Origin of the sequence: Streptomyces vulcanius (assembly GCF_042653945.1) — a bacterium.
In the GTDB taxonomy this organism is placed as follows: Bacteria; Actinomycetota; Actinomycetes; order Streptomycetales; family Streptomycetaceae; genus Streptomyces; species Streptomyces mangrovi.
The window spans coordinates 285,518-330,180 of record NZ_JBHSFK010000008.1; the positions used below are offsets into that span (position 1 = coordinate 285,518).

Sequence of the window (44,663 nt, forward strand, 5' to 3'; positions counted from 1 at the left end):
TCGCCGACTTCCTGCACCGGCTACGCGTGCAGACCTGGGTGTGCACGGTGCAGCACCTGCGCCGCCTGACCGATCTGCGCGGCCAGCTCTGGTCCGGCCACCCCGAACTCGTCGACGCCCTCTACCACCGCGACACCGCGCGGGCCCACGAGATCCTCACCTCGTACAACACGGACTCCCTCGCCCTGGTCGAGCGACTGGCGGCGGGATGACGGAGCTGGACACGACAACGGAGAAGGACGTCATCGACCTCTCCGTGGTGGTTCCGGCGCGTGACGAGGAACTGCGGCTCGGGCCCACCCTCGACGCGCTCGTACGCCATCTCGACCTCGAAAAGACCGCCGCGCGCTGGGAGATCGTCGTCGCCGACGACGGCTCCACGGACGCCACCCGCGAACTCGTCAGCGCCCGCGACGACCCGCGCATCCGGGCCGTCGCCGCCGAGGGCCGGGGCAAGGGCCACGCCCTGCGCACCGGTATCGCCGCCACCCGGGGCCGCCGGATCCTCGTCACGGACGCCGATCTCGCCACCCCGGCCGAGGAGTTGGCGCGGCTGGAGCACGCCCTCGCGGAGGGCCACGCGGCGGCCGTGGGCTCCCGCGCCCTCCCCGGCGCGGCCCTCGGCGACCGTCAGCACCGCGCCCGCGAACTCCTCGGCAAGGCCGGCAACCTGCTCATCCGCGCCACCGCGGTCCGCGGCATCCGTGACACCCAGTGCGGTTTCAAGCTCTTCGACGGCGACAAGGCCCGCGCCGCCTTCGCCGCCTCCCGCCTGGACGGCTGGGCGATCGACGTGGAGGTCCTGCGCCACTTCCGCGAGGCGGGCTGGCCGGTGGCCGAGGTCCCGGTCCGCTGGTCGCACCGCCCCGGCTCGAAGGTCCGCCCCCTCGACTACCTGCGCTTCCTGCGCGACCTGGCCGTACTACGACGCCCGGACCTCGCCTCCGTCCTCCTCTTCCTGCTCTTCTCCCTCACCCTCTACTCCGGCCGCTTCTTCGACCCGGCCCACCGCTACCTCACCGACTCCCTCCAGGACCAGAACCAGTGGGAGTGGTTCTTCGCGGCGACGGCGGACAACATCGCCCACCTCCGCAACCCCCTCTTCACCGACCTCCAGGGCTTCCCCGACGGCGTGAACCTGATGGCCAACACGGCCATGCTGGGCCTGTCCGTCCCCCTCGCCCCGGTCACCCTGCTCTTCGGCCCGGCGGTCACCCTGAGCCTGGTGATGACCCTGGGCCTGGCCGCGACCGCCGCCGCCTGGTACTGGCTGATCGTGAAACGCCTGGTCGGCCAACGGGGCGCGGCCGCCGCCGGAGCCACCCTGGCCGCCTTCGCCCCACCCCTGGTCAGCCACGCCAACGCGCACCCCAACTTCGTGGTCCTCTTCATGATCCCGCTGATCATCGACCGCGCGCTGAGGCTGTGCACGGGCGCCCGGCCGGGGCGCGACGCCGTCCTGCTCGGCCTCATGGCGGCCTACCAGTTCTTCCTGGGCGAGGAGCCACTGCTGCTCGCCGCCATGGGCATGCTCCTCTTCGCCGTCGCCTACGCGGCCGTACGCCCGACGGTGGCCCTTTCCTCGGTACGCCCCCTGCTGCGCGGCCTGGCCGCGGCCGCCGCCGTCTGCCTCCCGATCGTCGTCTACCCGCTGGCCTGGCAGTTCTCCGGCCCCCAGAGCTACGACGGCATCGACCACGGCACGGCCCCCGGCACCGCCAACTCCCTGCGCGCACTGCTGACGTTCGCCGAACGCTCACTGATCGCGGGCGACGCCGGTGCGGTGAGGACCCTCTCCCTCAACCCCACCGAGCAGAACGCCTTCTACGGCTGGCCGCTGGCCCTGCTGGCCCTCGCGATCACCGTGCTGCTGTGGCGGCGACGACCGGTGGTCCGGGCCCTGGCGGCGACGGCGCTGGCGGCCGCCGTACTCTCCATGGGCCCGCCCGGCCCCTGGGCCCTCCTCGACGGCCTCCCCCTCTTCGAATCGGTGATCGAGAGCCGGGTGGCGATCATCTGCGCCCCGGCCCTGGGCATGCTGCTCGCCCTCGCGCTCGCCGAACTGACGGCGATCCGTAAGGGATACATCCGGTACACGGCCCTGGCCGCCGTGTCCCTCGCCCTCCTCCCCCTCCTCCCCGCGCCCCTGAAGTCCGAGCCCCGCGCCGCGACACCCGCGTTCTTCACGGACGGGACCTGGAAGTCGTACGTCCAGGGCGGAGAGACGCTGGTCCCCGTGCCGCTCGCCGAGCCGGAGAACGCGGAGGCGCTGCACTGGCAGACGGAGGCCGGCCTCGGCTTCCGGATGCCCGGCGGCTACTTCAACCGCCCCTTCGGCGACGGCGACCGCACCGGCGTCTACGGCGTCCCGCTCCGCTTCACGGCGAGCCTGCTGCGGGACATCCGGTACTCGGGGGTCGCGCAGGTGATCGACTCCGCCGCGCGGGAGGAATTCGCCGAAGACCTGGCGTACTGGCATGCGGGCGCCCTCATACTGGCCCCGCAGCCGAACGCGGACGTCCTGCGTGAGACCGTGAACAAACTGGTGGGCCGACCCGGTAGGCGGACGGACGGTGTGTGGGTATGGGACCTGCACGAGTAACGACTGGAGGAGCTCTCTTTGGCCTGTGACCTGTGGCTGGTACCGCTCGTCGACGTGTTGTGCCACACCCCCGACAACCCGTTCGCCGAGGAACTCGCGCAGTACAACAAGGTGCTGGCCGAGGCGGGACTGCCGCCGGTGCCGGTGTACCAGTACATGCCAGGCCTGTCCGGTGATGTCGCCCCGGTGGCCGGCTTCGACTACGACGCGCTGCACTTCCTGCGCCGCGCGTATCTGTTGCAGGTGTGCCAGCTCCCGGTGACGCCGGTGGACGCCCTGGGCGGCGACTACGAGCAGCTCCTGGAGATGTTCGAGACGACGGCCCAGCAGTCGCACCTGGTCTGGCACTACGACCACGCGGGCGCGTACGTCCCGGTCGACTTCCCGCATCCCCTCGCCAACGACGACCTGCTGGCCGGCGGCGGCCCGCTCGGCTCCTCCCAGTCCCTCCTCAGGGAGCTGGAGTTCGTCGCCCCGTCGATCGGCATCGACCCCACGAACCCACCGGCCCCGCCGCAACCCCCCTCCGCTCCCACGGAGTTGGAGGAACCAGCCGTCGCCGCACCCTACGACCCCTCCCCCTTCGCCCGAGAACGGCACGTCTGGCTCGGCCTGCACGCGGCGGCGACCCGCAGTCTGGCGCAGGGCTCGATGATCGTGTTCAGCTGAGGATCGAGGATCACTTGCCGAGCCTGGCCAGGCCCTTCTGGACGTCCTCCCTGTTCATCGCAGGGGTGTAGGTCAGCTCGGCGCCGAGTTCGAGGAAGAAGGGCTCACTGATCACCGGCAGGTCGGAGGAGTCCTCCAGGTCGAAGAAGATGAAGGCGGTGCGTCGGCCACCGTCCGCGGTGAAGTAGGCCGCCTCGGGCTTGATCTGCGCCATGGACTCCTCGATGACCTTCCCGAGAGTCCCGTTCCGGATCAGCTCGTTGGCCTTCTCCGTGTCCATGGACGCCTTCAGCATCATGCGCATCGCGGTCACCTTCTTCTGCTCGATGTGCACGTCTGACCATTTCAGGATATGCCCACGCAAAGGGGATCGCCCCTGGCGAGGGCACCCCCTGGATCGCCTACCTCTGGTGCGGCAACCGGATGGTCCGCACGAGAGGCATGTCCGCGTACACATCCGGGTCGACGGTCACCACATGCCGCCCGTCCGGCCAGTCGACGGTCGGCCGGGAGAGATGGACCGCATGCCCGAGCCGCCACTCCACCCCGTCACGCAGCAGCGCGCCCACGGTGGAGGCACCCGCGAAGTCCAACTCGACGATCTCCACTGCGGGCAGCGCACCGACGTGCTCCGCGAGGCCCTTGCGCATGCCGTCGGCGGCAGCCAGACAGAGCGCGGGAACGTACACGTGCCGGGTGGGCCCGTGCTCGGTGTTCGCCACGAACTGCGAGGCCAGCGAGTTCCCCGAGCCGAGCGCCAGCAGGGCCGACTCGTCGAAGACGACACCGGTCGAGCCTGCCCCGGCCCTCGCCCCGCTCACAGGCTGTCCACCGGCCGTCCGGCCTCCAGGTCCTGCCAGACCTTCTCCACCCGGTCGTGGTCCTCGTCCGTGAGGGTCACGCCGAAGTGCGTCTCGCAGTACGCCTTGGTCTCTTCGTACCGCTTGCGCAGTTCCTCCTGCGTGGGCGTGGCCCCCGCCAGCTCGGCGATCAGGTCCCGCATGGTCATCCCGCGCTCGCGGGCAAGCACCATGAGGCGGTCACGGACAGCGGGGTCGACCTTGACGGTGGTGTCAGCCATGACACAAGTATACCGCCGGTATACCGTCGTCTCCGGCCTTTCGAGCAACGCGGTCATCGCGTTCCTTTCGGTTGGGGGACCTGGCCCGCACGGACGTACGACCAGAGGTCTGTGTGCGCCTACGCGGGCGCGGGCGCGGGCTGCTGGCCCCGCATGAGGGCCCGGACCGCCGCGCCGCCCCGGCGGGCCGCGTCGCGGAACGCCTCCGCGCCGGGCTTGCGCAGTTCGAGTTCGACGGTCGTCGCGGGAGTCGGCGTCGGCGGAGCCGGACGCTTACGGCGTAGACGGTTCTCGACCAGGGCCTGCGGCGAATGAACGCGGCCGGGGAGCCCATCCGTCAGAGCGGCCCGCACCTGCATGCTGCTCGCCCCCGCGTCCCACCACGCCTCCACGAGCGGCGCGAGCCGCAATGCCTCGGCGGCGCCAAGGGTGAGCCCGGGGTGTGTACGGCCGAGCGAGCCGAGCAGCTCGGCGGCCAGCGCGGTGCGCTCGCTCACCGCTTCAGGCTCGGCAGGCGGCGGGGAGGGAGGTTCTTGTTCCCCGGTCTTTTCCCCCGAAGGGGTAGCGCCTTCGGCCGGGTCTCCCGACTCGCCGGAGGCCCGATCCTGAACTTTTTCAGGTTCACCCGCCGGGGGCTCATCCCCGTACGGAGTATCGAATACCTCATACACCGTAGAGAACTGACGCGTCTCCGGATCCTGCCGCACCACCCGCCGCAGATACCGGGATTCCTCCAGCTCATGCAGGGCGGAGGCGATCCGGGCCCGCCCCTCCTTGCGCTGCTCGGCGAGGGTTCGGATGGTGGCGCGGGCGCCGTCCGGAAGGCTGAGGAGGTACGTCAGTACGCCGACCGCGCACCAGGAGAGGCTCCGGTCGCGAAGAAGGGCGTTGGAGAAGACGGAAAAGGCGCGCTTGGGCGTCGTACGATGAATCCGCATGAGGAGCTTGGTCCTTGTGTCGAGCCCCCGGGTGTTGGCGCATCGCGGGGGCATTTCTGTTGGCCGTGACTCTACGGGTACGCAGAGCGACGAATGCAAGCTGGAACGGGGTTTACCCGGGCGGAAGTTCCCACTTTTCACCCCCGGAGTGAAGCGCGGTGCGCAGCAGAGAGCACCGTCTCCGGTGAGTCCTGGGCCGCCTTCCTCGGTAGGTACTCACCTCAGCAAAGGTAAGTACCGCTACTCACGCGGCCGTTGGCCGGGGAGCGGCATCGTGGAGGTCACACAGACGATCTCCAGGAGGCTCTCCATGAACATCCGCTCCTTCACCTCGGCCCTGCGTACCCCCGTGGCCCTCGGCTACCTGGCACTCGTGGCCGCCGTCGCCGGATGGGTCGCGGTGGACACGCTGCTCGTGACGCACGCGGACGCCAGCTTCGCCGGGGTGTGGCTCTTCTTCGTCACCGCCCCGACGTCGCTGCTGTTCGCCGCGGCGCCCGGCGCGCTCGCGTGGATCGGGGTGCCGATCGGGGCGGTGGTCCAGGCGGCCCTGCTCGGTGCCGCGTACCGAGGGCTCACCGGGACCCGCCGCCTGGGCACCAGCTAGCTTGAGGGTGAAGGTGAAGTCGCCGGAGAGCTTGCCGCTCAGGCGGACTGCCGAAACGAGATTCCCCTCCGTGATCAGTCTCTCGACCTCGGCCCGCGACAGACCGCAGCCTTCGGCGATCAGCCGCACCGGTCGGACCGGGATCCGCGCCGCGAAGCGGACCGAGACGTCGATCACCTCGCGGTCCGGGTGATCCGATCCGCCGGTGTCGAGGCGCCAGGCGCCGTCCCAGTCGAGGGCGATGCGATTACGGCGCCGCACGACCGGATCCTGGAGCAACTCGGCTGCCAGGCCAAGGTCGTTGTCATGCAGCCGCTCCAGCAGGTCAGGTCGCACGGAGCGCACATTCACCCGCTCCAGGACCGTGAGCTTCGCGGTGTCCCCGCAAGCGGTACAGAGCACGAGGAGCCAGGCGTCGATGAGCTTGTGGTTGGCGTTGACGCGGAATTTGCCGCTTGCCCGAAAGCTCTCGGACGCGCACGCGTGGCAGCGGCGGAGAACGAGTGGCAGGCAGGTGGGCACGACCGCCCAGTTATTGAGCACAGAAGTACACCGGTTCCAGTGAGAAGTCCGCAGCAAAAAGCAGCGCGGCGCACAGGTGCGACGCGCGACAGATCAGCGCTCGGGAGGTCTCACACGGTGTACAACGGCCACGTCCTTGCCTGGACAACTTGGTTCGGCAGCAAGGTAATGGCGTGCGGCGGCGCTGTTCCACTGGTTATTTGTTTGCCGTCGGCGAACCCGGTCGGATAGGAAGTTCGCATGTTGAGGGGCAGCAAGGTCGGGCTCAGGGCCCGGCACGAGGACGACATCCCGATCCTGCGGGTCGAGCTCTACAACGACGTGGTCAACGCCTCGCGGGCCGAAGGCTGGCCGTGGCGGCCGATCCCGCCCGGCTCGAAGGATCCGCGGCTCGTGGTGGACGACAAGCAGGAGGGGATCGTCCGGTTCTCCGTGGTGGAGCTGGAGGGCGACACGCTGGTCGGCTCCGCGACGCTGTGGGGCATCGACAGCCACAACCGGTGCGCGCACATCGGCCTTGGACTGCTGCCGTCCTCTCGCGGCAAGGGCTACGGCACCGACGTGGTCGCCGTGCTGTGCCACTACGGCTTCGTCGTGCGCGGCCTCCAGCGACTGCAGATCGAGACGCTGTCGGACAACGCCGCGATGCTGCGCGCAGCCGAGCGCAACGGCTTCGTCCGCGAGGGCGTGCTGCGCTCCTCGGCCTGGGTGCTGGGCGAGTTTCTCGACGAGGTGCTGCTCGGACTCCTCGCCCAGGACTGGAAGCCGTAGGCCTGCCGGATCAGACGTGCAACTTGGGCCGGTAGACAGCGACGCCGTCGACGGCGTCGCCGCTCACGACGTTCGCGTCCGGCCGCGCGAACACCCGGTATAGGTCGCGGTCATGATGCTCTCCCGGGGTGCGGTTGATCGCCTGTCGGAGATACAGACCGGCGGCCACGGCGGAACTCATCGGGCGTCAGTCCCCGGTGCCGGCTGGTCGGCCCGTGCCGCGCAGGCCCCACGCCTCGATCGTCCTCTTGTACGCCTCGGGCATCACGAGTCCCGGGATCTCGCGGTAGGAGAACAGCCCGAGTTCCCTGTGCTCGTGCGACAGCTTCGGCTTCCGCGAGCCGGCGTACGATTCCATCCGCGTCCAGTGCCGCAGGTACCTCGTGTTCGGACAGCGGTTCCCCCGAGCGCCTCATGATCTTCATGAACGTGCAGCCACCTCCCCGCCACGGATCGTAGCCACAACCACGGCGCACGAAACCGGCCCGGCAGGGCCGGAAGGCTCGCCGGCCGGAGGGCCAGGACACTTCCGGCCAGCGAGGAGGAGCGGGCGCCGCTACGCGAACACGGGCGTGCCCGCCTGGGTGAGCCTCCAGTTGGTGGCCGCGAAGTCGGACGGGTTCAGGGTGCCCTTTCCGACGACGTAGTCGATCATCAGCTGGCGGATCTCGTTGGTCGAGCTGTACGCGATGTCGGCGGCGGCGATGTGCGGGTAGCCGCTGCCGCCGTTCGCGCGGTAGTTGTTGACGGCGACGACGAAGACCTGGTCGTCCGACACGGCCGTGCCGTCGTAGGTGAGGTTCTTGATCCGGGAGCCTTCCGGCTGCGCGATGTCGATGTCGTAGCCGACGCCCGCCGCCGTGTCGTACATGTAGTCCCAGAAGCTGTTGGCGTTGGTGAGGGTGGCGGTGTCCACGGCCGTCCCCGCCGGCACCTGGTGGTAGTACTTCGCCGCGTACTCCAGATAGTCCTTCAGCTGGGCGCCCGTGAGCTTCTTGCCGTAGAGGGTGTTGTCGTAGATGTAGAGCCCGGCGATGTCCTTGATCGTCACGTTCCCGGCCGGGATGTCGGCCGTGCGGGAGAAGGGCGCGGCGACGGAGATGAGCGGCAGGGCCGCGTCCGACGTCGACAGTCCCGCCTTGACCGTCTGCATCTGGACCTCGTGGATGAAGTCCATGATGGGGACGTCCTTCCAGCAGGACTCCGCCGCCGAGAGGTCGGCCGTGCAGGTGCCGACGGCCGTGTTGACGTACTTCACGACCAGTTCGTGGTCGGCCTGGAGGAGCTTCTTGATCTCCGGGTCCTCGTCCACGGTGTTGGGGTTGAGGGTCTGGGCGGTCTTGCCGGTGACCTTCCAGCGCCCGTGCTCCAACTCGACCTCGAAGTCGAAGACGCTCAGGCGGTAGCCCCAGCAGTACGGCTCCGAGAGGAGGACCTCCTCTCCCGTCTCCTCGTTCTTCACGGTGTAGGAGGGGACCTCGACATGCGTGTGGCCGACGAGGATCGCGTCGATGCCGGGGACCTGCTCGGCGACGAGGTTCGACGCGTTCTCGACGTACGGGAGTTCGTCGCCGTACGAGGACGAACCGTCCAGGCCGGAGTGGTCCGTCAGGAAGACGACGTCACAGCCCAGCGCCCGCAGTCTCGGCACGTACTTCTTCGCCTGCTCGACCAGGCCCGGGAAGACCATCTTCCCGCTGACGTTGTCCTTGTCCCAGATCGCGATGCCCGGGTTGGTGAGGCCGAGGATGCCGATCCTGATGTCCGGGGCGCCGGGGACGCGGATCCGCTTCACGGTGTAGGGAGGGAACGCGGGGCGCAGCGTCTTCGCGTCGAGGGCGTTCGCGCCGAGCAGCGGGAAGTGGCACTGCTTCTCGAACTTCCTCAGCACCTCGATGCCGTAGTTGAACTCGTGGTTGCCGAGGGCGGCGGCGTCGTAGCGCATGTGGTTCATGGCGACGGCCATCGGGTGCCGGACGCCGTTCGTGATGGGGTCGACGCGCGCGAAGTAGTAGGCCAGGGAGGTGCCCTGGATGATGTCGCCGGCGTCCACGAGGAGGACATGCTCCTCGCCCTTGGCCTTGCGCTGCTGCTTGATGAGCGTGGCGACGCGGGCGACGCCGACGGAGTTGCCCTTGGCGTCGGAGTAGGCGGCGTCCTGGTAGTAGTCCCAGTCGAAGACGTGGCTGTGCAGGTCGGTGGTGCCCAGGATGGAGAAGGTCCAGGTACGGGGCTTGTGTTCGGGCTTGTGTCCGGGCTTGCGGCCGGGGGCCGCCTCGGCGGTGCCTGCGCCGACCGCTCCGGTGACGGCCACCGCCGCTCCGGTCACGGCCGACTTCTGCACGAACTCACGACGCTTCACGGGGGCTCCTGAGGGAGGTGGGACTGACGGCACTACCCGCGTAGATGCTTGCCGTCCGCCGCTCCCCTGCGGAACCAGGAACAGGCCATGTCCCGGTCAACAAAGCTAAATAAGGCTCTTCAGCTCGGCTTCGAAGAGCTGGTCCGGGTCGACGTCCATGCCGGAGAAGTGGCCCGCCAGTTCCAGGGAGAGGACCCCGTGCAGGCGGGTCCAGAAGGGGACGGCTCGGGCGAGGGGCGGGGTGTCCGACCCGGGTAGCGCGTCGAGCAGGGACCCCATGATCTCCTTCGCGATCCCGGTGGTGTCGTCGGGGGCGTGGTAGCCGGGGATCGGGGTGCCGTAGACGAGGAAGTAACGGTGGGGGTCGGCCAGGGCCCAGCCGCGCAGGGCGTGCGCCAGCGCCGCGAGATCGGGGCCGGGCTCGGACGCCGCACGGAAGGTGTCGGCGAGGCTGCGATACGCGTCCCTGATCAGCTCGGTGATCAGTTCGTCGCGGCTGGCGAAGTAGCGGTACAGCGCGGGGCCGCTCACCCCCATCTTCTTGGCGATCGCGTTGAGGGAGAGCGCGGACGCTCCCGCCGTGGCGATCTGCTCCCAGGCTCTTTCCTTGACCTCCGCGCGGACCTGGGCCCGGTAGCGCTCGCGGGGGGTGTTCGCAGCCTCAGCCTTCGTCATGGTTAGAGGTTATCACTGAAGTTATTGACACTCACCCCGTCATTGCGTTACAACTTCTAACGAACGCGAAAAGCACTTACACGCATACGGAGGTCGTCATGAACGCCGAAGGACTCGTCGAGGTCGTCCTGCCGGGCAAGGTCGAGCCGGAGGGGCTCCAGATCCGGCACGGGGCCGTGCCCGCGCCGGGCCCCGGGCAGGTCGTCGTGCGGATGGAGGCCACCGGGGTGTCGTTCGCCGAGCAGCAGATGCGCCGCGGGCGGTACTGGGACCAGCCGCCGTTCCCGTTCGTGCCCGGCTACGACCTGGTGGGCACCGTCCTGGCGACCGGCGAGGGCGTCGATCCCGGCCTGGCCGGCCTCCGGGTGGCCGCGCTGCTCAAGGTCGGCGGCTGGGCCAGCCATGTGGTCGTCGACGCGGCGGACGTGGTGCCGGTACCCGAGGGCGTCGACGCGGCGGAGGCGGAGACCCTGGTGCTCAACGGCATCACGGCGTGGCAGATGCTGCACCGCAAGGCACGCGTACGTGCCGGGCAGACCGTCGTCGTGTACGGCGCGAACGGCGGCGTCGGCTCGGTCCTGGTCCAGCTGGCGCGGGCGGCGGGCGCGAAGGTGATCGGTACTGCGTCCCCCCGCCACCACGACGACCTGCGCGCCCAGGGCGTCACCCCCGTCGACTACCGCGCCCAGGACGTCGCCGCCCGGATCCGCGCACTCGCCCCCGGCGGTGTGGACGCCGTCTTCGACCACGTCGGCGGGAACGGCATCGTCGACTCCTGGCGCCTCCTCGCCCCCGGCGGCACGCTCGTCTCCTACGGCAGCGCCTCCACCCGGGACGACGAGGGCTCCAGGCAGACGCCCGTGCTCAAGCTGCTCGGCCGGGTCTGGCTGTGGAACGCGCTGCCCAACCGCCGCCGCGCCTACTTCTTCAACGTCTGGGCCGGGCGGGCGCTCTCGAAGAACCGCTTCCGGTCCCGCCTCCGCACCGACCTCACCCAGGTCCTCACCGCCCTCCAGCGCGGCGAGGTCACGCCCCGCATCGCGGCCCGCCTCCCCCTCACCAGCGCCGCCGACGCCCTACGCCTGGCGGAGTCGGGGACGGTGGCGGGGAAGGTGGTGCTGAATCCGTGACGGGGTTCCCCACACGCGTGTGCCCCTGACCGATGGCACCGGTCAGGGGCACACGCGTAGGGACGATCAGAGGAACGAGTTGATCTCGATCGTCTCGTCCCGGCCCGGGCCCACGCCGATCGCGGAGATCGGGGCGCCGGACATCTCCTCCAGCGCCTTCACGTACGCCTGGGCGTTCTTCGGCAGCTCGGAGAAGGACTTCGCCTTGGTGATGTCCTCGGACCAGCCCGCGAGGGTCTCGTAGATCGGCTTCGCGTGGTGGAAGTCCGACTGCGAGTACGGGAGTTCCTCGACGCGCCTGCCGTCGATCTCGTACGCCACACAGACCGGGATCTGCTCCCAGCCGGTGAGGACGTCGAGCTTGGTGAGGAAGAAGTCCGTCAGGCCGTTCACGCGGGTCGCGTAGCGGGCGATGACCGCGTCGAACCAGCCGCAGCGGCGGTCACGGCCGGTCGTCACGCCCCGCTCGCCGCCGATGCGGCGCAGTGCCTCGCCGTCCTCGTCGAAGAGCTCGGTCGGGAAGGGCCCCGAGCCGACGCGGGTCGTGTACGCCTTGAGGATGCCGATGACCCGGCTGATCTTCGTCGGGCCCACGCCGGAGCCGGTGCAGGCGCCGCCCGCGGTCGGGTTCGACGAGGTGACGAAGGGGTACGTGCCGTGGTCGATGTCGAGGAGCGTGCCCTGACCGCCCTCGAAGAGGACGACCTTGTTCGCCTCCAGGGCCTGGTTGAGGAGCAGGACCGTGTCGGTGACGTACGGAGCGAGCTTCTCCGCGTAGCCCAGCAGTTCCTCGACCACCTGGTCGACGGCGATCGCACGGCGGTTGTACAGCTTGGTCAGCAGCTGGTTCTTGCCGTCGAGCGCCGCCTCGACCTTCTGCGTGAGGATCGACTCGTCGTAGAGGTCCTGGACGCGGATGCCCACGCGGTTGATCTTGTCCGCGTAGGTCGGTCCGATGCCCCGGCCGGTTGTGCCGATCTTGCGCTTACCGAGGAAGCGTTCCGTCACCTTGTCGACAGTGACGTTGTAGGGCGTGATGATGTGCGCGTTGCCGCTGATGAGCAGCTTCGACGTGTCGACTCCGCGCTCGTTCAGACCGCTCAGCTCGGAGAGCAGGACCGACGGGTCGACGACGACGCCGTTTCCGATAACCGGCGTACAGCCGGGGGAGAGGATCCCGGAAGGGAGGAGGTGGAGTGCGTACTTCTGGTCACCGACGACGACCGTGTGGCCGGCGTTGTTGCCGCCCTGGTATCGCACGACATAATCCACCGAGCCACCGAGCAGGTCGGTGGCCTTTCCCTTGCCTTCGTCACCCCACTGAGCACCGAGCAGCACAAGTGCGGGCACGCGCGTACACCCCTTCCGGGTGGGGCATGTCCAAGGTCAGGGGCGTACGCGGCGGTTTTTGCCACCACCGCGTGCACCGCGACCGCCGTTGGTCGCACCACGACCGTCTTCGGCCGCACTCTGTCGGACCCGGATGCCCCGGAATAGACGAAGCCCCTGGCGCAATAGCGCAAGGGGCTCTTGCACAAAGATGCTACCCGAGGAAGCGAGGCAGGACCGAGGTGGCGACTTTCGCGACGCCGGACCAGCTGCTGGTGATCATCGATCCGGTCGCCCGGAGGACGGACGGAGAGTCCGTACGGATCGTGAAAGACGTGCTCAGCGCGGGTGCGGCGAGTACCAAGGTCTGTCTTCCGGAGGACGCGGAGGAGTTTGCCCGGGTACTGGCCCGGCGCGGCTCCCGGCGGCCGGTGGTCGTCGGTGACGACCGGGCGCTGATGCGGACGGTGTCCCTGCTGCACCGGCAGCGGGAACTGGCCGGATGCGTGCTGTCCGTCGTGCCGGTGGGGACCGCGCTGGGCGTCGCGCAGGCGCTGGGGGTGCCCACGGGGGCGGTGGCGGCGGCGCGGGCCGTCCTGGACGGCTCCGAGCGGCGGCTGGACCTCCTGGTGGACGACAGCGACGGGGTGGTGCTGGGCGCGTTGCGGATTCCGCCGTTGCAGTTCGCTCCGCGGGAGGGGGTCGCGGCTCCGGGCGGCCGGCCCTGGCTGCACTCCCTGGTCCGCACCCTCGTCCCCTCCCGTCCGACGCCGGCCGCCTCTCCCCCGCCGGGGCCGTCCCGGCTCCGGGTCGAGGTGGACGGCGTGACACTGGTCGACCTCGACCAGCCGGTGGAGGGTGTGTCGGTGACCCCGTGCGCGGCGGGGGTGGCCGAGGTGGTCGTCCGGCCGGTGTCGGTGGGCGCGGAGGCGCTGCCGCTGGAGGCACGGGGGCGGACGGTGACGGTCTCGGGGGCAGACTTCCGCTACCGCGCGGACACGGCGGTGGCGGGGCCGGTGCGGAGGCGGACGTGGACCGTGCGAGAGGGCGCGCTGGGGTTGGTGCTACCTGCGGGGCGGTGAGCCTCAGGCCTGGTCGTCGTCCTTCTCCGGCCGCTGGAATCCGGCTGTGTCGAGGGAGCAGCCGAACGGGTCCGGGATGTAGAGCTTCTCGCCGAAGGGCTTGCTGAAGCGGACCTCGTAGCCCTTCGTGGAGGGGGAGCCGTAGACGATGGCTTCCTCCTCCTGCATGTCGAGGATCAGGTAGATGGGGACACCCACCTTTCCGTAAACCTCGACCTTGTCCGTGAGATCCTCACGCCTGGTGGAGGCAGAGGTCAGTTCCGCCACGAAAGACAGCCCCTCTCCGTCCAGGTGATTGCTGTCCGTCTCGTAGGTCTGCTCGTGCGCGGCATGGATATCCGGTCCGAAGGCGCGCTCGACCCCGGGGAACACGAACAGGTCCGGTGCCCGCTCGATCATGTGACCTTCGGGGAGGTATCCCTCCAGTTGGTTGCACACCAGCTTCATCACGCGGGTGTAGAACCCCTTCGACCACGGCGACACGACGATGCTCCCCCTGATGATCTCGGCCTTGTAGCCGTCGGGCACGCTCAGCTCGTCGAGGAGATCCAGAAGCTCCTCGAAGCCGCTGCGAGGCTTGGTGCCGCTTATCACCGGTCGCTCTGCCATGAGTGTCATGATGCGCCCTCCCCTCGTCACGAACCAGTCATGACTCAGGGCAGCCGATCGACTACGCCGTCCGTGTCGGTCTCGTCCTTCAGCCCCACCCCGGTCACCCCCAGCTCCCACGCGCGTCCCAGCAGCGCCGCCAGCTTCGCCGCCGCCTTCTCGTAGTCCAGGCCCAGGGGTGGGCGGATGTTGGAGAGGCAGTTGCGGTCGGCGTCCGTCGTCACACCCGGTACCGGGCGGTAGGTGAGGTAGGCGCCCAGGGAGTCCGCCGCCGACATGCCGGGGCGTTCGCCGATGAGGACGACGGCCGCCGTCGCGCCCATCGCCGCCGCGATGTCGTCGCCGAGGGCCACGCGGGCCTGTTCGGCGAGGACGACCGGGGCGATACGGCGGTCCGGAAGGCGGGCGGTCGTCTCGCGGACCAGGGCCGCCGCGTGGTCGTGGACGGCCCGGCTGGACAGTCCGTCGGCGACGACGAACACCACGTCCCAGTCGCCGACGGGGAGGTGTGCCCGGTCGGTGGGGTCCAGACGGCGGCCCAGGTCGGGGCGTTGGAGGTAGGTGAGGCGGTCGGGGGCCGCGCTGCGGACGCGGATCACCGGGGTGCCGGTGAGCTGCGCCGCGACCGCGTCCGGGGCGAAGGGCGAGTGCACCGCGTCCCGGGCCGCCGCGTGCGCGGCCTGGAGTTCCAGGCGGTGCCGGGTGGGGAGGGCGGAGCCGGCCCGGCCGAGCCCGATACGGGCCTGGGTACGGCGGCGCAACTCCGGCCAGAGGTCGGCGCCCCCGCTGCTGCTTCCTGCCACGGTGCTCATGCCGCGAGGCCCCTTCCGATCGCCGTCAGCGGGTGGGTCGTCGTGGAGATCTCCCGGATGCCGCCGCGCTCGTCCAGGAGGCCGATCGAGTCGAGCCAGGTCTCGAACTCCGGGGCCGGGCGCAGGCCCAGGACCTCTCGGAGGTACAGGGCGTCGTGGTACGAGGCCGACTGGTAGTTGAGCATGATGTCGTCGCCGCCCGGGGTGCAGATCACGAAGGACGCCCCGGCCACGCCGAGCATGGTCAGCATGGTGGCGATGTCGTCGTCATCGGCGTCGGCGTGGTTGGTGTAGCAGATGTCGAGGCCCATCGGCAGGCCGAGGAGTTTGCCGCAGAAGTGGTCCTCCAGGGCGGCCCGGAGGATCTGGCGGCCGTCGTAGAGGTACTCGGGGCCGATGAAGCCGACGACCGTGTTCACCAGCAGGGGGTCGTAGCGGCGGGCGACCGCGTAGGCGCGGGCCTCCACCGTCTGCTGGTCCACGCCGTGGTGCGCCCCGGCGGACAGCGCGCTGCCCTGCCCGGTCTCGAAGTACATGACGTTGCGGCCGACGGTCCCCCGCCCCAGTGCCCGCGCCGCCTCGTGCGCCTCGTCGAGCAGGCCGAGGGTCACGCCGAAGGAGGCGTTCGTGGCCTGCGTACCGGCGATGGACTGGAAGACGAGGTCGACCGGTGCGCCCCGCTCCATCAGGTCGAGGGTGGTCGTGACATGGCTGAGGACGCAGGACTGGGTGGGGATGGCGTAGCGGTCGATGACGCCGTCGAGGAGTTCCAGCAGGTCGCGCACCGCCCTCGGGCTGTCGGTCGCCGGGTTGATGCCGATCACCGCGTCGCCGGAGCCGAGCAGGAGGCCGTCGAGGAGGGCCGCCGCCACGCCCGCCGGGTCGTCGGTGGGGTGGTTGGGCTGGAGGCGGGTGGCGAGGCGGCCCGGGAGGCCGATCGTCGAGCGGAAGGCGGTCACGACCCGCACCTTCCTGGCGACGGCGACCAGGTCCGCGTTCCCCATCAGCTTCGACACCGCGGCTGCCATCTCCGGCGTCAGCCCGGGTGCCAGCGCGGTGAGCGCCGCCGTGTCCGCCGTCTCCGACAGCAGCCACTCCCGCAGTTCCCCGACGGTCATCGACGCGACCGGGGCGAAGGCCGGGGCGTCGTGCGTGTCGTGGATGAGCCGGGTGACGTCGTCGTCCTCGTACGGGATGAGCGGGTCGGCGAGGAAGTCGGTCAGCGGGACGTCCGCGAGCGCCCAGCGCGCCGCGACCCGTTCGCGGGCCGAACCGGCCGCGAGGCCGGCGAGACGGTCGCCGGAGCGCTCGGGGCTCGCGGCGGCGAGGAGGCGGGCGAGCGAGCCGAAGCGGTGGCGCTCGCCGCCGAGAGTCGAGGTGTAGGCGCTCATGCGGGTGACGCTACGAGGTGCGGGCCACGGCGGTCCACGAGCTGCCCGAGAGTTAACCGGGGCGTTCGACACACCGGAATTCTAAAGGTCTAGTTGACCTACATTTAACGCCACGCTTCGCCCTCCCGACTCAATCGGCCTCCAGGATTCCGGTCCAGGCACACCAGAGAAGCGGCAGCAGGAACAGCAGGAGGAGGGGCCACCCGATGGCAGTGGACGAGAGCGTCGCACCGGCGGCGAGCAGTGCGGGACAAGAGGGCGTGCATCGGCTCAAGCCCAACGCCATCGGGCTGCTGGGCGTGGTCTTCATGGCCGTGGCGACCGCCGCGCCGATCACCGCGATGACGGGCAACGTGCCCTTCATGGTGTCGGCCGGCAACGGCATCGGCGCACCCGCGAGTTACCTCGTCGCAATGGTCGTCCTGGCAATCTTTTCCGTCGGCTTCACATCGATGGCGAAGCACATCACCTCCACCGGCGCCTTCTACGGCTTCATCTCCTACGGCCTCGGCCGCTCGGTCGGCCTCGCCTCCGGGCTGCTCGCGACGTTCGCGTACGTCGTCTTCGAGCCGGCGCTGATCGGCATCTTCTCCACCTTCGCCACCGAGACGCTTCTGGACCAGACGGGCCTCGACATCCCGTGGTGGGCGTTCGCGGTGCTGATGCTCGCGATCAACGCGACGGGCACCTGGTTCGGGGTCTCGGTCGCGGAGAAGCTGCTCGTCGTCCTGCTCGCCACCGAGGTGACGGTCCTCGCGGCGATGGCGATCTCGGTGGCCCTGCACGGCGGCGGCCCCGACGGCTTCAGCATCGACCCGGTCAACCCGGTCAACGCCTTCAAGGGCACCTCGGCCGGTCTCGGGCTCTTCTTCGCCTTCTGGTCGTGGGTCGGCTTCGAGTCGACGGCGATGTACGGCGAGGAGTCCCGCAACCCGAAGAAGATCATCCCCAAGGCGACGATGATCTCCGTGCTCGGCGTCGGTGTCTTCTACGTCTTCGTGTCCTGGATGGCCATCACCGGCACCGGTCAGTCGAACGCCGTGAAGGTCGCCACCGACAACCCGCTGAACCTGTTCTTCAACCCCACCGAGCAGTACGTCGGCCACTGGGCGGTCGTCGTCATGCAGTGGCTGATGATCACCGGCTCGCTGGCCTGCGGCATGGCCTTCCACAACTGCGCCGCCCGCTACATGTACGCCCTGGGCAGGGAGGGCGTCCTGCCCTCGCTCAAGCGCACCGTCGGGCGCACCCACGAACGGCACGGCTCCCCGCACATCGCGGGGCTGGTGCAGACGGCCATCACGGCGGTGCTGCTGCTCGCGTTCTGGGCGGCGGGCAAGGACCCGTACACGGGGACGTACGTCCTGCTGGCCATCCTCGGCACGATGGCGATCCTCGTCGTGCAGGCCGTGTGCTCGTTCGCGGTGCTGGTGTACTTCCGCTCCCACCACCCCGAGAGCCGGCACTGGTTCAGGACCTTCGCCGCGCCGCTGGTCGGCGGGGTCGCGATGCTCGCCGTGGTGACGCTGCTGGTGTCCAACATGGGCGTCGCGGCCGGTGCGGAGTCCGGCTCGCTGGTGCTGAGGGCGACCCCGTGGATCGTCGCCCTGATCGCGATCGGCGGTATCGGCTACGCCCAGTTCCTGAAGCGCCGCGACCCGGACAGGTACCAGCTGCTGGGGCGGACGGTCCTGGAAGAAACCAAGGAACGCTAGGGAAGACTCGGGAACGCTAGGGCTTTCCGAACAGCTCCTCGCGGTGGGCCCGCCACCGCTCCATCATGGCCGAGAGCTCGCCGTCGATGAACTCGAAGAAGGCGAGTGTCTCGGCCATCCGGCGTCCCGCCGCGGTGTCGGGTCCGAGGCTCGCGACCCCCTCGCGCAGCGCGCCCTCCCACCGTTTGATGACCGCGTCGCGGTTGGTCAGGGCCTCGTACCACTGGTCGCCGTGCACCCGGTAGCGCTCCCGGCGCGAGCCGGGCTCCCGCTCGCGCGACACCATGTGCGTCTGGGCGAGGTAGCGCACCGCCCCGGAGACCGCCGCGGCGCTGATCCGCAGCTGCTCGCCCAGTTCGGCCGAGGTCATCACTCCCTCGTCGGAGGCGAGGAGCGCGGCGAAGACCCGGGCCGCCATGCGCTGCATCCCGGCCTCCACGAGCTGTGCCGCGAAGGACTCGACGAACCTCGACACCGCCTCCGTGTCCCGCCCGTTCTCGCTCATGACCGCATTCTAACCGAGATTCACTCTCTTCCTTAACTTCACAAATTTCTGAAGGAAGCGTACGTTCGGACGCATGACGAAGGCCATCACGGTGTCAGGGCTTCACAAGTCCTTCGGGCGTACGCACGCGCTCGACGGCCTCGACCTGGAGGTCGAGTCCGGTGAGGTGCACGGCTTCCTCGGGCCCAACGGCGCCGGCAAGTCCACCACCATCCGCGTCCTGCTCGGCCTGCTGCGCGCCGACTCCGGCGCCGCACAGATCCTCGGCCGCGACCCGTGGGCGGACGCCGTCGAGGTGCACCGCCGGATCGCGTACGTCCCCGGGGACGTGACCCTGTGGCGCAACCTCTCCGGCGGCGAGGTCATCGACCTCTACGGCCGGCTGCGCGGAGGCCTGGACGCCGGGAGGCGCGCCGAGCTGATCGACCGCTTCGAGCTGGACCCCACCAAGAAGGGCCGCACGTACTCCAAGGGCAACCGCCAGAAGGTCGCCCTGGTCGCCGCGTTCGCCTCGGACGTCGACCTGCTGATCCTCGACGAGCCGACGTCCGGCCTGGACCCGCTGATGGAGGAGGTCTTCCAGCGCTGTGTGGAGGAGTCGCGGGAGAAGGGCCGCACGATCCTCCTCTCCTCCCACATCCTCAGCGAGGTCGAGGAGTTGTGCGACCGCGTCAGCATCATCCGCAAGGGACGGACCGTGGAGACCGGCTCACTGGCCGACCTGCGCCACCTCACCCGGACCAGCGTGACGGCCGAACTCGCCGCTCCCCCCAACGGGTTGGCGCACCTCCCCGGCGTCCACGACCTCGACGTACAGGGCCGCAGGGTCCGCCTCCAGGTCGACACCGACAAACTCGACGCCGTACTGCGGTCGTTGACCGACTCGGGGGTGCGCTCGCTGACCTCGACCCCGCCGACGCTGGAGGAACTCTTCCTGCGCCACTACGAGGAGGCGGGGGTATGACGACCCTGGTCGGCACCGGCACGCTGCTGCGCTTCGCGCTGCGCCGCGACCGGCTGATGATCCCCGTCTGGGTGGCGGTCAACACCCTGATGGTCCTCTCCATGCCGAACACCCTGAAGAGCCTGTACGGCACCCCCGCCGACCGCGCCGACCTGCTCCGGCAGCTGGACACCAACGCCTCCCTGCGCGCCCTGATCGGCCCGGTCTTCGACGACTCCCTCGGCGCGCTCACCGCCTGGCGCGTCGGCGTCTACGCGGGTGCGCTCGCCGCGGTCACCGGCCTGCTGATCGTCGTACGGCACACCAGGGACGAGGAGGAGAGCGGCCGTCAGGAGCTGATCGCGTCAGGTGTGGTCGGCCGGCGCGCGTCGCTGACGGCCGCGCTGCTGGCTGCCGGGGTCGCGAGCGCCGTACTGGGACTGCTGGTGGCGGCCGGTCTGGCGGGTCAGGGCGCGGCGGGGGCCGTGGCGTTCGGCCTGGGTCTCGCCGGGGTCGGGATGGTGTTCGCCACGATGGCGGCGATCGCCGCGCAGCTGACGGAGAGCGCACGGCTGGCCCGGGGCCTGACGGCGGCGGCGCTGGGCACGGCGTTCGTGCTGCGCGCGGCGGGCGACTCGGCGACGGATGGGGGCACCTCCCAGGCTTTCGGCACTGGGGGAGGCTCGTCCGTACTGACCTGGCTGTCGCCGCTCGGCTGGCTGGAGAACCTGCGGGCGTTCGCGGCCGAACGGTGGTGGGTGCTGGGGCTGTTCGCGGCGGCCGTCGCGGCGCAGGCGGCGGTCGCCTACCGGCTGGCGGGCCGCCGGGACATCGGCATGAGCTTCCTGCCGACCCGGCCCGGACCGGCGGCGGGACGGCTGGCGACGGCCGGCGCGCTGGCCTGGCGGCTCCAGCGGGGCTCGGTGCTCGGCTGGAGCCTCGGGTTCTTCCTGGCCGGGGTGGTGTACGGCGGGCTGACGGAGGGCGCGGCCGACCTGGTCGGCGACAACGAGAAGGCCCGGGAGATCTTCGAACGGATGGGCGGGCACAGTGCCCTGACGGACGTGTTCCTCGCCTCGATGGTCGGCATGCTGGGCCTGATCGCGGCACTGTACGTCGTCGCGTCGGTGCTGCGGCTGCACGGCGAGGAGACCTCGGGCCGGGCGGAGCCGGTCCTGGCGACCGCGGTGGGCCGACCGCGCTGGGCGGCCGGACACCTGCTGATCGCCTTCGGCGGCGCGGCGCTCATCATGCTGCTGGCCGGCCTGGGCTTCGCCCTCGGCTACGGCAAGGAGACGGGACCGATCCTGGGCGCCTGCCTGGTCCAGCTGCCGGCCGTATGGGTGGTCGGGGGCCTGGCGGTCCTGCTGTACGGCTTCGTCCCGCGGGCAGCTCAGGCGGCCTGGGGCGTGGCGGGCGCGGTGCTGCTGATCGGCTGGGTGGGCCCGGCGCTGGACGTCCCCCGGACCGTCCTGGACCTCTCCCCCTTCGGCCACCTCCCGAAGCTGCCGGGCGGCGGGATGGACTGGCCGCCGGTCCTGACCCTGCTGGCGCTGGCGGCGGCACTGGTCGGCGCGGGTCTGCTGGGGCTGCGGCGCCGGGACATGACCACCTAAGAGCCGCGTGAGGGACTCACGGACTCACGGACTCACGGGAGGGGAACCCCCGGGAGCGCGGTCTCGTCTTGGCGGGCATGGGACAACGTACGCAGTCCGCCGCCGGGTGTCTGGTCGCGGCGCTCGGCTGGGGCGCGGGGCTGGCGCTGTGGTCCGTGGACGTGCGCTCCCGGCTCTGGCGCTTCGAGCAGAGCCCGGACTGGAAGGTCCTCTACGCCGAACTCCCGCTCGCCCTCCTCGGCGGCACGGCGACGGCGCTGGCCCTGTGGACGGTCGGCGGCCGGGTGTGGCGCGGAGCGCGGGTGCGGCGGCGGGCCCGGCAAGGGCGTTGAGCGGTCGCGGACCAGAAGTTGTGCGGAAGTTCTGGGACTCCCCGACTCACCGCGGCTCCACCTGGAGTCCCTCCAGGCCCCGGATCACGAAGTTCGGCTTGCGCTGTGGCTCGCGCGCGAGGGACAGCGTCGGAGCGCGCTCCAGCAGGGCGGTCATCGACGCGGCGAGCTCGATCCGGGCCAGGGGCGCGCCGATGCAGTAGTGGATGCCGGCGGAGAAGGAGATGTGCGGGTTGTCGGCCCGGCCGAGATCGAGCCGCCCGGGCTGGTCGAAGACGGCCGGGTCGTGGTTCGCGGCCCCGAAGAGCAGGGCGATCTCGGCGCCCCGGGGGATGACGGTCCCGTCGACCTCGATCTCGTCCAGCACCCACCGCTCGAAGAGCTGGAGCGGGGTGTCGTACCGCATCAGCTCCTCGACGGCCGAGGGGACCAGCGAGTGATCGGCCCGCAGGGCGGCGAGCTGCTCCGGGTTGCGGAACAGCGCCCACCACCCGTTGACGGTGGCGTTGACGGTCGCCTCGTGCCCCGCGTTGAGCAGCAGCACGGCCGTGGAGATCAACTCCTGCTCGGTCAGCCGGTCGCCCTCGTCGTGCGCGGCGATCAGCCCGGACATGAGGTCCTCCCCCGGCTCCTTGCGCCGGGCGGCGATCAGCTCCCGCAGGTACTCCGAGAACTCGACGGAGGCCCGCACCGCCCGCGCCGCCGTCTCCGGCGACGGATGCAGCTCGTACATCCCGCAGATGTCCGCCGACCAGGGCCTGAGCGGCGCACGGTCCGCCTCCGGAATGCCGAGCATCTCGGCGATCACGGCGACGGGCAGCGGCTCGGCGACATCCGTGAGCAGGTCCCCGCCGCCGGCCTCCACCAGTCCGTCCACGAGCCGCTCCGCGAGCCCGCGCACATACGGCTTGAGCCCCTCCACCGTGCGCGGTGTGAACGCCTTCGACACCAGCCGCCGGATCCGGGTGTGGTCCGGCGGCTCGAGGTCCAGCATCCCGTGGTCGTTGAGCGTGTGGAACGGCTCGTGCTCGGCCGGCGGGGCGGTCCGCCCGAAGTCCTCGTGCGAGAAGCGGTGCTGATACGTCCGCCCCAGCCGCCGCTCCCGCAGCAGCGCCGACACATCCGCGTGCCGGGGCACCAGCCACTGGTCGGTCGGCTCGTAGTAGATCACCCGCCCGCGCTCCCGCAACTCTGCGTACGCGGGATACGGGTCGGCCACGAACGTGGGGTCCCAGGGGTCGAAGCGGAGGTCGTCAGCTGCTGCCATGCACGGACGCTAGCCCGTCGGCAGGGCTCCTGACCAGGGGTCCCCTGGTCAGGAGCCCTGCGGTCAGGAGGATCCGCACCGCGGGTGCGGTGCGGATCCGTTCAGGCGGTGTGCGCCGTCGCCGCTACAGGGGCCGCGCCCACAGGTCGTACTGGAGGCCCGAGCCGTCGCAGAAGGGGTCCGCCCACTTGCCGCTGGAGACCAGGTCGGTGCCGGCGGCGACGCAGGCGGACATGGTCCAGAACTTCTTTCCGGTCCACACCGTCCCGGGCGGGCCGTCCATGGGGACGGCGGCGGCAGCGGTACCTGCCGTGGAGGCGGAGGTAGCGGTGGCGGTGGCGGGTGAGGCGGATACCACCGCTCCGCCCAGCACCAGCGTCACCGCGGCGAAGCCGGCGGCGATGCGATTCCTGCTGTTCCCGTTCTTCACTGACGTTCCTTTCCGAGTGGGTCGGTTCTCCGGCGCGTTCACCCTGTGAGGTGATCGGCGAGCCGGTGAGTGGAGTTTGTGGCGATACGTCGGCTCGGACAAGCTGATCCCGTTTGCTTCACGTATGTCGGGACACCTAGGGTCCTGACCTGCTGGGACCTTCCTGTCCCGGGACATGAAGCGGTCGGCGGGACACCGCCACGAGCAGCACGGGAGACGTCCTCCATGACCGACAGGGGGAGGCCGCGGGAGGCTGCCGACGCGGCTGCGGCGGCGCGGCGGCTGGGCGAGGCGCTACGACTCCTGCAACAGGGGTCGGGCCGCACGCTGCGCTCGCTGGAACGCCAGGTACTGATCAGCGACTCGTCGTTGTCGCGCTACTTCCGCGGCAGCACGGTGCCGCCCTGGGCCACCGTCCGTGATCTGTGCCGGGCCCTGGACGCCGACCCGACGGAGTACCGGGCGCTGTGGGAAGCGGCGGACCGGGGCACGTGCGCACCGCCCGCGACGACCACCGGCCTTCAGGTCCCGGCGAACCCGGCCCCGGCGAACCCGGCTCCGGTGGACGCGGCCCCGGTGGACGCGGCCCCGGTGGACGCGGCTTGCGACGACGCGTCGGGCGGCCGGCCGGCCTCCCCCGTCCGCCGGTGGGCCCGGGCGGTGGTTGCCCGGCTCGTCAGACCTTGGGTGTGCCTCACGGCCGGGGTGGTCGCCGGCGTGCTGGTCGGTGCCGCGCTCACGCCGCTCATGTGGCGGCCGGCCCCCGTCTCCGGTCCGGGCTCCCCGGGCGCGGCGGCGTCACTGTCCACCCACAAGGAAGGGCACGGCACCGGGGCCGCCCTGACCGACCGGGTCAGGATCTTCGTCAGCCGGGCCACGGGCGCCTGTCTCGACGACAGCCTGGACTTCGGGCTGCGCTCCTACGCCTGCAACGGGATGAGCTACCAGCGGTGGACCGAGCATCCCTTCCCCGACGGCACCCGCCGGCTCAGGAACCACGCCACGGGCAGATGCCTGCACGGCGACGGCGCCGGGCTGCGCACCAGGTCCTGCTCCACCTCGACCGCCCAGAAGTGGCTGCTCACCGCCTGGTACGACGAATCGGTGGAGGTCAGGAGCAAGGCGGCCGGATCCTGCCTGGACGACGACACCTCGGCCGGACTGCGGTTCCTTCGCTGCGACCGGACGAAACGTCAGAAGTGGGGCTGACGCCCCGCCCCGGCTACCGTGCGGCGCCTGCGGGGGCGGCGAGCGGCCAGGTCACGTCCAAGCAGTCCAGCTCGGCGTAGTTCTCGCCCTTGGACAGGCGGACGGTGTTGGGGCCTTTCCGCAGGTCGACCGTCACCTCGGCCGGCCGCCAGTTGTCCCAGCCGGTGTGCGGATAGCGGACGGCGCCCGCGTCCCTGCCCTCGACCGACAGCAGGTGTGACGCGGCGACCGGGTTGCCGGCGTCCAGTGAGCCGTTGCCGTACCGCACGGTCAGCGTGTGCGGGCCCGCCGAGGCGGCGAAGACGGTGAACTCCACGTAGCTGTCCGGATGGTCGATCAGACCGACGGCCCGCCCGCCCGACGCCCTGACGGCCTCGCGGACCTCCGCACGGTGCACGACCGCGTCCTCGGCCTGGTGACGGACCATGTTGCCGCGGACGACCGGACGGCCGTTCGTGAAGCCCAGTTCGGCGAGGTACATGGGGCGCTGCCGACGGTCGGCGCTCCAGCCGTGGAAGACGATCCGGTCGCGGCCGTCCGGGCCGGTCACCACGTCCTGGCCGCCCGGCCCGCGGACCGTACCGGAGAAGGAGTCGGTCGTCATCAGCGGTTCGGCGGCCTTGCTGTAGGGGCCGGTGAGACGGCTCGCCACCGCGTAGCCGGTGCTGTAGGCGTCGGTGGAGTAGAGGGCGGCCGAGTAGAAGAGCACATAGCGGCCGTCACGCCGGACCAGGGTGGGAGCCTCGACGATCTTCCCCTCCCACTCGCGGTCGTTCCTGATCAACCGAACCGGTTCGCCCGTGACCCGGGTGCCGTCCCACGAGGTGGGCTGGAGATGGATCCAGGTACCGGTCCCACAGCAGTTGCCGTCGTTCTTCCACACCAGATACCGCCGCCCGCCCTCCGTGTAGCTCGCGGGGTCGATGGCGCCGCCGAGCTCGACCGGGCACACCAGCGGCCGGTCGCCCACCGGCCGGAACGGCCCGTCGGGCGAGGCGGACAGCGAGGCCCCGATGCACTGCCTGCCGCTCGCCCGGTCCCGGGCGGTGTAGTGCATCGTGAAGCCGCTCCCGTTGTCGTACACCTCCGGCGCCCACACCTTCGGTTCGTCGCGGTCCACCCAGGCGCCGAGCACGGGCAGGGCGTCGGCCTCGGCGACCGACCAGCCGGTCAGATCACGCGACACGGCGTGCCGGATGTTCCTCCCGTCGCCGCTGGTCGAGTACGCGTGGTAGGTGCTGCCCGCCCTCACGATGTCGGGATCCGGGAAGTCCCGGTCGAGCACCGGCCCGTCGACAGCGGCTCCGGCCCGCACCGCCGCGGAACCCACGGCGGCCGTGGCCAGAACGGTCAGGATCGCGAGAACACGTCCGAGCTTGTGGCCGGTCCTGAGATGGGGCACGGATCCCGCTCCTGTCCACGGTGGGGTACTGCACACGGTCCACCGCGACCAACGACCCACCGGACCACGGGTTGCGTGGTCCGGCCACGAAGACGGAGCGACCCCGTCATCAACGTGTCGGAGGCTGGACCATGTCCGGGCCGCCTCTGTGGAACGTGGCGACGTGATGCGCGGCAGGCTCGGGCAGGGCGTCGATACAGCTCTGCGAGCAGGCGTTGACCAGAAGGGGCAGTACGTCGGTGGCGACCATCAGCGAGATCCAGACCTGGTCCGGTCCCGAAGGAGGCAACGGGCCGGCGCAGACACTGCACGCTTCCCCCGCCCCCGGCGGGACCACCGGCGGCCGGATCCCGGGAAACGGCAGCCGGTTCTTGAAGTTGCCGTAGATCGCCCGCGTACTGACCGTACTGTCGCGCAGATTCCGGCAGCGGGTGATCTCGTACGGGAACCAGTGCAGCCGGTACGAGGTGTACGGGTCGAACTGCTCCAGGCTCTCCATGGCGCCGATCTCCGGCGGGACACGGACGAGATTGCTGCCGTACAGCAACAGGTGCCGAACCGCCCTCAGCTCGGCGATGGTCGGCGGGAGCGTGACGATCTGCCGCCGCTGCTCCGGTGGCAGCTCCCTCAGCGGCGCGAACTCCTCCCGCCCGTCGGCGGCCGCCTCCTCGATCAGTTCGAGCAGACGCAGCCATCCCGGTGCGGACGTGTCCTGGCGCTCGGTGTGCAGATGCCGCGGCAGCTCCCGGGGCCGGCTCAGGCAATCGCACTCGTCCCGCACGGACACGACTTCCCGCTGTTCTCCCTGTTCCCCACCCTCAGTCATGCCGGCCAACCTATCCGGCTAGCCCGGTGTCACCAGTCGGGCCTCGTAGGCGAACACCGCCGCCTGGGTTCTGTCCCGCAGGCCCAGTTTGACCAGGATCCTGCTGACGTGGGTCTTGATCGTGGACTCCGCGACCACCAGCCGGCCGGCTATCTCCACGTTCGACAGACCCTGGGCGATCAGGACCAGCACCTCCGTTTCCCGATCGGTCAGGTCGCCGTAGGACGCCTGGGCGGTGCGGGTCAGACGCGGGGTGTCGGTGAGTTTCGAGAACTCCGTGATCAGCCGTCTGGTGACCGAGGGGGCCAGCAGGGCATCACCGGCCGCCACCACCCGCACCCCGTCCGCCAGTTGGCGGGCCGACGCGTCCTTCAGGAGGAAGCCGGAGGCTCCCGCCCGCAGTGCCTGGTAGACGTACTCGTCGAGGTCGAAGGTGGTCAGGACCAGGACCTTCGCCGTACTGTCCGCCGCGACGATCTCCCTTGTCGCCTCTATGCCGTTCAGCTCCGGCATACGGATGTCCATCAGGACCACGTCGGGGGAGAGTTCACGCACCCGGTCCACCGCCTCCCGGCCGTTGACCGCCTCGCCGACGACCTCGATGTCCGGCATCGCGTTCAGCAGGACCGAGAAGCCCTCGCGCACCATCATCTGGTCGTCGACGACCAGTACCCGGATGGTCATGCCCCGCTCTCATCCGCGGGCGGCACCGGAAGGAACACCGTCACCTCGTAGCCGCCTTCCGCCGTCGGTTCCGCCGTCATCTCGCCGTTCAGCATCGTGACCCGCTCGCGCATCCCCGTGATGCCGTGGCCCGCTCCCGGTGAGGGTTTGATCAGGGACGGGTTGGGCGGCGGGTCGTTCACTATCCGCAGGCCCAGGCCGCCGAGCACATAGCCGATCTCGACCCGGGCGCCCGCGCCGGGCGCGTGCCGCAGGGTGTTGCTCAGCGCCTCCTGGACTATCCGGTACGCCGACAGCTCCACGCCCGGCGGGAGTTCACGGACCGCACCGGTGACCGTCTTCGTCGCGTCCACACCCGCCTCCCGGACATTCGCCAGCAGGGCGCCCAGCTCGGCGAGGGTGGGCTGCGGGGCGTCCGGGGCCTCGTAGTCCTCGGCACGGACCACGCCCAGGACCCGGCGCAGCTCGGTGAGGGCCGCCACCGCGTTCTCCCTGATGGTGACGAAGGCCTTCTCCAGCTCCGGCGGCGGGTTCTCCACCCGGTAGGGGGCGGCCTCCGCCTGGATGGCGACCACCGACATGTGATGGGCGACCACGTCGTGCAGTTCGCGGGCGATCGTGGTGCGCTCCTCCAGCAGGGTGCGCCGGGAGCGTTCGTGCGCCGTGACCGTCTGCTGGGCGGTCACCTCCTGCTCGGCCTGCCGGCGTATGTGCCAGACCGTGACGACGAGCAGGATGAGCGCGGACCAGACCAGCATGGGCGCGACGTTCGTGCTGCCGTGGTTCCGGCCGAAGAGGGGCTCGGCGACGAAGCCGTAGGCGGCCGTGAGCAGCCACATCCAGGCCGCCGTGCGCGGGCGGGTGCGGAACGCGACGACCGTCAGCACCACCAGATGGGAGATGAAGCTCGGCGGCATCCAGGGCCAGTTGTTGTACGTCGTGCCGAAGCCGGTGATCAGCGTGGTGGACAGCAGCGACGCCCAGAACGCGGCGGCCGGCCGGACCAGCGTCAGCAGCCCCGGGGCCACGGCGAGCAGACCCGTCACCATCCACGCCGAGTCGCTGCTCAAGGCCGTCGAGGCGGCGATCATCGTCACCACGCAGCCCGCCACCACCAGCGCGTGCCGCGACCAGGTCGCGTACTCCTGCTTGCGGCCCTTCAGCCTGCGGGTGAGGCGGCCGGTGGGCTCCCTCGGCGGCAACGGGCGGTAGACGAACACATCGTCGATCAGGTCCTGCCGCAGCCCGAGCAGGGCGTCCCTGGCCGCCCGCAGCTCCGGGCTCTTCGGCCGATAGGCGCCGGAAGGGTCGTCCGGGGGCGTCATACGCGTCGTCTGCGTCTGGGTCATCTCGGTCACATTCAAAACGGTAGGCCGGGCGGCGGGTCGCGGTCGTCCCCAGTGAGGGGGGTTCCTGCGGATCCCCCTCAAGTACTACGGGTCCGGGATGGGTGCTCCGGATCAGTACCCGGACGGTCTCACCAGGCCCGACTCGTACGCGAACACCGCCGCCTGGGTGCGGTCGCGCAGGCCCAGTTTCACCAGGATGCGGCCCACGTGCGTCTTCACGGTCTGCTCGGCGACGACGAGGTGGCCGGCGATCTCCGCGTTGGACAGGCCCTGCGCGATCAGCGCCAGCACCTCCGTCTCCCGTTCGGTGAGGTCGGCGACGCGCTCCCGCTGCGGGCGCCGGGGTGCCCCGTGCAGCCGGGAGAACTCGGCGATCAGCTTGCGGGTGATGCCGGGCGCGAGCAGGGCGTCGCCGGCCGCGACCACCCGGACCGCCTCGGCGAGCTGCTCGGCGGAGGCGTCCTTCAGCAGGAACCCGGACGCCCCGGCGCGCAGCGCGTCGTACACGTACTCGTCGAGGTCGAAGGTGGTGAGCACCAGCACCTTGATGCGGGGATGGGCGAGGGTGATGCGGTGTGTGGCCTCGATGCCGCCGATTTCGGGCATCCGGATGTCCATCAGGACGACGTCCGGGGCGAGTTCTGCGACCTTCGCGACGGCGTCCAGGCCGTCCACCGCCTGCCCGATCACCTCGATGCCCGAGTGGGCGTTGAGCAGCACGGTGAAGCCCTGCCGGACCATCTGCTGGTCGTCGGCGATCAGTACGCGGATCGTGCCGCTCGTCATGCTGTTGTTCCTTCTGCTGTCGGGGGCTGTCCTGTCAGGGTCGGCCCTGCCGGGGACTGTCCTGCCGGGGGCTGTCCTGCCGGGGGCTGCCCTGACCGGTCGGGCGGGTCGTCCGGGAAGACGAGTTCCAGGCCCTCCGGGATGCGTACCTCGTCCTCGGTGGGCGGCGCGACCCCGTCCTTCGGGAGGAACGCCGAGACCCTGAACCCTCCGTGCAGCGTCGCGAAGGCGTGGACGTGGCCGCCGAGCATCGTCGCCCGCTCCCGCATGCCGAGCAGACCGTGTCCCGCGCCGGGCGAGGGCCGTACCGGGGCGCTGGGGCGGGTGTTGGTGACGTCCAGGTGCAGGCCCTGGGGGTCGTGGACCACCTCGACGCGCACCCGCGAGCCCGGCGCGTGCCGCAGGGTGTTGCTCAGCGCCTCCTGGACTATCCGGTATGCCGACAGCTGCACGCCCGGCGGGTACGCGTACGGCTCGCCCTCGACGGTGGCGAGGACGTCGAGCCCGGCCGCGCGGGTGTTCTCCAGGAGGGCGTCGAGACGGTCGAGGGTGGGCTGCGGGGTGTCCGGGGCGGTGCCGGTGCCGGCGGCGCCGAGGCCGTAGGGGTTCTCGGGGTCCTCCGAGCGCAGCACACCGAGGACGCGGCGGAGTTCGGCGAGGGCCTCCAGGGCGTTCTGGCGGATGCCGGCGAGGTTCTCCTTCAGCTCGTCGGAGGGGTTCTCCACGAGGTGCGGGGCGACCTGGGCCTGGATGGAGATCACCGACATGTGGTGGGCGACCACGTCGTGCAGCTCGCGCGCGATGCGGTTGCGTTCTTCGAGGAGGGTGCGGCGGGCGCGTTCCTCGGCGGTGATCGTCTCCTGTTCGACGAGCTGGGTACGGGCCTCGCCGAGTCCCCGGAAGGCGGTGCCGACGAGGACGACGGCCGCGAAGACCGCGACCGCGCCCGTACCCGTCGAGGTGTAGGTGGATCCGCCGACCGGGCCCTGGACGATCCAGGTCGTCACGCCGGTGCCGGCCAGGGCCGCGAAAGTCACGCGGGGCCGCGCCCGGAATGCCAGCAGCAGGAACACGATGGCGTGGGCGAGGACTTCGCTGGTGGTCCAGGGCCAGGCCGGGCCCGGGAGCGGATGCCCGACCAGAGTCGGCCGGGCGGCCACCGCGGCAACGATGACACCGGCCAGGGACAGCGCCCACGCGGGGACCGGCCGCCACATCGCGAGGACGACGGCCGCGCCCTGTGCGAACCCGGTCAGCACGCTCAGTTCCGTGCCGAGGGCGTAGCGGCCCATCTGCTCGGTGCCGGCGAGTGCGATGCCGAGCGCGGCCCAGCACACCACCACATAGCCCGGCCAGCGCAGCCAGCGCGGGACGCGTCGGCGCGGTGAGCCCGGGGACGGGATCGCCCCGAGAACCGCGGCACGCAGGCGGTGGCGGAGGGCGGGGCGTGGGGGTGCGGGACGCGCAGGCCCAGGTGCGGGACGCGCAGGCCCAGGGGCGGGACCTGCGGAGGCCGGACGCGCGGAGGCCAGACCTGCGGAGGCCAGACCTGCGGGAGCCGAACCTGCGGACGCCGGACCAGCAGAGGCCGGGCCAGCGGGCGCAGGACCAGGGAAGGCCGGACCAGCAGAGGCCGGACCAGCGGGCGCAGGACCAAGGGAGGCCGGACCAGCGGACGCAGGACCAGGGAAGGCCGGACCAGCAGAGGCCGGACCAGCGGGCGCAGGGCCGGCGGGCGCAGGGGTGGCGGGCGCCGGGCCGGCGGGCGCAGGGGTGGTGTGGGCGGGTGGGGGGTTGCTCTCCTCGCCGGTCACGGGCTCAACCCTAGGCATTGCGGGCCGCCTTCGCCTCCGGCCGCCGGGAGCGGTGCTGAACCCGGACCACTCTGGACGGACCCCGGCGCCCGGGACGGCCACGGCCATTGCCCTGTTCGAAGCCGTGGAACGCTGCCCGGCAGATCCCGAGCACCAGCACGAACACGGGCAGCCACAGCAGGCGGGCCGCGACCCAGTCCAGACCGTCGGGGCGGGTGTGGAGGCCCGGGAGACGGCCCGCGAGGAGGGTCGTCGCGGTGGTCGCCATCATGGCCGTCTGGTGCCAGAGGAACACCGTCATCGCGGAGAGGTTGAGCAGGGCCACCGCAGCCCAGGCCAACGGGCGGGCCATGAAGCTTCGGAGGCGGTCGCGCAGCAGCAGGGCCAGGCCGCACTGGGCGAGGCCGAAGGTGACAGCGGCCAGCGTCGGCGGGTTGAGGTTGGACACCCCCGCGCCGGGCACGCCCACCATCGACGCCGGGTAGCCGGCGAAGCCGACCAGCACCGCCGTGGCCGCCGCGCCGCCGACCAGCAGGGTCCAGCCCGCGCGGGGCCGCTCCAGCTCGCCCCGGGTCCAGGCCGCGCCCAGGGTGTACGGCACCAGCCAGCCCGCCACCAGGTTCACCCAGCCGAGCCAGGCGGGGCCGCCCAGGCCGAAACGCACCAGGTCCACGTGGAGGACGACGGCGAGCGGCCACAGCGGGCTGAGCCGGGCCAGCAGCGGGGTCGCCGCCGTCAGCCCGGCGAACACCAGCAGGAACCACAGCGGTGACAGCGCCAGCTTGGCCACGGTGTGCACGGTGACGAAGGACGCGCCGCCGAGCAGCAGGGCCGGCACGGCCACCGTCCACACCGCCAGGACGGCCGTCACCGGCTTGAACAGCCGGGACAGACGCGCCCGCAGCCAGGCCCCGTGGGTCCCGCCCCGCGCGCGGTGCGACACGAGGCTCCTGGTCGCCACATGACCGCCCACCATGAAGAACACCGCGAGCGTCTGGAACACCCAGGAGACCGGGGCCAGCCAGGGCATCGGGCCGAGCGGACTCGCGGCGCGCAGGGTGTCGCCGTCCGCCACCAGGGCCGTCACCAGCCAGTGGCCGAGGACCACACCGAGAATCGCGAAGGCCCGCAGGGCGTCCACGGCGCGGTCCCGGTGCGGGGGCGTGGCCTCGTCGATCCGGGCGGCGGCACGGGCGACGGCTCCGGCCGGGGCGGGGGTGACGGCTGCGGTGTCAGGCACGGGTGACCTCCCCCGTCTCGCCGAGCACGATCCGGGCGAGGTTGGCCACCGAGACCGAGCCCGGGGTGAAGTAGTCGCTGTGGCCGCCCTCGCCGGCGGCGAAGACGCGGGCGCCGAAGGACGGGGAGAGCGGGTCGGTGCCGAAGCCGACCGTCGTGCCGAACAGGTCGAGGCGGGTGTGCGGAACGTCCGCCACCCAGTCGTCGGCGCCCCGGGCCGCCCAGACCCTCGCCCTGGTGCGCAGGCCGGCCGCCGAGTCCGCGCCCGTGCCGGGGCTGCCGAGCAGCACGATGTCGGCCACGTCCAGGCCGGGGGCCGCCCGCCCGCACACGACCGTGCCGTACGAGTGGCAGAGGAGGGAGACGCGGCTGCCCGGGCCGGTGAGCGCACGCAGCCCGTGCACGAACTCCCGCAGTCGAGGGGCCGCTTCTTCCGCACGGGCCGGAGTGATCACCGTCGTGCTGACCGTGGCCGGTGTGGTGTAGCCGAGCCAGGCGACGACGGCCGGGTGCGCACCCGGCTCCCGGACCAGCCGTGCGTACAGCGCGGCGGCGCCCGCGCGGAAGCGGCCGTAGGTGTCCAGTGAGGTGTCGGAGCCCGGTATCAGGACCGCGACGCGGTCGGCGTGGGCGAGGTCCCCGAACACCTCGGTCGCGCGGCCGGAACCGCGTCCGTCGAAGGTGAGCAGGTCGCGGGAGGCGGCCGCGAGGCCCGCGTCGGCCGCCGCGCGGTGACGGTCGCCGTGCGCGGCGGCCATCCGGGACGACAACGCGGCGTTGGCCCGGTTGGCCGCGTACACCTCGGCCAGGTTCGCCGCCGTCGGCGGGGCGAGCCGCGCGGGGGCGGGCGCGGGGATGCCCGACCGGGCCGCCGCGGTGAGAGGGAGGACCACGGCGGCGGTGACGAGGACCGCGAGGAGTGCGCGCAGCCGGTGCCGGCCGCGCGACACACCACCCTCGTCACGGTTGCGCCGCGCCCATGAACGGACGTTGTCGAACCCCGCCATCCCCGCCCCTCCCCCGCCAGTACGCCCGCCCATCGGGCCCTACTGGCTTGGAAGTTACGGATCAGCGCTCGTCGACCGCGTCCCGCTGAGGAGCTGTCCTCGGCTGTAGCTCTCAGGTACTACGGGTACGACACCCACGACACCCACGACAGCCACAACACCCACGACGCCCACGACGCCCACGGTTCGTAGCCACCACGCGTCACCACGCCAACTGCGCGATCTCCTCCGCCACCACCGCGCACGCGTCCGCCACCGGATCGATCAGCGGGAAGTGGCCGACGTCCTCCAGCAGCGTCAGCCCGACCACCTCGCCCGCCTTCGCCGCCGCGTCCGCGTACGCCTCGGCGACCGCCTCCGGCACGACCAGGTCGGTGCGCCCCTGGACCAGCGTCGTCGCGATGCCGGTCGGCAGCAGCAGCGCGGGGTCGGCGTACGGCTGACGTTCCGTGAACAGCTCGTCGCTGCCCAGGAGTTGGCGGACCGCTCCGCCGCACACGTCCAGCTTCTCGGCGACCGTGAAGTCCGCGATCGGGGCCAGCGCGACCACGCCGCGCAGCGGGGCGGGCCCGGAGGTGCGCCAGGGCGCGTCGGCGGGCAGCAGGTGCCGGGCGGCGGCCCACAGCGCGAGGTGACCGCCGGCGGAGTGGCCGGTGAGTACGGTGCGGCGGGCGTCGGCCTGCGGCAGCGTCTTCCGGACGAGCGCGGGAAGCGCGTCGAGGGCCGCGGTGATGTCGTCGAAGGTGTCGGGCCAGCGCCCCGCGACCCCGGACGCACCGGTCTCCGCCCCCCGCCGGTACTCCACGTTGGCCACGGCGAACCCGTGCCGCGCCAGGAAGCCCGCGAAGGGCGTGATGTGCCGCCGGTCGTACGGCGCCCGCCACGCGCCGCCGTGCAGGACGACGACCAGGGGCGCGGGGCCGCCGGGACCGACGTCCGCCGCCGGGGCGTAGAAGTCGATCACCTGGTCGGGGTGGTCGCCGTACGCGGTGGTGGCGTCGGGGTCGACGGGCGGGTGCGAGAAGGCCGACTCCTCCTCGGCAGCGGCCCGGGCAGCGACGACGTCGTCCGACATGCTCCAACCTCTCAGCGACAAAACGGTTTTGGACGGTACGGGGGTGGCGGACCAGGTGTGAAATCGGCCGTTGGCGGGGACGGTATCAGGCCCGTGACGTGCGCGGACACGCGGATGTCACGCTCGGTGAGGGAAAACGGTTCGGGAAAACGGTTCTGTACACCACCCCTCTTACGCAGCCGACCACCGGCATCACTCAGGACACCGGTGGTCGGCCATCGTGGATGCGGGTCCCGGCAACCGCGGAACCGCGGTCGTCAGGCCAGGATCTCCCCCAGCACCCGGGCCGCCCGCTCGACGTCCGCGAACCCGACGTACAGCGGCGTGAAGCCGAAGCGCAGCACGTCAGGGCGCCGGAAGTCCCCTACGACCCCCCGCTCGACGAGCCGCCGCATCACGTCACCGGCGTCCTCGCAGCGCAGCGCGACCTGGCTGCCCCGCTCCCCGTGACCCACCGGAGTCAGCGACTCCACGCGCCCCTCGGGGACGTACGCCGAGACGCACTCCAGGAAGAAGTCCGTCAGGGCGAGGGACTTGGCCCGCACGGCCTCGATCGAGACGTCCTCCCAGACGTCAAGTGCCGCTTCCAGGGCCAGCATTGACAGGATGTCAGGGGTGCCGACCCGTCCCCGCGGCGCGCCCTGCGCCGGTTCGTAGCCGTCGCGCATGCCGAACGGATCGGCGTGCGAGTTCCAGCCGGGCAGCGGGGAGTCGAAACGGTCCTGAAGGTCCCGGCGCACATAGAGGTACGCGGGCGAACCCGGGCCGCCGTTCAGGTACTTGTAGGTGCAGCCGACGGCGAGGTCCACGCCGTGCCGGTCGAGGCCGACCGGGAGGGCGCCCGCGCTGTGGCACAGGTCCCAGACGGCGATCGCGCCCGCCGCGCGCACGGCGGCGGTGAGCGAGGGCAGGTCGTGCAGTCGGCCGGTGCGGTAGTCGACGTGGTTGAGCAGGACCGCCGCCGTACGGTCCGACAGCGCGGCGGGCACCTCGGCGGGCGTCACGGGGCGGACCGTACGGCCGGTCATACGCGCCGCCGACTCGGCGATGTACCCGTCCGTGGGGAAGGTGGTGGCATCGACGAGGATCTCGTCCCGAACCTCGTCCCGGACCTCGTCCCGAACCTCACCCCGGACCTCGTCGGCCATCCGTGCCGCGCCCACAAGTGCCTTGAAGACGTTGACACTTGTCGAGTCGCCGACCACGATCTGCCCGGCCGCCGCACCCACCAGCGGGGCGATCCGGTCGCCGATCCGCTCGGGCGCGGTCCACCAGCCGCTCTCGTCCCAGGAACGGATCCGCAGCTCACCCCACTGGCGGCGGACGACGTCCGCGACGCGGCCGGGGACGGCTGCGGGCAGCGCGCCCAGTGAGTTGCCGTCGAGGTAGACGACGTCGTCGAGGACGAACTCGGCGCGCTTGCCCGCCAGTTCGTCGCCCGCGTCGAGCTCACCGGCCTTGAAGGCGAGGTCAGACATGGGACCTCGCCGTCCACAGCTCGGGGAACACGTTCTTCTGCGCGCGCTTCTCCAGCCAGGCCACGCCGGCCGAGCCGCCGGTGCCCGGCTTGGCGCCCATCGCGCGCCGGGTGGCGACCAGATGGTCGTTGCGCCAGCGCCACACCAGCTCGGCGACGTCGGTCAGCGCCTCGCCCAGACGGGCGACCTCGTCAGCCTCGTCACCGGAGTAGACGGCCGTCCAGACCGCCTCGACCTCGGGCGAGGGGTCGTAGCGCTGTGAGAGGTCGCGCCGGAGAACGGCGTCGGGGATCGCGTGCCCGCGCCGGGCCAGCAGCCGCAGGACCTCGTCGTAGAGGCCGGGCTCGTGCAGGGCCTTCTCCAGCTCGGCGTGGACGCGGGGCGCGCCCCGGTGCGGGACGAGCATGGACGCGGACTTCTCGCCGAGCAGGAACTCCATCCGCCGGTACATCGCCGACTGGAAGCCGGAGCCCTCGCCGAGAGCGGCGCGGTAGGAGTTGAACTGGGCGGGGGTGAGCTGGCCGAGGGGCCTCCAGGAGGCGTTGAGCGCCTCCAGCTCCCGTACGGAACGCTTCAGCGCGTCGATCGCGACGGGCACGCGGTCCTCGCGGAGCGCGGTGGCCGCTGTCTCCCACTCGTGGACGATGACCGTGAACCACAGCTCCATGACCTGGGTGGTGACCAGGAAGACCATCTCTCCGGGGTCCTCGGAGAGGGTGTGCTGGAGGTGGGTGAGCACGTCGGCCTTGACGTAGTCCTCGTACGGCGTCGTGCCGGCGAAATCGAGATGCGGGGTCTCGGGCTCGATCGTTTCCTGAGCCTCATGGGACATCGCTGTCTCCTGCATGTACTCCGGGTAGCGGTCCGCCCCTGCCGTTACCGACACGGGGGCCCCGGTCCCCACCCGCATCTTGCGCACAGCGGCCGGATCCCGCAAGGCCCGCCCGGATCACGGACGGGCCCCACGGGAGGAGGGCTAGCCCAGGGTCTGGGCCGCCGTCGGCGAGGAGTCCTTCAGGAACTGCGAGCAGCGCTCGTACTCCTCCTGCTCGCCGATCGCCTGCGCGGCGCGGGCGAGGGCGTGCAGGGCGCGCAGGAAACCGCGGTTCGGCTCGTGCTCCCAGGGGACCGGGCCGTGGCCTTTCCAGCCGCCTCGGCGCAGGGAGTCCAGGCCGCGGTGGTACCCGGTACGGGCGTACGCGTACGACTCCACCACGCTGCCCCGCGCGAACGCGTCGTCGGCGAGCTGGGCCCAGGCCAGGGAGGACGTCGGGTGCTTCGCGGCGACGTCGGCGGGCGCGGTGCCGTTCGCGAGGGCCTCGCGGGGCTCGGGGTCGTCGGGGAGGTGGGTCGGGGGCGGGCCCCCGAGGAGGTTTTCGTGAATGGACATGGGACCAGTGTGGGGGATTCGGTGGCGGGACGAGGGGGTGGGCGGGGTTGGTCACACCGCACCGGAGCGGGTGGCCGGGCGGGGGTGGGTTCGCCTGCCCGCGCTTGCGGGGTGCCTCCCCCACTCTCGGCTTCGCTCGAGCGGGGGGGGACCCCCATCGCCCACCCGTGCCGCCCTGGGGGTCCCCCAGGGCCTTGAGGCACTGGGGGAGGCACGCATGCCCGCAGCTACTTACGGAGGCGGCCCCGGCTGCGGCGGCCCTCCAGCGGCGGAGCCGTCAGGCTGGCGTGGGTTTTGCATTCCGGGCGGAGGCAGTCCGGGGCCGGTCGGCGTACCGTCGCGAAGGCGACCGCCGAGCCGACGACCAGGAGTCCGGCGCACCAGACCATCGAGCGGTGGAAGGCGTCGTCGAAGGCGGTGGGCGAGCGGTACGCCTCCGGGCCCATGCCGGTCAGCAGGGGCAGCGCGGCCACCGCGATCAGGCCCGCCACCCGGGCCGCCGCGTTGTTGACGCCGCTGGCCAGACCGGCCCGGCCGACGTCCACCGAGGCCAGCACGGTCGCCGTCAGCGGTGCGACGAGGGCCACCATGCCGAGGCCGAGGACCAGCACGGCGGGGAGCACGTCGGTGAGATAGGACGCGTCGGGTCCCACCCGCAGCATCAGCAGCATCCCCGCCGCGCACAGCAGCGGCCCCACGGTGAGCGGGACACGCGGCCCGATCCGCACCGCCAGGTCACCGGAGCGGGCCGACAGCAGCAGCATCAGCACGGTCGTCGGCAGCAGTGCCGTACCGGCGCCGAGCGCCGACCAGCCGGCCACCACCTGGAGCTGGAGAGCGCACAGGAAGAAGAACCCGCCGAACGCCCCGTACACACACAGGGTGACCAGGTTGACGGCGGTGAACTGGCGGGAGGAGAAGATGTCGGGCGGCATCATCGGATCCGGCCGCCGCCGCTCCACGAACACGAACGCGACCCCGGCCGCCACACCCGCGACGGCGGCCAGAGCCACCATCACGGAGCCGCTCCGGGCCTCGATGAGGGCGTAGGTCACGAACGCGAGCGACAGGGCCCCGAGGGCCGCCCCCAGGACGTCGAAGCCGCCGTGGGCCTTGCCGTCCCCCGACTCGGGTACGTGCCGCAGCGCCACCGGCACGCACAGCAGCGCCAGCGGGACGTTCAGCAGGAACACCCACCGCCAGCCCGGCCCGTCCACCAGCCAGCCGCCCAGGAAGGGCCCGACGGCGGCCCCGATGCCCCCGAACCCGGACCACACGCCCACCGCCCGCCCCCGGTCGTCGGGGTGGAAGGAGGCCTGGATCAGCGCGAGCGAACCGGGCGTCAGCAGGGCGCCGCCGACCCCTTGCAGGGCCCGCGCGGCCACCAGCACGCCCACGTTCGGCGCGATCCCGCACAGCAGTGAGGCGGCGGCGAACCACACCACCCCGATCACGAAGACCTTGCGGCGGCCGTACCGGTCGCCGAGGGAGCCGCCCAGCAGGATCAGACCGGCCAGCGTCAGCATGTACGCGTTGACCGTCCACTGCAGCGCGGCCAGGTCGGCGTCCAGGTCACGGCCGATACGCGGCAGCGCCACGTTGACGACGGTCGAGTCCAGCAGGGCCATGCTGGAGCCGAGCACAGTGGTGAGCAGGATCCATTTGCCCTGCGGTGAGGCCATCCGGACGTCGGGCATGTCCCCAGGTATACAGCGAGCCCGGCGCCGTCGACAGACGGTCGCCGGGCTCACCTGCCACTGCGAGGACTGCTTGAGGACTACTTGATCTTCTGGCCCGCCGAGCGCAGGTTCTGCGTGGCCTCGACGACCCGCGCCGCCATGCCCGCCTCGGCCAGCTTGCCCCAGGTACGCGGGTCGTAGGTCTTCTTGGAGCCGACCTCGCCGTCGACCTTCAGGACGCCGTCGTAGTTGCGGAGGATGTGGTCGGCGACGGGACGCGTGAAGGCGTACTGCGTGTCCGTGTCGAGGTTCATCTTGACGACACCGTTCTCCAGCGCGGTCGCGATCTCCTCCGCCGTGGAGCCGGAGCCGCCGTGGAAGACGAAGTCGAAGGGCTGCGAGCCGGCCGGCTTGCCGTACTTCGCCGCGACGCCCTCGTTCAGCTCCTTGAGCAGGTCGGGACGGAGGACGACGTTGCCCGGCTTGTAGACGCCGTGGACGTTGCCGAAGGACGCGGCGAGCAGGTAGCGGCCCTTCTCGCCGAGGCCCAGCGCCTCCGCCGTACGGATCGCGTCCTCGACCGTCGTGTACAGGGAGTCGTTGATCTCGTGCGAGACACCGTCCTCCTCGCCGCCGGTCGGGGTGATCTCCACCTCGAGGATGATCTTCGCGGCGGCGGCCCGCGCCAGCAGCTCCTGCCCGATGGCGAGGTTGTCGGCGAGGGTCTCGGCGGAGCCGTCCCACATGTGCGACTGGAACAGCGGGTCGCGGCCGGCCTTCACACGCTCCTCGGAGACCGCGATCAGCGGACGCACGTACCCGTCGAGCTTGTCCTTCGGGCAGTGGTCGGTGTGCAGGGCGACGGTGACCGGGTACTTCTCGGCGACGATGTGCGCGAACTCGGCGAGCGCGACCGAGCCCGTCACCATGTCCTTGCTGTACTGGCCGCCCAGGAACTCGGCGCCACCCGTCGAGATCTGGATGATGCCGTCGCTCTCCGCCTCGGCGAAGCCGCGCAGTGCCGCGTGCAGGGTCTGGGTCGAGGTGACGTTGATGGCCGGGTAGGCGAACCTGCCTGCCTTCGCCCGGTCGAGCATCTCGGTGTAGACCTCGGGGGTTGCGATGGGCATCTGTCCGCTCCTTGATATCTGCGGGTCGGCGTACTGGGTGATTACGGCCCTGACCTAGACCTTGTAGACCGTGGGTGCGACGTCATTGTCGTCCCCATCTTTCCAGACATGTGCGCAGGCGATAGCCGCTGGTCAGTCCAGACCCAGTTCGTCCTTCGAGAAGGCGAACAGGTACGGCACGCCCGCGCCCTCACGGATCTTCTCGTCGGCACCGGTCGCCCGGTCGACGATGGTGGCCACGGCCACCACCTCCGCGCCGGCCTCGCGCACCGCCTCCACCGCGGCCAGCGGGGAGCCGCCGGTGGTGGAGGTGTCCTCGACGACCAGGACCCGCCGGCCGCTGATCTCCGGGCCCTCGACGCGCCGCTGGAGCCCGTGCGCCTTCGCCGTCTTGCGGACGACGAAGGCGTCCAGCCTGCGGCCCCGCGCGGCGGCGGCGTGCAGCATGCTCGTTGCGACCGGGTCGGCGCCCATGGTCAGCCCGCCGACCGCGTCGAACTCCAGGCCCTCGGTCAGGTCCAGGAGCACCTGCCCGACCAGCGGGGCGGCCTCTCCGTCGAGGGTGACGCGGCGGAGGTCGACGTAGTAGTCCGCCTCCAGGCCCGACGACAGGGTCACCTTGCCGTGCACCACGGCCTTGTCCTTGATCTGCCGCAGCAGCGCGTCGCGCGCGGCTGTGTCCGTCGTGGCCGTCTCGCCTGTCTCGTCCGTCATGGCGAACAGCTTAGAGGCGGGTCCAGGTCCAGGTGGTGGTGGCCTCCAGCGGCTCCAGAGGGGTGACCAGGCGCGGGAGCGTGTTGAGGCCGTCGGGCGGGCCGGTCTGCGGCTCCACGCACACGGCCGCCTCCTGCTCGTCGTAGACGACGACCCACTCCACGGGGCTGGTCACCTCGAGCCGGAGCCGTCCCGGCCAGGTCAGCGCCGCGGACACCCCGTCCGGCATCCCGAAGCAGTCGTCCCACGGGCCGGGCTTCGGCTCGATCCGGTTCCCGGTCGGGAGGTGGTCGTCGCCGCGCTCCTCCTGCCAGGCGGGGGCGAAAGCCACCTGTACGTCCTCGCCGCCGAGGGAGCGGTTGAACCACGGGTGCCAGCCGATCTGCGCCGGGAAGGACGAGCCGTACGTCTCCACGCCCATGCTGAGCGTGAGGGAGTCCTCGGCCAGCCGCACCACCTGGGTGACCCGGCCGGGGTAGGGCCAGGGGTCCACCAGGTCGTACGTCAGCACGGCCTCGTCAGCCGCCACGCGCGCGACCTTCCAGGAGCCGTCGCGGGCGGTGCCGTGGATGGCGTTGGGCGCGGCGTTCAGCGGCATCTGGTGGACGACCCCGCCGTCCCGGAACCGGCCGTCCCTGATCCGTCCGCACCAGGGGACCATCGGGAAACACCCGAACCGCTCCCCCTGCCGCAGCAGTTCGAGGCCGCCGACGCGCAGTCCACCGACCCGGCCGCCGTTGCCCGGCTGCACGGTCGCCTCCGCGTCGCCCGCGGTCAGCGTGATGTCTTCGTCACTCACGGGACGACCCTACTGGGCGGGCCGGTCCGCACGTCTACCTGCGCCGCCGCAACGCCCGCCCCACCACGATCGCCGACGCCACGACCAGCGCGGCGGCGGGGGCCGCCCACCGCAGGGTGCTGCCCGGTACGACGGTCTGCGGCGCCGGTACGGGCGCGTACCGGCCCCGCGGCGGGGCGTGGTCCACCTCCTCCGCACTGCGCCCGATCATCGTGCGACGCGCGTGCGCGGCGTCAGCGAGGGGGATGTCAGCACCGAGCGAGGGCTCGGGCTCAGGTTCAGGCTCCGGCTCCGGCTCCGGCTCCGGCTGCACCTCCCGTACGACCTCCTCGGCCGCACCCGGACTCGCATCCACACCGGTCTCCACCCCCGCCCCCAGGTTCTCCGCGAACCGGCTCAGCAGGCGCGCCGCCGCCGCCTCCACCTGCTCCCCCGGCAGCTCGGCGACCCGGCCGTCCGCGGTCGCCGTGCCCTCGAAGCGCAGGGTCGTGCCGGCGTCGGCCTCCCGCAGGTGCACGACGAGCGCGAGCCGGACCTTGCCGGAGCCGCGGGCCTCGGTCGCGTCGCCCGTCACGGCGTACGCCCCGTCCTCCCGCGCGGAGACCCGCACAGCGCCCCGGTAGGTGATGGTGTGGCCGCCGACGCGCACCTTCAGCCGCCCGGCGACGGGCTCGGTGCCGGCGTCCTGCTGGAACCCGGGTACCGCACGGGCCACCTGCGCCGGATCGCCGAGGGCCGCCCTGAGCCGCTCGGCGGGGACGGGAACGAACACCTCTTGCTCCATGCAGCCGGAGCCTACCCAGCGGTCGCGGCAAAGGACCGGCCGAAACCCGAATCAGGGCCGGAACGGTCAGTACCGCGGACGCGCCAGCGTCGACACCCGGGCCCCCGTCACCCGCGTCCGCAGCACCGCCCGCGCGTCCGCCGTCAGCTCCGCCTGGGTAAGGGTGTGCGACGGCGGCCCCCGCCGGTCGAGGCGCAGGGGCGGGCGGGCCGTCGGTCCCGCGAGGACGAAGCCCCAGTCGTGGGGGCCGCGGGAGACCCCGCGGTCGGGGCCGCCGGGGAAGCCCTCCTCGGGGCCGTCGACCCGGTAGGGCACGGTGTGCAGGCCCGCCGCCCGCATCGTCGCCTCGACCGTCCAGAAGACGCGGGGCCGGCCGACGGCGGGACCGGCGTGCACGACGAGCCGGCCGCCGGGGGTGAGCAGGCGCCGGGCGAGGCCGTAGAACTCCTGGGAGTAGAGCTTGGCGCTCGCGGTGATGCCGGGGTCGGGCAGATCGGCGACGACGACGTCGTACGACGCGGTGGGCGCCCCCCGCAACCAGTGGAAAACGTCGGCGGTGGCGACGCGGACGCGCGGGTCGTCGTAGGCGTGGCCGTTGAGGCGGGCGAGCGCGGGGTCGGTGCGGGCGAGACGGACCAGGCCGGGGTCGGGTTCGACGACGTCGACGCGGTGGACGCCGGGGTGGGCCAGTACCTCGCGGGCGGCGAGGCCGTCGCCGCCGCCGAGGACGAGCACGCGCGCGTGGGGGCCGGACAGCGCGGGCCGGACCAGGGCCTCGTGGTAGCGGCGCTCGTCGCCGCCGGCCCGGAGGCGGCCGTCGAGATAGAGGTCGAGGGGGCGCCCGCCGGTGCCGCCGGTGAGGACGACCTCCTGGACGCCGGTCCGCACGGCGACCCGGACCACCCCGCCGTAGACCGCCTGCCGTGCGGCCCGTTCGAAGTCGTCGACGAGGGCGGCGGCGCAGGCCAGCAGGGAGAGCACGGCGACGGCGGCGGCCAGCAGGAGGCGGCGGGCGCGGCGGCCGACGTCGCGGCGGAACAGGCCGAGGACCAGGGCGCTCCCGGCGACGACGTTGACCGCGCCGGTCAGCAGGGAGCTGGTCAGCTGGCCGAGGAAGGGCAGGAGCAGGAAGGGGAACGCGAGGCCGCCGACGAGCGCGCCGACGTAGTCCGCGGCGAACAGGTCGGCGACCGCGCCGCCCGCGTCCTGGCGGCGGATGCGCTGGATGAGGTCCATGAGCAGGGGGACCTCGGCGCCGATGAGGAGGCCGATGGCGAGGGAGAAGGCGACGAGGAGGGCGTGCGGGCCGCTCGCCCACAGGCCGCCCCAGTCGCCCGTCCAGGCGAACACCGCGTACAGGGCCGGGGCGCTGCACCCGCCGACCAGGGCGAGGGCGATCTCCAGGGCGCCGAAGCCGGCCGCGGCGTGGTGCCGCAGCCGTTTGGCGGCGAGGGAGCCGACGCCCATCGCGAAGACCATCACGGACAGCACGACGGAGGCCTGGGTGACGGAGTCGCCCATGAGGTAGGAGGCGAGGGCGACCAGTTCGAGTTCGTAGACGAGACCGCAGGCGGCGCAGACGAAGACGCACGTGAGGACCAGGAACCGCCCGACGTCCGGCCGGACGGGGAGCCGCACCGGGCGGCGCCAGTGCGGCGGCGCACCGGGCGGCGCAGGCGCGTGCGGTTCGATCACGGTGCGACGTTACGTCACCGGTCCGGAACGCTTCGTCACCCACGCGTTTGACATCCTCCCCCTCTTAAAAGAGGGGGATTCCAACCCGGGTGGGTTGAGGTTCACGGGCGTTCGCACGGCTGGTGGCCGTTGTCACCCCTCCGGCACCGGCTGTTCGCCGGGGGCGGGGGATCCCGCCCTGTCCTGCCGCGACGTTGGATGCTGCGTTGGTGTCC

Annotated in this window: 45 protein-coding genes and 1 pseudogene (1 of these 46 cut by a window edge); 12 read left to right on the top strand and 34 right to left on the bottom strand. The window is 71.6% G+C overall.

The features are described from left to right. The 3 genes in view from ACFPIH_RS15110 to ACFPIH_RS15120 are tightly spaced (at most 18 nt apart) and all read left to right on the top strand, a layout consistent with a single transcriptional unit that may run on beyond the window. Positions 1-212: the 3' portion of a GntR family transcriptional regulator gene (locus ACFPIH_RS15110; RefSeq protein ID WP_381171974.1), read on the top strand. It extends 490 nt beyond the left edge of the window; 212 of the gene's 702 nt are visible here — the last part of the coding sequence; its start codon lies beyond the left edge, outside the window; it ends in the stop codon at positions 210-212. After that, positions 209-2,602, top strand: a complete 2,394-nt coding sequence (locus ACFPIH_RS15115) for a dolichyl-phosphate beta-glucosyltransferase (protein ID WP_381171976.1) — start codon at positions 209-211, stop codon at positions 2,600-2,602. The genes ACFPIH_RS15110 and ACFPIH_RS15115 overlap by 4 nt, the downstream gene beginning before the upstream one ends. An 18-nt stretch (positions 2,603-2,620) precedes the next feature. Further along, positions 2,621-3,271, top strand: coding sequence for a phospholipase D-like domain-containing protein (locus ACFPIH_RS15120; protein ID WP_381171978.1), 651 nt, complete (start codon positions 2,621-2,623; stop codon positions 3,269-3,271). Between the two features lie 10 nt (positions 3,272-3,281). On the opposite strand, the gene ACFPIH_RS15125 is transcribed toward ACFPIH_RS15120, so the two are convergent. The 4 genes from ACFPIH_RS15125 to ACFPIH_RS15140 form a co-directional block, all read right to left on the bottom strand. Next, the gene (locus ACFPIH_RS15125; RefSeq protein WP_381172136.1) at positions 3,282-3,575 is read right to left on the bottom strand and encodes a hypothetical protein; all 294 of its coding nucleotides are present in this window, start codon (positions 3,573-3,575) and stop codon (positions 3,282-3,284) included. A 97-nt stretch (positions 3,576-3,672) separates the two neighbouring features. Then, positions 3,673-4,092 carry a PIN domain-containing protein gene (locus ACFPIH_RS15130; RefSeq protein ID WP_381171981.1) on the bottom strand — a complete coding sequence of 140 codons (420 nt, stop codon included), beginning with the start codon at positions 4,090-4,092 and terminating at the stop codon, positions 3,673-3,675. Next, complete coding sequence (locus ACFPIH_RS15135; RefSeq protein ID WP_232108223.1) at positions 4,089-4,352, bottom strand: hypothetical protein; 264 nt, start codon at positions 4,350-4,352, stop codon at positions 4,089-4,091. Before ACFPIH_RS15135 ends, ACFPIH_RS15130 begins: the two co-directional genes overlap by 4 nt. A 119-nt stretch (positions 4,353-4,471) precedes the next feature. Further along, positions 4,472-4,849 carry a hypothetical protein gene (locus ACFPIH_RS15140; RefSeq protein WP_381171983.1) on the bottom strand — a complete coding sequence of 126 codons (378 nt, stop codon included), beginning with the start codon at positions 4,847-4,849 and terminating at the stop codon, positions 4,472-4,474. Between the two features lie 751 nt (positions 4,850-5,600). On the opposite strand from ACFPIH_RS15140, the gene ACFPIH_RS15145 reads away from it, so the two are divergent. Beyond that, positions 5,601-5,897 (top strand): SCO4225 family membrane protein, encoded by a 297-nt coding sequence (locus ACFPIH_RS15145; RefSeq protein WP_381171985.1) that lies wholly within the window; start codon positions 5,601-5,603, stop codon positions 5,895-5,897. Here the strand turns inward: ACFPIH_RS15145 and ACFPIH_RS15150 are convergent. Further along, positions 5,898-6,440: pseudogene (locus ACFPIH_RS15150) on the bottom strand (DUF1062 domain-containing protein); the annotation flags it as partial. A 219-nt stretch (positions 6,441-6,659) separates the two neighbouring features. On the opposite strand from ACFPIH_RS15150, the gene ACFPIH_RS15155 reads away from it, so the two are divergent. Further along, positions 6,660-7,190 carry a GNAT family N-acetyltransferase gene (locus tag ACFPIH_RS15155; RefSeq protein ID WP_381171987.1) on the top strand — a complete coding sequence of 177 codons (531 nt, stop codon included), beginning with the start codon at positions 6,660-6,662 and terminating at the stop codon, positions 7,188-7,190. Between the two features lie 10 nt (positions 7,191-7,200). On the opposite strand, the gene ACFPIH_RS15160 is transcribed toward ACFPIH_RS15155, so the two are convergent. From ACFPIH_RS15160 to ACFPIH_RS15175, 4 genes are all read right to left on the bottom strand, one after another. Beyond that, positions 7,201-7,371, bottom strand: coding sequence for a hypothetical protein (locus ACFPIH_RS15160; RefSeq protein WP_381171989.1), 171 nt, complete (start codon positions 7,369-7,371; stop codon positions 7,201-7,203). Positions 7,372-7,377: 6 nt separating this feature from the next. After that, complete coding sequence (locus ACFPIH_RS15165; RefSeq protein ID WP_381171991.1) at positions 7,378-7,548, bottom strand: NUDIX hydrolase; 171 nt, start codon at positions 7,546-7,548, stop codon at positions 7,378-7,380. Positions 7,549-7,746: 198 nt separating this feature from the next. Continuing rightward, positions 7,747-9,552, bottom strand: a complete 1,806-nt coding sequence (locus tag ACFPIH_RS15170) for a bifunctional metallophosphatase/5'-nucleotidase (RefSeq protein WP_381171993.1) — start codon at positions 9,550-9,552, stop codon at positions 7,747-7,749. A gap of 105 nt (positions 9,553-9,657) precedes the next feature. Further along, complete coding sequence (locus ACFPIH_RS15175; protein ID WP_381171995.1) at positions 9,658-10,227, bottom strand: TetR/AcrR family transcriptional regulator; 570 nt, start codon at positions 10,225-10,227, stop codon at positions 9,658-9,660. A gap of 98 nt (positions 10,228-10,325) precedes the next feature. Here ACFPIH_RS15175 and ACFPIH_RS15180 point away from each other — a divergent pair, with 98 nt between their 5' ends. Continuing rightward, a complete protein-coding gene (locus ACFPIH_RS15180) occupies positions 10,326-11,357 on the top strand; it encodes a medium chain dehydrogenase/reductase family protein (RefSeq protein ID WP_381171997.1) in 1,032 nt (343 codons plus the stop codon). Positions 11,358-11,423: 66 nt separating this feature from the next. On the opposite strand, the gene ACFPIH_RS15185 is transcribed toward ACFPIH_RS15180, so the two are convergent. Then, complete coding sequence (locus ACFPIH_RS15185; RefSeq protein WP_381172000.1) at positions 11,424-12,707, bottom strand: adenylosuccinate synthase; 1,284 nt, start codon at positions 12,705-12,707, stop codon at positions 11,424-11,426. A gap of 221 nt (positions 12,708-12,928) precedes the next feature. Here ACFPIH_RS15185 and ACFPIH_RS15190 point away from each other — a divergent pair, with 221 nt between their 5' ends. Then, positions 12,929-13,768 (top strand): diacylglycerol kinase family protein, encoded by an 840-nt coding sequence (locus ACFPIH_RS15190; protein ID WP_381172002.1) that lies wholly within the window; start codon positions 12,929-12,931, stop codon positions 13,766-13,768. Positions 13,769-13,771: 3 nt separating this feature from the next. Here ACFPIH_RS15190 and ACFPIH_RS15195 read toward each other — a convergent pair whose 3' ends face one another. From ACFPIH_RS15195 to ACFPIH_RS15205, 3 genes are read right to left on the bottom strand one after another with little or no spacing between them, the layout of a single operon-like run. Continuing rightward, entirely contained in the window at positions 13,772-14,386 is a 615-nt protein-coding gene (locus tag ACFPIH_RS15195; RefSeq protein ID WP_381172005.1) for a Uma2 family endonuclease, read from the bottom strand. A 35-nt stretch (positions 14,387-14,421) separates the two neighbouring features. Then, positions 14,422-15,189, bottom strand: a complete 768-nt coding sequence (eutC, locus tag ACFPIH_RS15200) for an ethanolamine ammonia-lyase subunit EutC (RefSeq protein WP_381172008.1) — start codon at positions 15,187-15,189, stop codon at positions 14,422-14,424. Continuing rightward, positions 15,186-16,580: an ethanolamine ammonia-lyase subunit EutB gene (locus ACFPIH_RS15205; RefSeq protein ID WP_381172011.1), complete on the bottom strand. Its 1,395-nt coding sequence runs from the start codon at positions 16,578-16,580 to the stop codon at positions 15,186-15,188. Before ACFPIH_RS15205 ends, eutC begins: the two co-directional genes overlap by 4 nt. A gap of 206 nt (positions 16,581-16,786) precedes the next feature. On the opposite strand from ACFPIH_RS15205, the gene ACFPIH_RS15210 reads away from it, so the two are divergent. Beyond that, positions 16,787-18,295 carry an APC family permease gene (locus tag ACFPIH_RS15210; RefSeq protein ID WP_381172014.1) on the top strand — a complete coding sequence of 503 codons (1,509 nt, stop codon included), beginning with the start codon at positions 16,787-16,789 and terminating at the stop codon, positions 18,293-18,295. Between the two features lie 16 nt (positions 18,296-18,311). Here the strand turns inward: ACFPIH_RS15210 and ACFPIH_RS15215 are convergent, their stop codons facing one another. After that, on the bottom strand, positions 18,312-18,800 hold the full coding sequence (locus ACFPIH_RS15215; RefSeq protein ID WP_381172017.1) for a GbsR/MarR family transcriptional regulator: 489 nt from the start codon (positions 18,798-18,800) through the stop codon (positions 18,312-18,314). A 73-nt stretch (positions 18,801-18,873) separates the two neighbouring features. Between ACFPIH_RS15215 and ACFPIH_RS15220 the strand changes: the two genes are divergently transcribed. The 3 genes from ACFPIH_RS15220 to ACFPIH_RS15230 all read left to right on the top strand — a co-directional run bounded on the left by ACFPIH_RS15220 (position 18,874) and on the right by ACFPIH_RS15230 (position 21,691). Beyond that, on the top strand, positions 18,874-19,764 hold the full coding sequence (locus tag ACFPIH_RS15220; protein ID WP_381172020.1) for an ABC transporter ATP-binding protein: 891 nt from the start codon (positions 18,874-18,876) through the stop codon (positions 19,762-19,764). Beyond that, positions 19,761-21,359, top strand: coding sequence for an ABC transporter permease (locus tag ACFPIH_RS15225; RefSeq protein WP_381172023.1), 1,599 nt, complete (start codon positions 19,761-19,763; stop codon positions 21,357-21,359). The genes ACFPIH_RS15220 and ACFPIH_RS15225 overlap by 4 nt, the downstream gene beginning before the upstream one ends. A gap of 77 nt (positions 21,360-21,436) precedes the next feature. Next, a complete protein-coding gene (locus ACFPIH_RS15230; protein ID WP_381172026.1) occupies positions 21,437-21,691 on the top strand; it encodes a hypothetical protein in 255 nt (84 codons plus the stop codon). A 46-nt stretch (positions 21,692-21,737) separates the two neighbouring features. Here ACFPIH_RS15230 and ACFPIH_RS15235 read toward each other — a convergent pair whose 3' ends face one another. Further along, a complete protein-coding gene (locus tag ACFPIH_RS15235) occupies positions 21,738-22,958 on the bottom strand; it encodes a cytochrome P450 (protein WP_381172029.1) in 1,221 nt (406 codons plus the stop codon). Positions 22,959-23,082: 124 nt separating this feature from the next. Then, the gene (locus tag ACFPIH_RS15240) at positions 23,083-23,388 is read right to left on the bottom strand and encodes a hypothetical protein (protein ID WP_381172032.1); all 306 of its coding nucleotides are present in this window, start codon (positions 23,386-23,388) and stop codon (positions 23,083-23,085) included. Positions 23,389-23,613: 225 nt separating this feature from the next. On the opposite strand from ACFPIH_RS15240, the gene ACFPIH_RS15245 reads away from it, so the two are divergent. Continuing rightward, positions 23,614-24,597: a helix-turn-helix domain-containing protein gene (locus ACFPIH_RS15245; RefSeq protein WP_381172035.1), complete on the top strand. Its 984-nt coding sequence runs from the start codon at positions 23,614-23,616 to the stop codon at positions 24,595-24,597. 13 nt (positions 24,598-24,610) lie between these two features. Here ACFPIH_RS15245 and ACFPIH_RS15250 read toward each other — a convergent pair whose 3' ends face one another. The 18 genes from ACFPIH_RS15250 to ACFPIH_RS15335 form a co-directional block, all read right to left on the bottom strand. Continuing rightward, a complete protein-coding gene (locus ACFPIH_RS15250; RefSeq protein ID WP_381172039.1) occupies positions 24,611-25,999 on the bottom strand; it encodes a family 43 glycosylhydrolase in 1,389 nt (462 codons plus the stop codon). A 109-nt stretch (positions 26,000-26,108) separates the two neighbouring features. Further along, on the bottom strand, positions 26,109-26,825 hold the full coding sequence (locus tag ACFPIH_RS15255) for a leucine-rich repeat domain-containing protein (protein WP_381172042.1): 717 nt from the start codon (positions 26,823-26,825) through the stop codon (positions 26,109-26,111). Positions 26,826-26,843: 18 nt separating this feature from the next. After that, positions 26,844-27,509: a response regulator gene (locus tag ACFPIH_RS15260; protein WP_381172045.1), complete on the bottom strand. Its 666-nt coding sequence runs from the start codon at positions 27,507-27,509 to the stop codon at positions 26,844-26,846. Next, positions 27,506-28,858, bottom strand: a complete 1,353-nt coding sequence (locus ACFPIH_RS15265) for a histidine kinase (RefSeq protein ID WP_381172139.1) — start codon at positions 28,856-28,858, stop codon at positions 27,506-27,508. Before ACFPIH_RS15265 ends, ACFPIH_RS15260 begins: the two co-directional genes overlap by 4 nt. A 111-nt stretch (positions 28,859-28,969) precedes the next feature. After that, positions 28,970-29,644 carry a response regulator gene (locus tag ACFPIH_RS15270; RefSeq protein ID WP_381172047.1) on the bottom strand — a complete coding sequence of 225 codons (675 nt, stop codon included), beginning with the start codon at positions 29,642-29,644 and terminating at the stop codon, positions 28,970-28,972. After that, complete coding sequence (locus tag ACFPIH_RS15275; RefSeq protein WP_381172142.1) at positions 29,641-31,071, bottom strand: sensor histidine kinase; 1,431 nt, start codon at positions 31,069-31,071, stop codon at positions 29,641-29,643. Before ACFPIH_RS15275 ends, ACFPIH_RS15270 begins: the two co-directional genes overlap by 4 nt. Positions 31,072-31,468: 397 nt before the next feature. Next, on the bottom strand, positions 31,469-32,698 hold the full coding sequence (locus tag ACFPIH_RS15280) for an acyltransferase family protein (RefSeq protein ID WP_381172050.1): 1,230 nt from the start codon (positions 32,696-32,698) through the stop codon (positions 31,469-31,471). Beyond that, on the bottom strand, positions 32,691-33,704 hold the full coding sequence (locus tag ACFPIH_RS15285; RefSeq protein ID WP_381172053.1) for an alpha/beta hydrolase: 1,014 nt from the start codon (positions 33,702-33,704) through the stop codon (positions 32,691-32,693). The genes ACFPIH_RS15280 and ACFPIH_RS15285 overlap by 8 nt, the downstream gene beginning before the upstream one ends. Positions 33,705-33,906: 202 nt before the next feature. Next, positions 33,907-34,779, bottom strand: a complete 873-nt coding sequence (locus ACFPIH_RS15290; protein ID WP_381172056.1) for an alpha/beta hydrolase — start codon at positions 34,777-34,779, stop codon at positions 33,907-33,909. Positions 34,780-35,036: 257 nt separating this feature from the next. Then, complete coding sequence (kynU, locus tag ACFPIH_RS15295) at positions 35,037-36,257, bottom strand: kynureninase (RefSeq protein ID WP_381172059.1); 1,221 nt, start codon at positions 36,255-36,257, stop codon at positions 35,037-35,039. Continuing rightward, positions 36,250-37,089, bottom strand: coding sequence for a tryptophan 2,3-dioxygenase family protein (locus ACFPIH_RS15300; RefSeq protein ID WP_381172062.1), 840 nt, complete (start codon positions 37,087-37,089; stop codon positions 36,250-36,252). Before ACFPIH_RS15300 ends, kynU begins: the two co-directional genes overlap by 8 nt. Before the next feature lie 144 nt (positions 37,090-37,233). Next, entirely contained in the window at positions 37,234-37,647 is a 414-nt protein-coding gene (locus ACFPIH_RS15305; RefSeq protein ID WP_381172065.1) for a DUF3151 domain-containing protein, read from the bottom strand. Between the two features lie 227 nt (positions 37,648-37,874). Next, positions 37,875-39,344, bottom strand: coding sequence for an MFS transporter (locus tag ACFPIH_RS15310; protein ID WP_381172068.1), 1,470 nt, complete (start codon positions 39,342-39,344; stop codon positions 37,875-37,877). A gap of 80 nt (positions 39,345-39,424) precedes the next feature. Next, complete coding sequence (gene fbaA, locus ACFPIH_RS15315; protein ID WP_381172071.1) at positions 39,425-40,456, bottom strand: class II fructose-bisphosphate aldolase; 1,032 nt, start codon at positions 40,454-40,456, stop codon at positions 39,425-39,427. A gap of 132 nt (positions 40,457-40,588) precedes the next feature. Further along, positions 40,589-41,170: an orotate phosphoribosyltransferase gene (pyrE, locus tag ACFPIH_RS15320; RefSeq protein ID WP_381172074.1), complete on the bottom strand. Its 582-nt coding sequence runs from the start codon at positions 41,168-41,170 to the stop codon at positions 40,589-40,591. A 10-nt stretch (positions 41,171-41,180) separates the two neighbouring features. After that, positions 41,181-41,969: an aldose epimerase family protein gene (locus ACFPIH_RS15325; RefSeq protein WP_381172077.1), complete on the bottom strand. Its 789-nt coding sequence runs from the start codon at positions 41,967-41,969 to the stop codon at positions 41,181-41,183. Positions 41,970-42,003: 34 nt separating this feature from the next. After that, the gene (locus tag ACFPIH_RS15330; protein ID WP_381172081.1) at positions 42,004-42,753 is read right to left on the bottom strand and encodes an SRPBCC domain-containing protein; all 750 of its coding nucleotides are present in this window, start codon (positions 42,751-42,753) and stop codon (positions 42,004-42,006) included. A 66-nt stretch (positions 42,754-42,819) separates the two neighbouring features. Then, the gene (locus ACFPIH_RS15335; RefSeq protein ID WP_381172084.1) at positions 42,820-44,448 is read right to left on the bottom strand and encodes a polyamine aminopropyltransferase; all 1,629 of its coding nucleotides are present in this window, start codon (positions 44,446-44,448) and stop codon (positions 42,820-42,822) included. Positions 44,449-44,663 lie beyond the last annotated feature (215 nt).

Bases quoted from the DNA above. Each gene is read 5' to 3' on its own strand.
- ACFPIH_RS15115 (WP_381171976.1), top strand. From the start codon at position 209: ATGACGGAGCTGGACACGACAACGGAGAAGGACGTCATCGACCTCTCC.
- ACFPIH_RS15125 (WP_381172136.1), bottom strand. From the start codon at position 3,575: ATGCGCATGATGCTGAAGGCGTCCATGGACACGGAGAAGGCCAACGAG.
- ACFPIH_RS15135 (WP_232108223.1), bottom strand. From the start codon at position 4,352: ATGGCTGACACCACCGTCAAGGTCGACCCCGCTGTCCGTGACCGCCTC.
- ACFPIH_RS15145 (WP_381171985.1), top strand. From the start codon at position 5,601: ATGAACATCCGCTCCTTCACCTCGGCCCTGCGTACCCCCGTGGCCCTC.
- ACFPIH_RS15155 (WP_381171987.1), top strand. From the start codon at position 6,660: ATGTTGAGGGGCAGCAAGGTCGGGCTCAGGGCCCGGCACGAGGACGAC.
- ACFPIH_RS15160 (WP_381171989.1), bottom strand. From the start codon at position 7,371: ATGAGTTCCGCCGTGGCCGCCGGTCTGTATCTCCGACAGGCGATCAAC.
- ACFPIH_RS15165 (WP_381171991.1), bottom strand. From the start codon at position 7,548: ATGGAATCGTACGCCGGCTCGCGGAAGCCGAAGCTGTCGCACGAGCAC.
- ACFPIH_RS15175 (WP_381171995.1), bottom strand. From the start codon at position 10,227: ATGACGAAGGCTGAGGCTGCGAACACCCCCCGCGAGCGCTACCGGGCC.
- ACFPIH_RS15180 (WP_381171997.1), top strand. From the start codon at position 10,326: ATGAACGCCGAAGGACTCGTCGAGGTCGTCCTGCCGGGCAAGGTCGAG.
- ACFPIH_RS15195 (WP_381172005.1), bottom strand. From the start codon at position 14,386: ATGACACTCATGGCAGAGCGACCGGTGATAAGCGGCACCAAGCCTCGC.
- eutC (WP_381172008.1), bottom strand. From the start codon at position 15,189: ATGAGCACCGTGGCAGGAAGCAGCAGCGGGGGCGCCGACCTCTGGCCG.
- ACFPIH_RS15205 (WP_381172011.1), bottom strand. From the start codon at position 16,580: ATGAGCGCCTACACCTCGACTCTCGGCGGCGAGCGCCACCGCTTCGGC.
- ACFPIH_RS15210 (WP_381172014.1), top strand. From the start codon at position 16,787: ATGGCAGTGGACGAGAGCGTCGCACCGGCGGCGAGCAGTGCGGGACAA.
- ACFPIH_RS15215 (WP_381172017.1), bottom strand. From the start codon at position 18,800: ATGAGCGAGAACGGGCGGGACACGGAGGCGGTGTCGAGGTTCGTCGAG.
- ACFPIH_RS15220 (WP_381172020.1), top strand. From the start codon at position 18,874: ATGACGAAGGCCATCACGGTGTCAGGGCTTCACAAGTCCTTCGGGCGT.
- ACFPIH_RS15225 (WP_381172023.1), top strand. From the start codon at position 19,761: ATGACGACCCTGGTCGGCACCGGCACGCTGCTGCGCTTCGCGCTGCGC.
- ACFPIH_RS15230 (WP_381172026.1), top strand. From the start codon at position 21,437: ATGGGACAACGTACGCAGTCCGCCGCCGGGTGTCTGGTCGCGGCGCTC.
- ACFPIH_RS15235 (WP_381172029.1), bottom strand. From the start codon at position 22,958: ATGGCAGCAGCTGACGACCTCCGCTTCGACCCCTGGGACCCCACGTTC.
- ACFPIH_RS15245 (WP_381172035.1), top strand. From the start codon at position 23,614: ATGACCGACAGGGGGAGGCCGCGGGAGGCTGCCGACGCGGCTGCGGCG.
- ACFPIH_RS15255 (WP_381172042.1), bottom strand. From the start codon at position 26,825: ATGACTGAGGGTGGGGAACAGGGAGAACAGCGGGAAGTCGTGTCCGTG.
- ACFPIH_RS15260 (WP_381172045.1), bottom strand. From the start codon at position 27,509: ATGACCATCCGGGTACTGGTCGTCGACGACCAGATGATGGTGCGCGAG.
- ACFPIH_RS15265 (WP_381172139.1), bottom strand. From the start codon at position 28,858: ATGACCCAGACGCAGACGACGCGTATGACGCCCCCGGACGACCCTTCC.
- ACFPIH_RS15270 (WP_381172047.1), bottom strand. From the start codon at position 29,644: ATGACGAGCGGCACGATCCGCGTACTGATCGCCGACGACCAGCAGATG.
- ACFPIH_RS15285 (WP_381172053.1), bottom strand. From the start codon at position 33,704: ATGGCGGGGTTCGACAACGTCCGTTCATGGGCGCGGCGCAACCGTGAC.
- ACFPIH_RS15290 (WP_381172056.1), bottom strand. From the start codon at position 34,779: ATGTCGGACGACGTCGTCGCTGCCCGGGCCGCTGCCGAGGAGGAGTCG.
- kynU (WP_381172059.1), bottom strand. From the start codon at position 36,257: ATGTCTGACCTCGCCTTCAAGGCCGGTGAGCTCGACGCGGGCGACGAA.
- ACFPIH_RS15300 (WP_381172062.1), bottom strand. From the start codon at position 37,089: ATGTCCCATGAGGCTCAGGAAACGATCGAGCCCGAGACCCCGCATCTC.
- ACFPIH_RS15305 (WP_381172065.1), bottom strand. From the start codon at position 37,647: ATGTCCATTCACGAAAACCTCCTCGGGGGCCCGCCCCCGACCCACCTC.
- ACFPIH_RS15310 (WP_381172068.1), bottom strand. From the start codon at position 39,344: ATGCCCGACGTCCGGATGGCCTCACCGCAGGGCAAATGGATCCTGCTC.
- fbaA (WP_381172071.1), bottom strand. From the start codon at position 40,456: ATGCCCATCGCAACCCCCGAGGTCTACACCGAGATGCTCGACCGGGCG.
- pyrE (WP_381172074.1), bottom strand. From the start codon at position 41,170: ATGACGGACGAGACAGGCGAGACGGCCACGACGGACACAGCCGCGCGC.
- ACFPIH_RS15330 (WP_381172081.1), bottom strand. From the start codon at position 42,753: ATGGAGCAAGAGGTGTTCGTTCCCGTCCCCGCCGAGCGGCTCAGGGCG.